A 57,016-nucleotide genomic window follows, 5' to 3' on the forward strand; every position below is an offset into this window, starting at 1 on the left:
AACCCCAAGCCCGGCTGCCGCTTTCGATGGCCAGGCGGATCGCTACGCCGTGCTCGGCCGCCACCCGGTCGAGCTCGGCGTCGACGGCGGCCACGACGGCCGGATCCATCGAGTCGGGGACGGTGCGCAAGGACATGGCGTGATGGTAGGCGGGGCGACGCCCAGGGTTCACCCGGTTTTTGGCAGGGGGGTAAGGGCATCCGAACCCCGGCGACTATTCTGGTCGGCGGTAACTGCCGACCCCCTTTCTTCCCCAGGAGTACCCCACAGTGAGCCAAGCAGGCCGTCCTGTAGTTCTGATCGCCGACAAGCTCGCCCAGTCGACCGTCGACGCGCTCGGTGACGGTGTCGAGGTTCGCTGGGTCGACGGCCCCGACCGCCCGGCGCTGCTCGCCGCGGTCCCCGAGGCCGACGCGCTGCTCGTGCGCTCCGCCACCACTGTCGACGCCGAGGTGCTCGAGGCGGGCAAGAAGCTCCAGATCGTCGCCCGCGCCGGTGTCGGCCTCGACAACGTCGACGTGCCCGCCGCCACCGAGCGTGGCGTGATGGTCGTCAACGCGCCGACCTCCAACATCCACACCGCCGCCGAGCACGCCGTCACCCTGCTGCTCGCCGCCGCCCGCCAGATCCCGGCGGCCGACGCGACCCTGCGTGAGAAGACCTGGAAGCGCAGCAAGTTCAACGGCGTCGAGATCCTCGGCAAGACCGTCGGCGTCATCGGCCTCGGCCGCATCGGCCAGCTGTTCGCGCAGCGTCTGGCGGCGTTCGAGACCAAGATCGTCGCCTACGACCCCTACACCTCGCCCGCGCGCGCCGCCCAGCTGGGCATCGAGCTGCTGAGCCTGGAAGAGGTGCTCGAGCGCGCCGACTTCATCTCCATCCACCTGCCGAAGACGCCCGAGACCAAGGGCATGCTCAACGCCGAGACGCTGGCCAAGACCAAGCCGGGCGTCATCATCGTCAACGCCGCCCGCGGTGGCCTGATCGACGAGCAGGCGCTGGCCGACGCCATCAAGTCGGGCCACGTGCGCGCCGCCGGCCTGGACGTGTTCGAGACCGAGCCGTGCACCGACAGCCCGCTGTTCGACCTGCCCGAGGTCGTCGTGACCCCGCACCTGGGTGCCTCCACCGCCGAGGCCCAGGACCGCGCAGGCACCGATGTCGCCAAGTCGGTGCTGCTGGCGCTGGCCGGTGAGTTCGTGCCGGGTGCGGTGAACGTCACCGGTGGCGCGGTCAACGATGTCGTCGCGCCGTGGCTGGATGTCGTGCGCAAGCAGGGCGCGCTGCTCGGCGCCATCGCCAACGAGCTGCCCGTCAGCGTCGAGGTGCAGGTGCGCGGCGAGCTGGCCTCGCAGGATGTGGCCGTGCTGGAGCTGTCCGCGCTGCGCGGGGTGTTCTCGGCGCTGGTCGAGGACCAGGTCACCTTCGTCAACGCCCCGGCGCTGGCCAAGGAGCGCGGCATCACCGCCGAGGTCACCACGGCCACCGAGAGCCCGAACCACCGCAGCGTCGTCGACCTGCGCGCCGTGTTCGGCGACGGCTCGACCCTGAACGTGGCCGGCACGCTGACCGAGCCGAACCTGGTCGAGAAGATCGTCAACATCAACGGCCGCAACTACGACATGCGCGCCGAGGGCCTGAACCTGGCCGTGCTGAACTACGGCGACAAGCCGGGCGCGCTGGGCAAGATCGGCACCAAGCTGGGCGAGGCCGAGATCGACATCCTGGCCGCGCAGCTGAGCCAGGACGTCGACGCCGAGGGCGCCACCGTGGTGCTGCGCGTCAACCGCGAGGTGCCCGCCGAGGTGCAGTCCGCGATCGCCGAGGCCGTCGGCGCCGCCAAGGTCGTCCTGGTCGACCTGGCCTGAATTATCGGAGCGCTGGCGCGCTCGAGGTCGCGGACTGTGTTTGTTGGAGCGCTGGCGCGCTCGAGGTCGCGGCCTCTCGGTCCCGCCGATCAGCGGCAGTTGCTTGCTCCTTCGTCGCTTGCGTAACTGCCGCTGATCGGCGGGACGGCCACGACGCGCCGCTGCGCGGCGGGACCTTCCTCGAGGTCGGGTCGTGCGGGTTGCGTGGGGCGGGGCGGGATTGCCCCACCGCGCCCGGTGCGGGGGAGCAGGGGCAGGGACGCCGCGTAGCGTGGCGATGTTCGACGGATGACCGTCATCGTTCTGATTGGAGTCGGAAACTCATGAAGCTTGCAGTCATCGCCGGTGACGGCATCGGGCCCGAGGTCATCGCCGAGGCGCTGAAGGTGCTCGACGTGGTGGTGCCCGGTGTCGAGAAGACCGAGTACGACCTGGGCGCCGCACGCTACCACCGCACCGGCGAGATCCTGCCGGAGTCGGTGTTGCCCGAGCTCAAGCAGCACGACGCGATCCTGCTCGGCGCGATCGGCGACCCGTCGGTCCCCAGCGGTGTGCTCGAGCGCGGTCTGCTGCTCAAGACCCGCTTCGCGCTCGACCACCACGTGAACCTGCGCCCGTCGCGGCTGTACCCGGGTGTCACCAGCCCGTTGGCCGGTAACCCCGACATCGACTTCGTGGTCGTACGTGAGGGCACCGAGGGCCCCTACACCGGCACCGGCGGCGCGATCCGCGTCGAGACTCCGCACGAGGTCGCGACCGAGGTCTCGACCAACACCCGCTTCGGCATCGAGCGTGTCGTGCGCTACGCCTTCGCGACCGCGCAGGCGCGCCGCAAGCACCTGACCCTGGTGCACAAGAACAATGTGCTCACCTTCGCCGGGTCGCTGTGGCAGCGCACCGTGAACGAGGTCGCCGCCGAGTTCCCCGAGGTGCAGACCGCCTACCAGCACATCGATGCCGCCACCATCCACATGGTGACCGATCCGGGCCGCTTCGACGTGATCGTCACCGACAACCTGTTCGGCGACATCATCACCGACCTGGCCGCCGCCGTCAGCGGTGGCATCGGCCTGGCCGCCTCGGGCAACATCGATGCCTCGGGTGTCAACCCGTCGATGTTCGAGCCGGTCCACGGCAGTGCCCCCGACATCGCGGGCCAGTCCAAGGCCGACCCGACCGCCGCGATCCTGTCGGTCTCGCTGCTGCTCACCCACCTCGGCAACACCGAGGGCGCGGCCCGCATCGAGTCCGCCGTCGCCAAGGACCTGGCCTCGCGCACCGGGACCGCCTCCACCGTCGAGGTCGGCGACCGGATCGCCGCCATCGTCTGAGGACAGCAACGACCGAAGGCCCGTCCCGGTTTTGCGGGGCGGGCCTTCGCGTTGGGTGGACATTCGCTGTTATGTTGTGCCGCAGCATATTTCGATTTCGTGAAAAATGCTGCGGCACAGCTACTTTCCGGTGACCCGCGGGACCAGGGGAACGGCCGCGGCGGCGGCGATGGCGGCTACGGCGAAAGCGGCGGGGAAGCCGGTGGCGGTGATCAGGAGGCCGAAGACCGGTGGGACAGCGGCGATGGCGAGGTTCTGGCCGGTGTTCTGGACGCCCAGGCCGCGACCGCTCCAGAATGGGCCCGCGATCTCGGCGACGGCGGTGAAGGCCAGGCCGTTGTCCGACACCGAGATCACCGAGGCGGCGACCATCAGCGGGACAGCCGCCCACCACCAGTCGGTCCAGGCGGTGACGGTCAGCGCGGCCATCACGACGACGGCCGCGACGGCCACCCGGCGCAACGGGCCCAGCCTGCTGCCGACCCGGTCGGACCAGGCGCCCGCGCCGATCCGCCCGGCGGCGCCCAGGAATTGGGTGGCCGTCATCAGCGCGCCCGCGGCCGCCAGCGACCAGCCGAGGTCGCGGTGCAGCCACAGCAGGGCGAAGGTCCACAGGGTCGCCTGCGGGACGACCAGCAGGATCGATACGGCGTGGATGCGCCACAGGGTGGAATCGCCACGGTAGGGGTTGGCGCGGTCGGCTGCCTCGGCGGGCGGGCGCGGCGGGTCGACGATGCCGACCAGACAGCCGAGCGCGGCGATGCCGGCCATCAGCGCGGGCACCAGCAGTGCGGCGGGGATGCCGTGGTGCGCGGCAACCCACGGGATGCTCAGCGCGGCCAGGCCGACGCCCAGCGGCTGCGCGGTCTGGCGGATGCCCATGGCCAGGCCGCGCCGGTCCGGCGGGAACCAGCCGACGATCACCCGTCCGCTCGCGCCGTTGGAGCTGGCCGCGCCGACGCCGCCCAGGAACAGCAGCGCGCCGAAGGCGATCGGATCGTCCACCACCGCGGCGGCGACGCCGGCCACGAACATCAGCGCCGTGCCCGCCACCAGCACGATCCGCTCACCGATCCGGTCGACGACATAGCCCCACGCGATCAGCGTGCACACCAGGCCGACGGTCGGCAGGGCGACCAGCGCACCGGCGGCGGCCAGTGAATCTCCCCGGGCCGTCAGCGCGGGCAGCAGGAATGGGGTGCCGTGGATGAAGATCGAACTCGAGGTCTGCGCGAACACGCCGAGGGCGAGCATCAGCCAGCGTCTGCCGTCGCTCATCCTGGTCGTCTCGGCCGTCGGCCGCACCTCTGTCACGATTCTCACCTCGCCGGGTTGCACGATTGCATCTCAATATTTGAGATGGATGTCTCATGTGGTGAACATCTGGACTCACGGTACACCCGTGACCGTTGAATGGCGCCCTCCGCTTCGGTGTCTGACAGATCACAATCGGCGGTCCCGGCGCGGGTGGCGAATGTCGTAGGCGGGCAGCGCCTTCGAATCACAGTGGTGTGAGCTTTCCCGCATTCCGAGCGCGGGCGCATGACCGCCGCTGTGCCGCATCCCGGGCGCGTTCGGGCAGGTGGGCGTGTCTCGATAGACTCCGGGGCATGCGCTTAGGTCGAGTTGCCAGTCCCGATGGAGTCGCGTTCGTCAGCATCGAAGGTGACGGCAGCGATGCCACCGCCAAGGAGATCGCCGAACACCCGTTCGGTTCGCCGACGTTCACCGGCCGGAGCTGGCCGCTGGCCGATGTCCGCCTGCTGGCCCCGATTCTGGCGAGCAAGGTGATCTGCGTCGGCAAGAACTACGCCGCGCACGCGGCCGAGATGGGCGGCGAGGCGCCCGCCGATCCGGTCATCTTCCTGAAGCCGAACACCGCGATCGTCGGCCCGAACGCTCCGATCATCCTGCCGCCCAGCTCTTCCCAGGTCGACTACGAGGGCGAGCTGGCCGTGGTGATCGGCCGTCCGTGTAAGGATGTGCCCGCCGCCAAGGCCGCCGAGGTCATCCTGGGCTACACCGTCGCCAACGATGTCACCGCCCGTGACCAGCAGCGCCACGACGGGCAGTGGACCAGGGGCAAGGGCTACGACACGTTCTGCCCGCTCGGCCCGTGGATCGAAACCGCCATCGATCCAAGCGATCTGGAGATCGTCACCGAGGTCGAGGGCGAGGTCCGCCAGCGCAGCCGGACGTCGCTGTTCCTGCACGACATCCCCAAGATCATCGAATGGGTGTCGACCGTGATGACCCTGCTGCCCGGTGACGTGATCCTCACCGGCACACCGGAAGGCGTCGGCCCGCTGCGGGCCGGGCAGAACGTGTCGGTCACCGTCGAGGGCATCGGCACCCTCACCAATCCTGTTGCCACCAAGCGCTGATACCGCGGAGAGAGAGTCATGACTGAAGTACGGGTCCGTTTCTGCCCGTCGCCGACCGGCACGCCGCACGTCGGCCTGATCCGCACGGCACTGTTCAACTGGGCGTACGCGCGCCACCACGGCGGCAGCTTCGTCTTCCGCATCGAGGACACCGACGCCGCACGCGATTCCGAGGAGTCCTACCGGGCGATCCTGGACGCGCTGCGCTGGCTGGGCCTGACCTGGGACGAGGGCCCCGAGGTCGGCGGCCCGTACGAGCCGTACCGGCAGTCGCTGCGCCGCGATCAGCACCTCGAGGTCGTGCGCAGGCTGGTCGAGGCGGGCGAGGCCTACGAGTCCTTCTCCACCCCGGACGAGGTCGAGGCGCGCCATCGCGCGGCCGGTCGCGACCCGAAACTGGGCTACGACAACTTCGATCGCGATCTCACCGCCGAGCAGATCGCGGCCTACAAGGCCGAGGGCAGGCCCGCGGTGATCCGGCTGCGGATGCCCGACGAAGATCTCAGCTGGAACGATCTGGTGCGCGGGGAAACCACGTTCAAAGCCGGCACGGTGCCCGATTTCGCGCTCACCCGCGGTAGCGGTGATCCGCTCTACACGCTGGTGAATCCGGTCGACGACGCGCTGATGAAGATCACCCATGTGCTGCGCGGTGAGGATCTGCTGTCCTCGACCCCGCGCCAGCTCGCGTTGTACGCGGCGCTGCAGCGTATCGGGGTCGCGGAGTTCACCCCGGAGTTCGGTCATCTGCCGTTCGTGATGGGTCAGGGCAACAAGAAGCTGTCCAAGCGCGACCCGGAATCGAATCTGTTCGTCCACCGGGATCGGGGATTCGTCCCCGAGGGTTTGCTGAATTACCTGGCCCTGCTCGGCTGGAGTATCGCCGAGGACCGCGACGTGTTCTCCATGGCCGAGATGGTGGCCGCGTTCGACATTTCGACGGTCAATTCCAATCCGGCCCGATTCGACCAGAAGAAAGCCGACGCGATCAATGCCGAGCAGATTCGTTTGCTCGAGCCGGGTGATTTCGGCCACCGTTTGCGGGAGTTCCTGACCGCGCAGGGCCATATCGGCGCCGAAATCGACGAGAAGATCTTCCTCGCCGCGGCCGAACTGGTGCAGACCCGCATCGTGGTGCTCGGCGATGCCTGGGACCTGCTGAAATTCCTGTTCGTGGCGCCCGAGTCGTTCGCGATCGATCAGGCCGCCGGCGCCAAGAACCTCGGCGCCGAGGCCGACCCGGTGCTCGACGCCGCCATCGCTGCCGTGGAGCCGCTGACCGAGTGGACCACTCCGGCCCTGGAAGAGGCTCTGAAGAAGGCGCTGATCGACGATCTGGGGCTCAAGCCGCGCAAGGCGTTCGCGCCGGTGCGCGTCGCGGTGACGGGCTCGCACATCAGCCCGCCGCTCTACGAGTCGATGGAGCTGCTCGGCCGCGCGGTCTCGCTCGACCGGCTCCGCGCCGCCCGTGGCTGGGTGCCCGCCGCGCAGTGAGTGCGTTCCGGGGCGGTGTCCGCACCGCCCCGGAACGGTCAAAACAGCCGAAAATAGGCTTCTGACCAGGCGATTTGTAGTTTACCCCACTGTGTTTGGTAATCTTCTCCTCGCCGCGGAACACGGCCTCGCAACACCGACAACCAGCCGGTGAGACGGAGGCCGAGCGTTTCCATCCTTGGGGTATGGTGTAATTGGCAACACAGCTGATTCTGGTTCAGCCATTCTAGGTTCGAGTCCTGGTACCCCAGCAAGATTTCACTTCGGTGAGATCGTCCTGGCCCCGTCGTCTAGCGGCCTAGGACGCCGCCCTCTCAAGGCGGTAGCGCGGGTTCAAATCCCGTCGGGGCTACAAAGAAAGACCCCCGGTCGAATTCGACCGGGGGTCTTCTTCGTTCACAGCCGCTTGTGCAGCGCCTCGGCGGCGGCGACCAGATCGGCCGCCCAGCGCGCGCCCGGCCGCCTGCCCATCCGATCGATCGGGCCCGACACCGACACCGCGGCCACCACGACGCCCGCCGCGTCACGCACCGGCGCCGAGACGCTCGCCACGCCCTGCGCGCGTTCGGCGGCACTCTGCGCCCAGCCGCGCTTGCGGACCTCGGCCAGCGCGCGATCGCCGAACACCGCGTCGGCCAGGACGGTGCGCTGGAGCTCCGGGTCCGCCCACGCCATCAGGACCTTGGCCGCCGAGCCCGCGGTGAGCGGGAGCCGGGAGCCGACGGGCACGGTGTCGCGCAGGCCGACGGGCGGCTCCAGCGCGGCCACGCAGACGCGCGCGTTGCCGTCGCGGCAGTACAACTGGACGCTCTCGCCGGTGATCTCCCGCAGCCGGGGCAGAATGGCCCCTGCGGCCTCCACCAGTGGATCGGCGGCCCCCGCCGACAGTTCGGTGAGCGCGGGGCCGGGACGCCACAGCCCGTTGCCGTCACGTGCCAGCAGCCGGTGCGTCTCCAGCCCGACCGCCAGCCGGTGCGCCGTGGCGCGGGGCAGGCCGGTGCGGGTGCACAGGTCGTTGAGACCGCATGGCTCGTCCGCGACGGCGTAGAGCACCGCCACGGCTTTGTCGAGGACCCCGATACCGCTATGCTGTCTCATAGAACGATACTAACGTCTCATATCTTGAGATTCCAAGTATGTCCGTCGAAAGGTGATCAAGCAATGGCCGAGCGCGCCCGCACACTGGCCGAGAAGGTGTGGGAACAGCACGTCGTCGTCCCTGGCGAAGGCGAAGGTTCCTCCCGCGAACCCGACCTGATCTACATCGATCTGCACCTCGTGCACGAGGTGACCAGCCCGCAGGCCTTCGACGGGCTCCGCGCGGCGGGCCGTCCGGTGCGCAGGCCCGATCTCACCATCGCGACCGAGGACCACAACGTCCCCACCGTCGACATCGACAAGCCGATCGCCGACCCGATCTCGCGCACCCAGGTCGAGACGCTGCGGCGCAACTGCGCCGAGTTCGGCGTGCGCCTGCACCCGATGGGCGACGTCGAGCAGGGCATCGTGCACGTGGTCGGCCCGCAGCTGGGCCTGACCCAGCCGGGCATGACCGTGGTCTGCGGTGACAGTCACACCTCCACGCACGGCGCGTTCGGCGCGCTGGCGATGGGCATCGGCACCAGCGAGGTCGAGCACGTGCTGGCCACCCAGACGCTGTCGCTGCGCCCGTTCAAGACGATGGCCATCACCGTCGACGGCGAATTGGCGCCCGGCGTCACGAGCAAGGACCTGATCCTGGCCGTGATCGCCCAGATCGGCACCGGCGGCGGCCAGGGCTATGTGCTGGAGTACCGCGGCGAGGCGATTCGCAAGCTGTCGATGGAAGCGCGGATGACCATCTGCAACATGTCCATCGAGGCGGGTGCTCGCGCCGGCATGATCGCCCCGGACGTGGTGACCTACGAATTCCTGAAGGGCCGTCCGCACGCGCCGCAGGGTGCCGACTGGGACACCGCGGTGGCCGCCTGGGAGGCGCTGAAGACCGACGAGGGCGCGGTTTTCGACGCCGAGGTCCACATCGACGCGAACCAGCTGACCCCGTTCGTCACCTGGGGCACCAACCCCGGTCAGGGCCTGCCGCTGGGCGCAAACGTGCCGGATCCGGCCCAGATCGTCGATGAGAGCGAGCGCGAGGCCGCCGAGAAGGCCTTGCGCTACATGGACCTGACGCCGGGAATGCCGCTGCGTGAGGTCACCGTCGACACCGTTTTCGTCGGTTCCTGCACCAACGGCCGGATCGAGGATTTGCGGGCCGTCGCCGATGTGCTGAAGGGCCGCCACGTGGCCGACGGCGTGCGAATGCTGGTCGTTCCCGGCTCGATGAAGGTGCGCGTCCAGGCGGAAAAAGAAGGACTCGGCGAGATTTTCACCGCCGCCGGCGCGGAATGGCGCCAGGCGGGCTGCTCGATGTGCCTGGGCATGAATCCCGATCAGCTCGAGCCGGGCCAGCGCTGCGCGTCGACGTCGAACCGCAATTTCGAAGGCAGGCAGGGCAAGGGTGGCCGTACGCACCTGGTCTCGCCCCTGGTCGCGGCCGCCACGGCGGTCCGCGGCACCCTGTCCTCGCCCGCCGATCTGGCCTGAGCGCCCCGACCACCACGATCGAAGGAGAATCGTTATGGAAGCCTTCACTGTTCACAAAGGCATCGGGGTCCCGCTGCGCCGGTCCAATGTCGACACCGACCAGATCATCCCGGCCGTTTACCTGAAGCGGGTGACCCGCACTGGTTTCGAGGACGGCTTGTTCGCCGGTTGGCGGGCCGATCCGGACTTCATTCTGAACACCGAGCCGTACAGCCACGGCAGCGTGCTGGTGGCCGGGCCGGATTTCGGTACCGGGTCCTCCCGGGAGCACGCCGTGTGGGCGCTGTCGGACTACGGCTTTCGGGTGGTCATCTCGTCGCGTTTCGCCGACATCTTCCGCGGGAATGCGGGGAAGGGCGGCCTGTTGGCCGCGCAGATGTCACAGAACGATGTCGAAATGCTGTGGAAGCTGATCGAGGAACAGCCCGGCCTCGAATTGGTTGTCGACCTGACCGCGCGCACCGTGACGGCGGGAACCGTCGTGTTGCCGTTCGATATTGACGACTACACCCGGTGGCGTCTGCTGGAGGGTTTGGACGACATCGGCCTCACGCTGCGGCGGGCCGACGTCATCGGCGAGTTCGAAAAGGGAAGGCCGTCATGGAAACCCGTGACGCTGCCGGAGCCTATTTCGCAGGCGTAATCACCTGGGACGCTTAGTGGCGCTTCCCTGGGGGCGGTAGCTGGACGTGTGCTAAACCACATGAATTTTGGCGTGGCACATAGACTCTTGCTCAAACTGGGTTTACCGTGGTACCTAGTCGGTCCGACGACGGGCCATTAGTCTGCGGAGGATTCAATGAACAAGGCGGAACTGATCGACGTTCTGACCGAAAAGTTGGGTACGGACAGGCGCACGGCAACTGCGGCTGTCGAGAACGTGGTCGATACCATCGTTCGCGCCGTGCACAAAGGTCAAAGCGTCACCATCACCGGATTCGGTGTGTTCGAACAGCGCAAGCGTGCCCCCAGGGTTGCCCGCAACCCGCGTACCGGGGAAACCGTGAAGGTGAAGGCGACTTCGGTGCCTGCCTTCCGGCCGGGCGCTCAGTTCAAGGCGGTGATCGCGGGTAAGCAGAAGCTGGCCGCGTCCGGCCCTGCCGTCAAGCGTGGCGTGAATGCCCCGGTGGCGGCGAAGAAGGCAGCAGCCAAGAAGACGGCGGCCAAGAAGACCGCCGCCAAGAAGGCGACGCCGTCGAAGGGTCCGGCCAAGACCACCGCCCGTAAGGCAGCCACCAAGGCGCCCGCCGCCAAGAAGACCACCACGACGGCGGCGAAGAAGACCACGGCCGCCAAGAAGACCACGGCGGCAAAGAAAGTGACCGCGGCCAAGAAGGCTCCGGCCAAGAAGGTCACGGCGGCCAAGAAGACCACGGCCGCCAAGACCACCGCGGCCAAGACCACGGCCGCCAAGAAGGCTCCTGCCAAGAAGACTGCTGCGAAGAAGACAGCCACCCGTCGTGCTCGTTGATCCCGCCGCAGCGGGATCGGGTCGGGGAATGTGCACGTAGGCCGCATCACCCACCACTGGACCGAGAACGGCCCCGGGATTCCGGGGCCGTTTCGGCTGTTTCGAGGCGGTGCGGGCGACTCAGGCGGTGACGATTCCCGTCGAGAGCGACCGGTCCATATGGTCGGCCGCGACCAATCGGTCCGCAACGAACGACAATGCCCAGACGCTGCCCTTGCGATTGCGCGCGGGCGGCAGGGTGAGGCCACCCTGCTCGGCGAGCCACTGTGTCAGATCCGGAATCACCCCGCCCTGACTGCACACCACCGGCACACCCCGATCCGTTACCAACGACAGAAATCGTTGCCGCGCGGCGCTTTTCGCTGAATCGTAACCTTGCTCGGAAAACATTGGCTCGCAATTGATTTCGGCGTTCAACTGTTCTGCCAACGGGGTCACGGTTTGGATACAGCGCAGTGGATCGGCCGAATGGATCTCGGAGGGACCGAACGCCAGCAGATTCGGTGTCAATGCCTTCGCCTGCTGCTCGCCGGCGGGCTCGAGCGGGCGCAACTCGTCGGGTCCGTCGAAACGCGAGCGCTTGCCTGCCTTGGCATGGCGGACCAGCAGTACCGTGTTCGTCCGGGCGGGCAGCCGGGCGAACATCCGGACGACCTGGCGGTCCATCGGATACGACAGCTGATCCATCACCCGGTCGAGCGGGTACCAGCGCAGCTGGTCGACCTCGGCGTTGACGGCGAACTCGCCCACCGCCGCCTCGGCGGCCCAGTAGTCGACCCGCTTGAGCTGACGGTGGCCGGGGATCGGATAGGTGACGTGCCCGAGATAGCGACCGAGGGTGCACGGCAGCCCGGTCTCCTCGCCGACTTCGCGCACCGCGGCGATCACCGGGGTCTCGCCGGGGTCGAGCTTGCCCTTGGGCAGCGACCAGTCGCCGTACTTGGGCCGGTGGATCACGCCGATCTCCGGTCCTGCGGCGCCGTCGCGCCACAGGACCGCGCCCGCGGCATGGATGTTGGGTCGAACCCTGGGATCGTGCATCGCGGTCTGTACGCCCTTGCTCACGGCTGATCGGGACGACGCAGCCGCATCAGGAACTGCTGGTGGTCGCGCACCTGGTCGGCGTCGGCGTCGGACGGGCTGGCCTGCCAGGTGCCGTCCGGGCCGAGGACCCAGCAGCGGGTCATCGGGTCGAGCGCCGAATCGAACACCACGGCCAGCTGTTCGACCAGGCGCGGATCCTTCACCTGCACCATGACCTCGACGCGGCGGTCGAGATTGCGGTGCATCATGTCGGCGCTGCCGATCCAGGTCTGCTCCTGCGCGCGGAACTCGATCACCCTGGAGTGCTCCAGGAACCGGCCCAGGATCGAGCGCACCTCGATGTTCTCGCTCAGGCCGGGCACACCGGGGCGCAGGCCGCAGATGCCGCGCACCACGATCTGCACCGGCACGCCGGCCTGCGACGCCCGATAGAGCGCGTCGATGATCTGCTCGTCGACGATCGCGTTGGCCTTGAGCCGGATCCGGGCGTCGAAGCCCTCCCTGGCCAGTTCGATCTCGCGGTCGATCCGTTCGATGATGCCCGCGCGCACGCCGAGCGGGGCGACCATCAGGTTGCGGTAGTCCTCCTTGCGGGAGTACCCGGTCAGCGAGTTGAACAGGTCGGTCAGATCGGCGCCGATCTCCGGTGCGGCGGTGAACAACCCGACGTCCTCGTACAGGCGCGCGGTCTTCGGGTTGTAGTTGCCCGTGCCGATGTGGCAGTAGCGGCGGATGGTCGAGCCCTCGCGGCGCACCACCAAGCAGGTCTTGCAGTGGGTCTTGAGGCCGATCAGGCCGTACACCACGTGCACGCCGGCCTGTTCCAGCGCGCGCGCCCATTTGATGTTGGCCTGCTCGTCGAAGCGGGCCTTGATCTCGACCAGCGCGACGACCTGCTTGCCCGCCTCGGCGGCCTCGATCAGCGCGTTGATGATGGGGGAGTCACCGGAGGTGCGGTAGAGCGTCTGCTTGATCGCCAGCACCTGCGGGTCGGCCGCGGCCTGTTCGATGAAGCGCTGCACGCTGGTGGAGAACGAATCGTAGGGGTGGTGCACCAGCACGTCGCCCTCGCGCAGTGCCGCGAAGACGTTGCGCGGGGTCTCGCGCTCGCCGAAGGCCGCGGGGGTGGCCGGAACATACGGCGCGTCCTTGAGATCGGGCCGGTCGACGCCGTAGACCTGCCACAGGCACGACAGATCCAGTAGCCCGGGCACCTGGATGACGTCGCCGGGGTCGACCTCGAGTTCGCGTAGTAGCAACTCCAGCATGTGCTCGGTCATGTCGTCGGAGACCTCGAGCCGCACGGGCTTCCCGAACCGGCGCCGCGCGAGTTCGCGTTCCATCGCCTGCAGCAGGTCCTCGTCGCGGTCCTCGTCGACCTCGAAATCGGCGTTGCGGGTGATCCGGAACGAATGCGTCTCCACCACGGTCAGGCCGGGGAACAGCAGATCCAGGTGCGCGGCGATGAGGTCTTCCATCGGCAGGAACGCCGCGATCGCCGAGGGCGCCTTGGTGCGGCGCACGCGCACGAACCGGTCGACGTTGTCGGGCACTTTCACGCGGGCGAAATGCTCGCCGCCGGTGCCGGTGTCCTTCACCGTGACCGCGAGGTTGAGGCTCAGGCCCGAGATGTAGGGGAACGGGTGGGCCGGGTCGACGGCCAGCGGGGTGAGCACGGGGAACACCTGATCGGTGAAATACCCCGAGAGCCGTTGCCGTTCATCGTCGTCGAGATCGGCCCAGCCGATGAGGTCGATGCCCTCCTCGGCCAGCGCGGGATTCACCTCGTCGAGGAACACGTGCGCGTGGCGCTCGGCGAGTTCCTGGGCGCGGGCGGCGATCATCTCCAGTTGCTCCGACGGGGAGCGGCCGTCGGCGGAGCGCACGGACAGCCCGGTCTCGGCACGGCGTTTCAGGCCGGCGACGCGGACCATGTAGAACTCGTCGAGATTCGAGGCGAAGATCGCCAGGAACTTGGCGCGTTCGAGCAGCGGCAGCGAGGCGTCCTCGGCGAGCGCGAGGACGCGGGCGTTGAAGTCGAGCCAGCTCAGTTCCCGGTTGAGGTAGCGATCCCTGGGCAATCGCTGCGTCGTCGGGTCACCGCCCGAGGCGGTGGCGGCCGCAGGTGGCGGGGAAATCGGAGGCTGGTGCTTGATGGTTTCCGTATCGCTCACGCTGTCAATCATCCCCTACGAACCGGGCAGTTCGCAGTATGACGTTGCCGCGTTCGCCCGACCCTGACCAGTGGCGGCGATCGGCTAGCACACGGTGCGAACCGGATCACCCAGGTGACAGGACAGCCCGAATTCGGCGAGGGTGTGCGCGGTATGCGCACCGACCCCGAGCCGGTGGACGGTCGCCAGGTCGGCGGGGGTGTCGACGTCGCAACGAAGACCGGGCCAGTGCCCGCCGAGTGCGTGCGCGCCGTCCGCGCGGTGCGCGCGCGCGGAGTCGACGCCGAAGCGCGGAGCCAGCGCGGCGGTCGTGTCGCGGACCAGTAATGCCGCGGTGCCGGTGCCGGTGTGGTCGATCACCACCGAGCGGACGCCGTCGGGAGCGACGGTGAGCAGGTCGGCCAACTCGGCCGGGCGCAGGGCGGGCAGGTCGGCTTGCAGGGCCAGCAGATGAGCCGGGCCGTGCCGGTCGCGCACCTCGGCCGCGCCCGCCGACAGCGCGGCGTTGAGCGGATCGGGGGCGCCCACCGGTTCGTCGAGGACGTGCGCGCCGAGCGCGCGGGCCCGGGTCGCGACGAGCGGATCGGGGGTGACCACCGTCAGCGACAACACCTCGGGCACCGCGGTCGCGGCCACGACGGTGTCGGCGAACATGGCCAACACGAGCTGACCGCGCTGCTCGGGAGTCAGCACGTCGGCCAGCCTGCTCTTGGCCCGATCGATGTGCTTGACCGCCATCACGGCGTGCACGGTGTGCGGACGCATGACATCAATCCTTACATGGCATATTGAGCTGATGACGAGGGCGGCGGTTATGGGTGCGGGGTCGTGGGGCACCGCGTTCGCGAAGGTGTTGGCTGAGGCGGGGACCGAGGTCACGATCTGGGCCAGACGGAGCGAGGTGGCGCAGGCGCTCGACACGGAGCACCGCAATCCGATCTACCTGCCCGGCGTGCAGTTGCCGCCGGTACACGCCACCGATGATCACCGGGCCGCGCTCGCCGGCGCCGACCTGGTCGTGCTCGCGGTCCCGTCGCAGTCGCTGCGCGCGAATCTGGAGCAGTGGAAGGGCGATATCGACGCCGACGCCACCCTGCTGAGCCTGGCCAAGGGCATCGAGACCGGCACGTTGCTGCGGATGAGTCAGGTCATCGCCGAGGTCACCGGTGCCGAGCCGGGACGCATCGCGGTGCTGTCGGGCCCGAATCTCGCGGGGGAGATCGTCGAACGGCAGCCCGCGGCCACCGTGATCGCGTGTTCGGACAGCGAGCGGGCCGGCGTCGCGCAGCGGGCCTGCGCCACGGGCTATTTCCGGCCGTACACCAACACCGATGTGATCGGCTGCGAGATCGGCGGCGCGTGTAAGAACGTCATCGCGCTGGCCTGCGGCATCGCTTCCGGGATGGGACTGGGCGACAACACCGTCGCCAGCCTGATCACCCGCGGACTGGCCGAGGTGATCCGGCTCGGAGTCGCGCTCGGCGCGCAGCCGGTCACCCTGGCCGGGCTCGCCGGCGTCGGCGACCTGGTGGCGACCTGTACCTCGCCGCTGTCGCGGAACCGGTCCTTCGGGTATGTCCTCGGCGCGGGCGGGTCGATGCAGGTCGCGCAGGACGCGACCAATGGGCAGGTGGCCGAAGGTGTGAAGTCGTGCACATCGGTGCGGGCCCTAGCCGCCGCCCACGACGTGGAGATGCCGCTGACCGACGCGGTGCACCGGGTGTGTCACGAGGGTCTTTCGGTCAGCGAGGCCGTCGACAGTTTGCTCGGCAGGCGGATCAAGCCCGAGTAGGTCGATAGCGCCGCAGGTCGGCCGACCGGTTACGGTGACGTTCATGACGAATCGGATCAGGGTGGCCGTGGTTTTCGGCGGGCGCAGCAGCGAGCACGCCGTCTCGTGTGTGTCGGCGAGCAGCGTGCTGCGCAACCTCGATCCCGAGCGCTACGAGGCGGTGCCGATCGGCATCACCACCACCGGCAGCTGGGTGCTGGCCGAGGGCCTCGGCGCGCTCGAACTCAGCCATGACGCGCTGCCCGCGGTCGACGCGGCGGGCACCGCGCTCACCCTGGCCGCCGATCCGGGCCGGGGCGGCGCGCTGGTCGCGCTCGACGATCCCACCGCCGCCCTGGGCGGTGTCGATGTGGTGTTCCCGATCCTGCACGGTCCGTTCGGCGAGGACGGCACGCTCCAAGGCATGCTCGAGTTAGCCGGCGTCCCCTATGTGGGGGCGGGCGTGCTGGCCAGTGCCGCGGGTATGGACAAGGAGTTCACCAAGAAATTGCTGGCCGCCGAGGGTCTGCCCGTCGGCGTGCAGGTGGTGTTGCGGCCCGGCACGGCGACGCTGACCGAGGACGAGCGCGCGCGCCTCGGCCTGCCCGCGTTCGTGAAGCCGGCTCGCGGCGGATCGTCGATCGGCATCACCAAGATCACCGACTGGGCCGATCTGGACGCCGCGGTCGCGGCCGCGCGCGAACACGATCCGAAGGTGATCGTCGAAGCGGGCATCGTCGGCCGCGAAGTCGAGTGCGGCGTGCTGGAATTCGCCGACGGGCAGGTGCGGGCCAGCGTCGTCTCCGAGATCCGGATGCCCGACGCCGACGCCGCGGCCCCGGAGTTCTACGACTTCGCCACCAAATACCTCGACGACGTCTGCGAATTCGACGTCCCCGCCAAGCTCGACGACGCGGTCGCCGACCAGATCCGCGAGCTGTCGGTGCGTGCCTTCCGCGCGTTGGACTGCCAGGGCCTGGCCCGGGTCGACTTCTTCGTCACCGCCGACGGCCCGGTGATCAACGAGATCAACACCATGCCCGGCTTCACCCCGATCTCGCAGTACCCGCGGATGTGGGAGGCGACCGGTGTCGACTACCCGGCGCTCGTCTCGACGCTGATCGACACCGCCGTGGCACGCGGCACCGGCCTGCGCTGAGTTTTCGGCGGCTGGTGCCGCGGGTTTTCGGCCTCGTGACCTCGCCGCCGAGGGGCGATACTGCGCCTTCGGCGTTTCGTCTCGCCCCTCGGCGGCGAGGCGGCCGAAAACGTGGTGGTCGCGTCTCGGAGTATCGAGGCTCCGAACTAGAGCTCGCCCGGGGTGGGTTCGCGGGCGGGCAGATTCGCGGTGATGACCTCGGATACCGTCTGGATGGAGCCCGCGCCCGACCCGTCGGGGACGGTCAGGGCGATGTAGGTCTCGCGGTCGACGGCGAACCAGGTGCCGACCTTGCCGACCTCGTCGCGGACCTGGAACCACTTCACACCGTCGACCACCGTCAGCGGGGACGCGCGGTTGAATTCGAGCGGCCGATCCAGACCGCAGCGCAGCACGATCGGCTCGCCGCCGTCGGGGTGCTGCCAGGCGCGGGTCGCGGGCGGCGCCGGCTCGACCAGAGTCGACTTGGTGTAGTCGCCGAGGTCGGCGGGCAGGGCGGGCAGCAGGGCCTGGCAGGCCGGGCCGTCGGCCGCCGGGGCCGGGACCGGGCCGAGGGCGAGGGGCTCACGTTCGACGGGGGCGCGCAGGGCGATGAAGGCCGCGACGAGGACGCCGACGATCAGGATGACCGGCAGGGCGACCGCGGTGGCGATCAGCGCGGGGGAGTAGGGGGTCGACGCGTCGGCATCGGGTTCGGCGGCGGAGCCCGGCGTCGTGCCGCTGTCGGCCGAGTTCGGATCGGTCGGCCCAGCGGGCTCGTCCGTCGTCGACGCGGCAGCCGAGCCGGTCGCGGACGGGTCGGTCGTCGCCGCAGCCGCGGTGTCGGGGGCGTCCGCGCCCGAAGACTTGCCGTCCCGGTCGTCCGCCGCTGTCGGGTCCGACGAATCCGCCGCCATAACCGTCCGGTCCTTTCCGTTGTGTCCGATCGCCTCCGAAAGGGTACCGTCGGGGCGATTTCGTCGGTCAGCAGCACACTGGGAAGGGGCCGGTCATCAGCGAGGACAGCCGTCCGCAGACGGTGCGTGAGCTGGGCGAGTTCGCCCTGATCGACCGGATCACCGCGAATCGGGAGCAGGGACCGCAGGTGCTGCTCGGCCCCGGTGACGACGCCGCGCTGGTCGCCGCGCCCGACGGGCGGTTCGTGGTGAGTACCGACATGCTGGTCGAGGGCAGGCACTTCCGCCGCGACTGGTCGGCGCCGCAGGACATCGGTCGCAAGGCCATCGCGCAGAACGCCGCCGACATCGTCGCCATGGGCGCGCGCCCGACGGCCTTCGTCGTCGCGCTCGGCTGCCCGGCCGACACCCCGGTGCCGGTGGTGACCGGCATCGCCGACGGCATGTGGGCCGAGGCGAGCCGCGCGGGCGGGTCCATCGCGGGCGGCGACCTGGTGCGCAGTGACCAGCTGGTCGTCTCGGTGACCGCGTTCGGTGACTTGGGCGGCCGGGCGGCGCTGACCCGCTCGGGCGCGACCGTCGGTGACATCGTCGCGGTGGCGGGCGAACTCGGCTGGTCCGGCGCCGGACTGGCCGTATTGTCCGGCGACGCCGACACTTCCGACCCGGCTTTCGCGCATGCCCTTGCGACGCATCGGGTTCCGCAACCGCCCTACGCCGCGGTGCTCGATGTCGCCGGTGGTGCGACGCCGACCGCGCTCACCGACGTCTCCGACGGGTTGCTCGCCGACCTCGGCCATCTCGCGACTGCCTCGGGCGTGGCGATCGACGTGCACAGCGCGGCGCTGGCCGACCCCGACCTGGCCGCGCTCGCCGTACTGCTCGATGTCGATGCGGCGCAATGGATTCTGGCCGGCGGCGAGGATCACGCCTTCGCGGGCACCTGGCCCGCGGGCACCGCGTTGCCGCCGGGCTGGCGGCCGATCGGCGTCGTCACCGCAGGCAGCGGCGTCACCGTGGACGGTGCCGCGCCGACCGGCGACACCGGCTGGGAATCGTTCCGTGGGGCGGACGCCACGCCCGGCGGCCGGAACCGATAGGTTGTGCGGTCATGGGTGCCAAACCACTGTCGGAGATCATCGATCCGGGCTGGGCCCGGGCACTGGAGCCGGTGGCCGACCGGATCAGCGAGATGGGCGAATTCCTGCGTGCCGAGAACGCCGCGGGCCGGGGCTATCTGCCCGCCGGGGAGAACGTGCTACGCGCGTTCCGCCGTCCGTTCGACGCCGTGCGCGTGCTGATCGTCGGCCAGGATCCCTACCCGACGCCGGGCCACGCGATGGGTCTGAGTTTCTCTGTCGCCCCTGAGGTCTCGCCGGTGCCGCGCAGCCTGTCCAACATCTTCGCCGAGTACACCAAGGACCTCGGCTTCGATACGCCCAGCTGCGGTGACCTGAGCCCGTGGTCGGATCAGGGTGTGCTGCTGCTGAACCGGGTGCTCACCGTGACGCCCGGCACGCCCGCCTCGCATCGCGGCAAGGGCTGGGAAGCGGTCACCGAGCAGGCCATCCGGGCGCTGGTCGCCCGCGACGAGCCGCTGGTCGCCGTGCTGTGGGGACGCGACGCGGGCTCGCTCAAGCCGACGCTGACCGAGGCCGAGATCCCCTACATCGAATCGGCCCACCCCTCACCCTTGTCGGCCTCGCGCGGATTCTTCGGTTCGCGGCCCTTCTCCCGGGTCAACGAACTGCTCGACGAACTCGGAGCCGAACCCGTCGACTGGCGGCTGCCCTGACCCGGGGCGTCGCCCGCACCAGAAGAAAATGATGAAGGAGCACAACCCGATGCACATCACGACCGTTCGCGCCGCCGTCGCGACCGCCGCCGTCGCCGCCGCCCTGACCGCGGGCGCCGCCTCGGCCAACGCGGCGGGCCTGGCACTCGAGCCCTACAACGAGGAGGCCGCGCCGGTGGCCACCACCCAGATCGGTGAGGAATGGACCTCCACCGGCACCTCCACCATCTCCTCGGGCGTGAACGCGAAGGTGACCTGCCTGCTGCAGAACACCTTCAGCGCCCTCGGCGCACAGTGCTAGTAGGCGGCTGGCGCCGCGGGGTTTCGGCTGTATCTTAGGCGGCTGGCGCCGCGGGTTTCGGCCTCGTGACCTCGCCGCCGAGGGGTGATACTGCGCCTGCGGCGTTCCGTATCGCCCCTCGGCGGCGAGGCGGCCGAAACAGTGGTGATCAGTTGAGCCCGAGGTAAGCAGGCTTGCGCTTGCCGACGAAGGCATCCACGCCCTCCCGGCCGGTTTCGCTGTTCGCGGCGGCGGAGATGCTGTCGCGTTCGGCATCGAGCTGCTGGTCCAGAGTCGCCGTCGGCGATTGGGCCAGCAGCTTTTTCATGGCCGCGTAGGTGGCGCGCGGTCCGGTGACGAAGCTCTGGGCGACCCGCAGTGCCTCGGCGCGGACCTCGTCGTCGGCGACGGTGCGGCTCAGAATGCCCAGGCGCACGGCCTCGTCGGCGCCGAGGACGGCGTCGGTGAGCAGGATCTCGGCGGCCCGGCTCGTGCCGACGATGCGGGGCAGCAGCCAGGACATGCCGCCGTCGGGGCTCAGGCCGATGCCCGGGTAGGCGGGGCGCAGCTTGGTCGAGGGGCCACCGATCGCGATGTCGGCGGCGCACACCAGGCTCATGCCGGCGCCTGCCGCCCAGCCGTGCACCGAGGCCACGACCGGAACCGGCGTCGCGGCCAGCGCGCGCACGAAGTCGTGCAGTTCGGAGGCGAGCTGGTGCAGGTAGGCGCCACGGTCCTCGGCGCCGGCGAAGTGGTGGACGTTGCCGCCCGCGCAGAAGTTGGCGCCGGTGCCGGTCAGCAGCACGGCGCCGACCTCGGGATCGAGCGCGCGCAGGGCCTCGGTGCCCGCGTTGATCAGGTCGAAATTCATCGAAGTGCCCGCGGCGGCGGTGGCGATCGGCAGCTGCAGGACGCCGTCGACGACAGTGACGGCGGTGACCGGTTCGGTGGTACTCATGGCGTCACCCTAGCGAGAGCCGCGTCGCCACCACTGTTCGGGCAGCAGGGTGAAGGGGTCGACCCGGCGCACTCCGGTGTCGGCGAAGCCGTGCCTGCGATAGAAGGCGTGGGCACGCGGATAGTCGCCGAAGACCCACAGTGTGCACGGTGAGCCGGGAGCGGCGGCTTCGATCAGCGCGTCGGCGACGCCGGTGCCGTGCCAGGCGGCGCGGACATACAGCGCTTCCAGCTCGAATTCGGTCGCCGAGGCGAAGCCGATCAGCCGGTCACCGGACAGCGCGATCGGCAGGCGGTGTGTTCCGTCGGTGCGGCGGCGCTCCCAGGTGAGCGCGGAGCGTTCGAGATCGAACCCGGACAGTACATGGCCCGGCACCAGGGCGTCGTAGGCCTCGCGCCAGCTCGCGATATGACAGGCGGCCAGCGCGGTGACCCGCTCGGCGGTCAGCGCCGCGAGGCGCCAGTCAGTCACGTCGACCCCCACCGACGACAAAGCCCCGGATCACCCACGAGGGGCGCCGGGGCGTTATCGGCAGAATGTACGGGCTGAGAATCAGCCGCGGACGACCTTGCCCGCCTTCAGGCAGGAGGTGCACACGTTCATCCGGCGGGTGTTGCCAGGGGCAACCTGCGCACGCACGGTCTGGATGTTCGGGTTCCAGCGACGGTTGGTGCGCCGGTGCGAGTGCGAGACCGACTTCCCGAAACCGGGGCCCTTGGCGCAGACGTCGCAAACGGCAGCCATGTCGCGAGCTCCTTCATGTCATAAGCGGACAGCGGCGCACGTATGCCCGCTGAACCGGAAACTGATGTCGTCAAATGCCTTGCCGACTCGCGTCGGCCAGCGCAGACCGGGATCGGCCGCACGAGGCAACCCTGCAAGGGTAGCTGGCCGGGCCGTGAACTTCCAAACCGGGTGTCCCGGTCGACACGCCGGGCACGGCCCGGATGACGGGCCCGTCCGCGGTCAGCATACCCCTGTCGGTCGCTGGCGCTAACCTGGCGTGCGGTGCCCGGCGGGCGGGCGCCGCCAACGGTGAGCGAGGTGACGGTGTCGCACGTGCGGGAGGCGCTGGACGGCGCCGAGCTGCTGGACTGGGCCAGGGCCTGCCGCACCGATCTGGAACTCCGCCGCGCCGAGATCGACGCGCTCAATGTGTTCCCCATCGCCGACTCCGACACCGGAACCAATCTGCTCGCCACGATGCGCGCCGCCGTCGCCGCCGCCGAGCGCGCGATTCCGGACGCGACGCCTGCCGGTCTCACCGCCGATCGAGTCGGCCTCGCGGGTGCGGACCCCCGTGCGGGCGATGGCGCGGGTGCCGACCCTGGCGCGGGCGCGATTCCGGACGCGACACGTGCTGGTCTCGCCGCCGATCGAGTCGGCCTCGCGGGTGTGGAGCCCGGTGCGGGTGGTGTCGCGGGTGTCGATCCTGGCGCGGGCGCTATCGCGGGGGTGGACCCTGGCGCAGGCGGCATTGGGGGTATAGACCCCGGGGCGGGTGCCGAGGGCGTCGGACTCGGCGCGGTCGGCATGGACGTCGGCATGGACACGGGAGCTACGGAGACCGGCGGCGGCCCTTCGGCCCATCTCGTCGCGCAGGCGCTCGCGCGCGGAGCGACCACAGGTGCGCGGGGGAACTCGGGGATCATTCTGTCGCAGGTGTTGCGTGGGATCGCCGAGGCGGTGGTCGGGGGTCCGCTGACCGGGGAACGGTTGCGGACGGCTCTGCGGCGGGCCGCCGTGCTCGTGCGCACCGGACTCAGCGCCCCGGTCGAGGGCACGATCCTGACGGTGCTCGACCGGGCCGCCGTCGCGGCCGACGCCTCGGCGGAAGTCTCGCTGATCTCCGTCGCGCAGTCGGCGGCCGAGGGCGCCGCGCGTGCGCTCAACGAGACGCCGGCGCAGCTGGGCGTCCTGCGGGCGGCGGGCGTCGTCGATGCCGGTGCCAGGGGACTGCTGGTGCTGCTCGATTGCCTGGTGCGACGGATCTGCGGGCAAGCCCCGGCCAGGGACAGCTACTTGCGGGCCGATGGGCAGAGCGCGACCCGGCGGTGGCCTGGCGTCGACGACGGCCGGCCCGCCGACAGCCGATCCGGCGCCAACCGGCCCGACGCCAACCGATCCGATGACGGCCGATCCGGCGGCGGCCAATCCGCCGATATCCGATCCACCGATAGCCGAGCCGATGGCGGCCGATCCGACGCCCGCCGACCCGTCGATGGCCGAGAGCATCCGTCCGGGCAGGCGCCTCCCCGAACCGCCGATTCGGAGCCGACGCGCCCCGCCGACTCCTGGGACGACCACCGCGACTTCCCGGATCCCCACTTCGAGGTCATGTACGTGATCGCCGACACGGACGAGGCCGCCGCGTCGGGATTGCGCGACCGGCTCGCCGTGCTCGGTGACTCGGTCGTCGTGGTCGGCGACGGGGACAGCACCTGGTCAGCGCATGTGCACTGCCGCGACGCGGGCGCGGCGATCGAAGCCGGACTGGCGATCGGCACCGTGACCGGCATCCGCATCGAGAGCTTCGCGGTGACCGCGCCCCACGGCGGACACGCCGAACACGTCGCGCTCGACGCCGCCCGCGATGGCGCGCCGGCGACCAACGGCGACGGTCGGCACCGCGCCGGCCCCCCGGTGCCCGCCGACCGGGGCATCCTGGCGGTGGCCTCCGGCGCCGCGGCCGCCCGCCTGTTCGAGGACGCGGGCGCGGTGGTGCTGCGCGGTGACCGCCAGCTCGACACGACCGCCCTGCTCACCGCGATCCGCGCGATGCCGAACCGGGAAGTCCTCGTGCTGCCCAACGGCGCGCTGCCCGCGCAGGAACTCGTGGCCGCCGGTGTCGCCGCCCGTGACGGGTCACGTGACGTCCTGCTGCTGCCGAGCGCGTCGATGGTGCAGGGCCTGGCCGCGCTCGCGGTCCACGATCGCGGCCGGATCGCCGTGGACGACGCGTTCGCGATGTCGGAGGCGGCCGCGACCACCCGCTGGGGCGCGCTGCGCCCGGCCCGGGTACGCGCGCTGACCATGGTCGGCATGTGCTCGCCCGGTGACGGACTCGGCCTGGTCGGCCACGACGTGGTGGTCATCGACCCCGACGTGGTCGGCGCCGGTCGTATCCTGCTGGACCGGATGCTCGGTCTCGGTGGCGAATTGGTGACACTGCTGATGGGCGCCGACGCGGGCCCCGAACTGGGCGCGGTCCTGGCCGAGCACGTGACAGCCGGTTTCCCCGGTGTCGAGGTCGTGGTGTATTCCGGTGGGCAGCAAGCGGATCTGGTGCAGATAGGGGTCGAGTGATGGCGACGTTGAGTGACCGGCTCGACCACGTGCTCGGGGTGAAGGCGGCCGACCGGCTGACCGAGGCGTTCGACATGACCACGGTCGAGGACCTGTTGCGTCACTATCCCGCCCGCTACGCCACCCAGGGACAGCCGCTCACCGAGGAGGAACCGGAGGAGAGCGCGCACATCACCGTCATCGGCCGGATCACCAAAACCGAACTGCGCCCGATGAAGAACCGGCGCGGCTCGCTGCTCAAGGTGCAGCTCGACACCGGCGCCACCCGCCCGATCGAGGCCACCTTCTTCAACGGTGACAAGGTGCGCTACCTGGTGAAAGAGGGGGTGCGAGCGATGATGTCGGGCACCGTGCACTGGTGGCGCCCCGACCGCTGGAACCTCTCGCACCCGGACTACCTGATCCTGCCCGACAAGGCCGAGGCCGGTGTCGAGGAGCTGACCTCCGTACGCGGCAGCGGCGCGCTGCGCGGACTGGCGCAGAGCGCGAAAGGCGCTGGGGGAGTAGACGCGTCGTTCTTCGAGCGCGAGTTCGTGCCGGTGTACCCGGCGACGGCGAAGGTGCAGAGCTGGGATCTGCTGGCCTGCATTCGCCAGGTGCTCGACCAGCTCGACCCGATCGAGGACCCGCTGCCCGCCGACCTGCGCGAGGAACGCCACCTGCTCGAGGTCTCCGACGCGCTGCGCCTGATCCACCTGCCCGAACACAAGCTCGATATCGAGAAGGCCAGGGACCGGCTGCGTTTCGACGAGGCGCTGGCCCTGCAGCTGGTGCTGGCCGAGCGCAGGCACGAGGTCGAGGGCCGCACCGCCCCGGCGTGCCCGCCGCGCACCGACGGCATCGCCGCCGCCTTCGACGAGCGGCTGCCGTTCGAGCTGACCGAGGGCCAACAGCAGGTGATCGACGAGATCTCCGCCGACCTGTCGCGCACCCGCCCGATGCACCGCCTGTTGCAGGGCGAGGTGGGCTCGGGCAAGACCATCGTCGCCCTGCACGCGATGCTGCAGGCGGTCGACGCGGGCCGCCAGTGCGCGCTGCTCGCGCCGACGGAAGTGCTCGCCGCCCAGCACTACCGGTCGCTGCGGGCGATGCTCGGTGATCTCGGCACCGCCGGGGAACTCGGCGCGGCCGAACAATCCACGAAGGTGGTGCTGCTCACCGGCTCGATGTCGGTAGCGGCGAAGAAGGCGGCGCTGCTGGACGCGATGACCGGTGAAGCCGGCCTGGTCATCGGCACGCATGCGCTGATCCAGGACGCGGTGGAGTTCTTCGACCTCGGCCTGGTGGTTGTCGACGAACAGCACCGCTTCGGCGTCGAACAGCGCGATGCCCTGCGTGCCAAGGCCAAGGACGGCATCAGCCCGCACCTGCTGGTCATGACCGCCACGCCGATTCCGCGCACCATCGCGATGACCACGCTCGGTGATCTGGAGACCTCCACCCTCACCCAATTGCCCAGGGGCCGTTCACCGATCGTGTCGAAGGTGGTGCCGCGCAAGCTGCATCCGGGCTGGGTGGACCGCGCCTGGGAGCGCATTCTCGAAGAGGTCGGCGCGGGCAGACAGGCGTATGTGGTGTGCTCGCGCATCGGCGAGGACCCCGACGCCCCGCCCGCCAAGGGCAAGAAATCCGCGGAGGAGAAGGAGGGCCCGACCACCCAGGCCGCGGTCGAGATGTACGAGACGCTGAGCGCGGGCGCGCTGTCCGGCGTGCGGGTCGGGCTGCTGCACGGCCGCCTGCCGTCGGACGAGAAGGACCAGGTGATGCGTCAGTTCAACGACGGCGCCATCGATGTCCTGGTGTGCACCACGGTCGTCGAGGTCGGTGTCGACGTGCCGAACGCGACGGTGATGGTGATCGTCGACGCCGACCGGTTCGGCGTGAGTCAGCTGCACCAGCTGCGCGGCCGGATCGGCCGTGGCAAGCATCCCGGCCTGTGTCTGCTGATCACCGATGCCGCGCCCGGCGGCACCGCGATGGCTCGGCTGGAAGCGGTTGCCGCGACCACCGACGGCTTCGAACTCTCGGTGCTCGACCTGCGCCAGCGCCGCGAGGGCGATGTGCTCGGCGCGGCGCAGTCCGGCACCGCCCGGTCGCTGCGGCTGCTGTCGCTGCTCGACGATCTCGAGGTGATCACCGCCGCCCAGGAGCTGGCCAGGCAGGTCGTCGCCGACGACCCCGGCCTGGTGAAGCATCCCGGGCTGGCGGGGATGATGGACGCCGCCGTCGACGGCGAACGCATCGAATACCTCGCGAAGTCCTGACGCTCAGCGCGGCAGGCGCGGATACGGCAGATCGGTGCTGGTGTGCTCGGCCACCGCGAGCGGCCGCCCGATCTGCGGGAACGCGCGCTGCGGGCACGCGGGCCGCTCGCACACCTTGCAGCCCGCCCCGATCGGCACCGCCACCTGCGGGTCGTCCAGTTGCAGGCCCTGGGAGTAGACCAGCCGGTCGGCGTATTCGATATCGCAGCCGAGCCCGATGACGAAGTTCTTCGCCGCGGTGCCGTAGCCCTGCGCGGATGCCGGGGTGGTCCGGGCGATCCACAGGTAGCGGCGCCCGTCGGGCATCTCCGAGATCTGGGTGAGGATGCGGCCCGGGTGCGCGAACGCCTCGTGGGTGACCCACAGCGGGCAGCTGCCGCCGACCCGGGAGAAATGGAACGCGGTGGCGGACTGCCGTTTCGAGATGTTGCCCGCCCGGTCGGTGCGTACCAGGAAGAACGGCACCCCGCGCTGGCCCTGTCGCTGCAGGGTGCTCAGCCGGTGGCACACCGTCTCGAAGCCGACCTCGAACCGCAGCGCGAGCAGGTCGACGTCGTAGCGCAGTTCCTCCGCCGACCGCAGGAACCGGCCGTAGGGCAGGATCAGCGCGCCCGCGAAATAGTTGGCCAGCCCGACCCTGGCCAGGGTGCGGGATTCACCGGTGAGCGCGCGCGATTCGGCGAGGACGTTGTCGATCTCGCGCCCGTAGAGCAGCAGGCCCAGGGTGGTGGCGATCTGGAAGGCACGCTGTCCGGGGCGCAGCCGCCGCGCCAGGGTGAGCGTGCGGGTGTCGGGATCGTAGTGGCGCTTGGGAATGGTCGGGTCGGCGCCGTCGCCGCGGACCAGCACGGTCACGCCCGCGCGTTCCTCCGCGATCCTGGCCAGCTGCCGATCCAGCGAGCCGATGCTCAGCCCCGACTCCTCGAACAGCTGCTCGGCGGCGTGGTCGAGGGTGGAGATGTGGTTGCGGTGGTCGTAGAAGAAGTCGCGTACGTCCTCGTAGGGCATGGGTGTGCCCGGCGCGCCGCTGGGCGTGTCCACCCGCGAGGACAGCAGGTCGAGCTGATCGGTGGCCGCGCGCAGGCGCCGGTGCATGGCGATGACGATGCGGGCCACCTCCGGCAGCCGGGTCGCGAGTTCCTCGACCTCGGTGATCGGCGCGGTGTCACCGCCGCCCGCGGCTTCCACGAGCACTTCGTGCAGATCCGAGACCAGCCGCGCGTCGGAGTCGGCGGCGAAGAACTGCACATCCAGATCGAAGGTCGAGTTCAGTTTCAGCAGAACGGGAATGGTGAGCGGGCGCTGGTCGCGTTCGAGCTGGTTGAGATAACTGGGCGAGAGATCCAGCGATTTCGCGAGCGCCGCCTGAGTCATCCGTCGTTCTTCACGCAGCCGTCGTAGCCTGGCCCCCGCGTACATCTTCCGCACGCCGGAGATCCTAACTCGCCGGGTTTGCAATGTTCGCTCGAAATCGTGATTGTCTGGGGAGAAGCCCAGTCCTGCAAGGGATTTTACCTGTGACTACCGGTGCGTAACGTGCGAAGAGACCGTTAGGTCGGATCCGGGGTCCGTGGCGATCGGATATCACGTCCCCGACCTTACCGTCCAGCCTTCGCAACGTTCGCTGATTCATCGAGTGTCGCACACAAAAATACGCTTGTTCAGCATGTTCTCCGAGCGGTTCGCGGTGCGTAGCGTGCGAATTGTGGCTGGGATCGACCAGCTGGAATCGGAGGATCAGTGAAAACCCATCTCGTTCGCAGTGTCGGCGCCGCCGAGGAGTTCCCCCGCGCGCAGCACCTGGCCACGCTGGTGGCGGAGGTGGCCACCGACCCGGTGCCGGTGTCAGGCGAGGTCACCGACATGATCGTCAACCGGATCATCGACAACGCGGCGGTGGCCGCGGCCTCGGTCCTGCGCGGCCCGGTGCGGACGGCCAGAGCGCAGGCGAGCGCCCATCCGCTGCCCGTGGGCGCACGCCGACACGGCGCCACCGTGTTCGGACTGGCGGGCGCGCAGCGCTTTTCCCCGGAGTGGGCGGCGCTGGCCAACGGTGTCGCGGTCCGCGAACTCGACTTCCACGACACCTTCCTGGCCGCCGAGTACTCCCATCCCGGCGACAACATCCCGCCGATCCTGGCGGTCGCCCAGCACACCGGGCGCAGCGGCGCCGAGCTGATCCGCGGCCTGGCGACCGGCTACGAGATCCAGATCGACCTCGTGCGCGCGATCTGCCTGCACGAGCACAAGATCGACCATGTCGCCCATCTCGGCCCGTCGGCCGCGGCGGGCATCGGCACGCTGCTCGGTCTCGACGCCGAGACCATCTATCAGGCGGTCGGCCAGGCGCTGCACACCACCACCGCGACCCGGCAGTCCCGCAAGGGCGAGATCTCCAGCTGGAAGGCCTACGCGCCGGCCTTCGCGGGCAAGATGGCGGTCGAGGCGGTCGACCGCGCGATGCGCGGGGAGGGCGCGCCCGCCCCGATCTGGGAGGGCGCCGACGGCGTCATCGCCTGGCTGCTCGGCGGCGCCGACGCCGAATACCGGGTGCCGCTGCCGGGCCCCGGCGAGGCCAAGCGCGCGATCCTGGACAGCTACACCAAGGAGCACTCGGCCGAATACCAGAGCCAGGCCCCGATCGACCTGGCGCGCAGGCTGCGCGAGCGGATCGCCGACACCGCCCGCATCACCTCGATCGTGCTGCACACCAGCCATCACACCCACTACGTGATCGGCACCGGGTCCGGTGACCCGCAGAAGTTCGACCCACACGCCAGCCGCGAGACCCTCGACCACTCGCTGCCCTATATCTTCGCGGTCGCCCTGCAGGACGGCACCTGGCATCACGAGCGCTCTTACGCACCCGAGCGCGCGCGCAGGCCCGACACCATCGCGCTGTGGCGCAAGATCTCCACCGTCGAAGACCCGGAGTGGACGCGCCGCTATCACGCGACCGACCCGGCGGAGAAGGCCTTCGGCGCCAGGGCCGTGGTCACCCTCGACGACGGCACCGTCGTCGTCGACGAGCTCGCGGTGGCCGACGCGCATCCGCTGGGCGCGCGGCCGTTCGCCCGCGCGCAGTACCTCGAGAAGTTCCGCGTCCTCGCCGACGGCGTCGTCGCGCCGGACGAGCAGGAGCGCTTCCTCGACGCCGCGCAGCGGACCCCGGAGCTGGCCGCGGGCGAGCTGGACCAGCTCAGCTTCGCGGTCGACCCGGTCCTGTTCGAGGTGCTCCCCGCCGCGCGGGAAGGACTGTTCTGATGAATGTTTCGGGACTGCTCGCCGCGCACACCAGCCCGGCGCGCAAACGCGCCGCGTTCCGGGCCGGCCTGGCCTCCGGACAGTTGCAGCGGTTGCCGGGCGCGGTGAATCCGCTGGTGGCCACGCTGATCCAGGAGATCGGATTCGACGGCGTGTACGTCTCCGGTGCGGTGGTGTCGGCCGAGCTGGCGCTGCCCGACATCGGCCTGACCACGCTCACCGAGGTCGTCGAACGCGGTCGCCAGATCGCGCGCGCCACCGAACTGCCGGTCCTCGTCGACGCCGACACCGGCTTCGGCGAACCGATGAACGCCGCCCGCACGGTGGCCCTGCTCGAGGACGCCGGCCTGGCCGGCTGTCACCTCGAGGATCAGGTCAATCCGAAACGGTGCGGTCATCTCGACGGCAAGGCGGTGGTCGAGACCGCGGCGATGGTGCGCCGGATCCGAGCCGCGGTCGCGGTGCGCCGCGATCCCGGCTTCGTGATCTGTGCCCGCACCGACGCGCGCGCCATCGAGGGACTCGATGCGGCGATCGAGCGGGCCAAGGCCTACGCCGACGCGGGCGCCGACCTGATCTTCACCGAGGCGCTGGTCGAGGAGGCCGAGTTCGCGAGGTTCCGTGCCGCCGTGGATGTCCCGCTGCTGGCCAACATGACCGAGTTCGGCAAGACCCCGCTGCTGTCGGCCGCGACCTTGACCGATCTCGGCTACAACGCGGTGATCTACCCGGTCACCACGCTGCGGCTGGCGATGGGCGCGATCGAGGACGGCCTGCGCGAGATCGCCACGGCCGGTACTCAAGCGGCGCTGCTGGGTCGCATGCAGCACCGGTCGCGGCTCTACGAACTGCTGGGCTACCAGCGCTACAACGAATTCGACTCCGGCATCTTCGATTTCACGGTGGGTGAGTGACCATGACCAGTGGACAGACGGCACCGCGGGCCATCGCCAAGGGGCTGGCGGGGGTGGTGGTCGACACGACGAGCATCTCCAAGGTGGTCGCCGAGACCAACTCGCTGACCTACCGGGGCTATCCCGTGCAGGATCTGGCCGCACGCTGCACCTTCGAGGAGGTCGTCTACCTGCTCTGGCACGGCGAACTGCCCGACGACGGGCAGCTGCAACAGCTGTGCCAGCGCGAACGCGCGCAGCGCCGGATCGACCGGTCGGTGCTGGCGCTGGTGGAGAAGATGCCCGACACCTGTCATCCGATGGATGTGGTGCGCACGGTCGTCAGCTACCTCGGCACCGAGGACGCCGCCGCCGAGAGCGTGGGCGAACGGGAAAGACTCGCCGCCGCACTGCGGTTGACCGCGCTGCTGCCCACGGTGATCGCGGCGGCGATGCGCAGGCGGCGCGGGCTCGACCCGATCGCCCCGCATTCCCAGCTCGGGTTCGCCGAGAACTTCCTGTACATGTGTTTCGGTGAGGTGCCCGCGCCGCGGATCGTGCGGGCGTTCGAGATCTCGCTGATCCTCTACGCCGAGCACGGTTTCAACGCCTCCACCTTCGCCGCCCGGGTGGTGACCTCCACCGGCTCGGACCTGTACAGCGCGATCACCGCGGCCATCGGCGCGTTGAAGGGCAGGCTGCACGGCGGCGCCAACGAGGCGGTCATGCACACCATGCTCGAGATCGGTGACCCCGCTCGGGCCGCGGCCTGGGTCGGCGAGACGCTGGCCGCGCGGCGCAAGGTGATGGGCTTCGGCCACCGCGTCTACCGTAACGGCGACTCGCGGGTGCCGACGATGAAGGCCGCCCTCGACGAGGTGGCCGCGGTCACCGGCGGACAGCGGTGGGTGCGGATGTACGACGCGCTCGCCGCAGCCATGGCCGAGAAGACCGGTATCGCACCGAATCTCGACTTCCCTGCCGGGCCCGCCTACTACCTGATGGGCTTCGACATCGAGATGTTCACGCCCATCTTCGTGATGAGCCGGATCACCGGCTGGACCGCGCACATCGCCGAGCAGTCGGCCGCGAACGCGCTGATCCGGCCGCTGTCGGAGTATCGCGGCGTCGACCAGCGTCCGGTGCCCACGCGTCACTGAACCGGTCCGCGTCGGCCCCGCATCGCCGACGCCGCGGACCGGCACCACCGCCCCGGACGGATCACCCGTCCGGGGCGGTGCTGTGTTCAGCGCAGCGCGGCGGCCGCCGTCACCAGGTTGCGCAGCGACGCCTCGACCTCCACCGGGCCACGCGTCTTGAGACCGCAGTCCGGGTTCACCCAGAGTCGTTCGGCCGGTACGGCCGCCAGCGCGGCCGACAGTGCGGCGGTGATCTCCTCGACCGAGGGCACCCGGGGCGAGTGGATGTCGTAGACGCCGGGGCCGACCCCGAGCGCGAAACCGGCCGCGTTCAGGTCGTCGAGAACCTCCATGTGCGAGCGGGCCGCCTCGATCGAGGTGACATCGGCGTCCAGGCCCGCGATCGCCGAGATCACCTCGCCGAACTCCGAATAGCACAGGTGCGTGTGCACCTGGGTGGTGTCGGCGACCCCGGCGGTGGCCAACCGGAACGCGTCCACCGACCAGCGCAGGTAAGCGGGCTGATCGGCCGCGCGCAGCGGCAGCAGCTCGCGCAGGGCGGGCTCGTCGACCTGGATGATCCGGGCGCCCTGGGCCTGCAGGTCCACCGTCTCGTCCCGGATCGCCAGTGCGACCTGGCGGGCCGAGTCGGCGAGCGGCTGATCGTCGCGGACGAACGACCACGCCAGGATCGTCACCGGACCGGTCAGCATGCCCTTGACCGGCTTGGCGGTCAGCGACTGGGCGTAGCCGATCCACGACAGCGTCATCGGCGCGGGCCGCGCGACGTCGCCGAACAGGATCGGTGGGCGCACACAGCGGGTGCCGTAGGACTGCACCCAGCCCGCCTCGGTGGTGGCGAAGCCGTCGAGGAGCTCGGCGAAGTACTGGACCATGTCGTTGCGTTCCGGCTCGCCGTGCACCAGCACGTCCAGGCCGAGCTTCTCCTGCAGGGCGATCACGTCGGCGATCTCGGCCCGCATCCGGCGCTCGTATTCGGCCGCATCGATCTCGCCGGTGCGCAGCGCGGCGCGGGCCAGGCGGATGGCCGAGGTCTGCGGGTAGGAGCCGATCGTGGTGGTCGGCAGCACCGGCAGGTCGAGGTGAGCGCGCTGCGCCGCCCTGCGCTCGTCGGCGGGGGAGCGGGTCAGGTCGTCCTCGTCGAGGGCGGCCAGGCGGGCGCGGACCCGGTCGTCGTGCAGGCGCGGGTCGGTGCGCCTGGTCACGGCGGCGGCGCGCGCCGCGGCCAGCTCGTCGCCGACCGCGGCGGCGCCCTCGGCCAGGGCGGTCGCGAGAACCCGCACCTCGCCGACCTTTTCGGCGCCGAATGCCAGCCACGAGCGAAGCCGGTCGTCGAGCCTGGTCTCCGGGGTCAGCGAGTACGGCACATGCAGCAGGGAGCACGAGGTCGAGACCGCCACGCCGGTGCCCAGGGCGCCGAGCGTGTCGAGCGCGGCGTCGAGGTCGGTGCGCCAGATGTTGCGGCCGTCGACGACACCGGCGACCAGCAGCTTGCCCGCCAGCGCCGGGACGGCGGCGATCGCGGACACCTCGATGCCCGCGGTGAGATCGAGGGCGACACCCTCGATGCCGGTGTCCGCCACTGCCGCCAGCGCGCCGTCGGGGTGCCCGAAGTAGGTGGCGACCAGGAGCGCGGGCCGGTCCGGCGCGGCCGACAGCGCGGTGTAGGTCTCGCGCACGAGCCCGATCTCGGCCGCGGTCAGGTCGGTGACCAGCACCGGCTCATCGATCTGCACCCACTGCGCGCCCGCCTCGGCCAGGCGTGCCAGCAGGTCCAGGTACAGCGGCACCAGTTCCGGCAGCCGGTCCAGCGCCGCGCCGTCGGTGGACTTGGCGAGCTTCAGGAAGGTCAGCGGGCCGATCACCACCGGCCGGGCCGGCACGCCGAGCGCGATGGCCTCCGCGAGTTCGGTCAGCAGCTTGTCCGGGTGCAGCGTGAACACGGTGGCCGCGTCGATCTCGGGCACCAGGTAGTGGTAGTTGGTGTCGAACCACTTGGTCATCTCCAGCGGCGTGACCGTGTCGGTCCCGCGTGCGGCCGCGAAATAGCGGTCCAGCGGGTCGGCGATGTCGGTCACCCGATGCGGCAGCGCACCGAGCAGGACGGCGGTGTCGAGCATCTGGTCGTAGTAGGAGAAGGTGCCGACGGGCACCGAATCCAGTCCGGCCGCCTGCAATGCGGCCAACTGCACGGTGCGCAGCATGCGGCCGACGGCGTGCAGGTCCTCGGCGCCGAGCCGGCCTGCCCAGTAGGACTCGGTGGCGCGCTTGAGTTCCCGGCGCGGGCCCACCCGCGGCAGGCCGAGAACCGTTGCGGTGAAAGGGGAGTGCGAAACAGTCACGGAGATTCTCCAGTGTCGTGCAGGGAGAGCCGACGCCTTTCGCGGGCGACGACGACACCTCCGGGACCCGTCGTGAGACACGACAGGTCGGCACAGGTGGTCCGCGCGCCCGATCCACGAGGCGGTGGCCGCCGGATACGGCGTATCCGGCACAGTCGGCAGGTCTTCGGACTCGCGGGCACCGGTCGTGTGATCGACCGACCTACTGGCCGTCGCTTCCCGGGCGTCGTGCCCAGTGCTGATGACGGCGGTCGTTCCTGCATACCGCTGCGGGACAGTCCCGGATTCCCACCGGGTTCCCTCTTCACCCGGCACCACAGTGCCCGGGCTTCGACACCGGCGCGGGAGGTCGGGGCTCCGACTCTTCCACCGCGCAGGCGAACCAGCTGCGTCGCCCAGCATAGGGCCTCAGCGCGTACCGTCGCGACCACCCCGGCGCGCGTGGCCCGCGTGACCTGCGCTTCGGCGGCGCACCGCCGGGCGTCCGCCACGGTGAGATGTGACGGCCCGATGAACGCAACTTCGCAGGTGGGCGGGTGTGCGATGTGAAGATTGCTGCGAAGCCACCTTGCGTGACAGTCCTGCGGTCGCGTCCGGGTACCGTGGTCCAATGTTCTCGAAAGTCTTGGTCGCCAATCGTGGTGAGATCGCCATTCGCGCCTTCCGCGCGGCGTACGAACTCGGCATCGGAACGGTCGCGGTGTTCCCCCATGAGGACCGCAACTCCGTCCATCGGCTGAAGGCGGCCGAGTCGTATCAGATCGGCGAGGAAGGGCACCCGGTCCGGGCGTACCTGTCCATCGAGGCGATCATCGACGCGGCCAAGAGCGCCGGCGCCGACGCGATCTACCCCGGCTACGGCTTCCTGTCGGAGAACCCCGACCTCGCGGCCGCCTGCGAGCGCGAGGGCATCACCTTCATCGGCCCCTCGGCCGCCGTCCTGGAGATGGCGGGCAACAAGGCCACCGCCATCGCCGCCGCCAAGGCCGCCGGCCTGCCGGTGCTGAAGTCCAGCGAACCCTCCGCCGACATCGACGCCCTGCTGGCCGCCGCCCAGGAGTTCGAGTACCCGATCTTCGTCAAGGCCGTCGCCGGTGGTGGTGGTCGCGGCATGCGCCGGGTCGCCGCGCCCGAGCAGCTGCGCGAGTCGATCGAGGCGGCCTCGCGCGAGGCCGAGTCGGCCTTCGGTGACCCGACCGTGTTCCTCGAGCAGGCCGTGGTGAATCCGCGCCACATCGAGGTGCAGATCCTGGCCGACCAGCACGGCAACGTCATGCACCTGTTCGAGCGCGACTGCTCGCTGCAGCGCCGCCACCAGAAGGTGATCGAGCTCGCGCCCGCGCCGAACCTGGATCCCGCACTGCGCGAACGCATCTGCGCCGACGCGGTGGCCTTCGCCCGCCAGATCGGTTACAGCAACGCTGGCACCGTGGAGTTCCTGCTCGACGAGCGCGGCAAGCACGTGTTCATCGAGATGAACCCGCGCATCCAGGTCGAGCACACGGTCACCGAGGAGATCACCGACGTCGACCTGGTGCAGTCACAGCTGCGGATCGCCGCCGGGGAGACCCTGGCCGATCTGGGCCTGAGCCAGGACACGGTGTCGATCCGGGGCGCCGCGCTGCAGTGCCGCATCACCACCGAGGACCCGGCCAACGGCTTCCGCCCCGACACCGGCCGCATCACCGCCTACCGCACCCCCGGCGGCGCGGGCATCCGTCTCGACGGCGGCGCGAACCTCGGCGCGGAGATCGGCGCCTACTTCGACTCGATGCTGGTCAAGCTGACCTGCCGTGGCCGCGACCTGCCCGCCGCGGCCGCCCGTGCCCGGCGCGCGCTGGCCGAGTTCCGCATCCGTGGCGTCACGACCAACATCCCGTTCCTGCTCTCGGTGCTCGACGACCCGGACTTCCAGGCGGGCCGGGTCACCACCTCGTTCATCGACGAGCGGCCCGAGCTGCTGACCTCGCGCGGCTCGGCCGACCGTGGCACCAAGATCCTGAGCTACCTGGCCGACGTCACCGTCAACAAGCCGCACGGCGATCGCCCGACCACGGTGTACCCGTACGACAAGCTGCCCGCCGTCGACCTGACGCTGCCGCCGCCGGACGGCTCGCGTCAGCGCCTGCTCGCCCTCGGCCCCGAGGGCTTCGCCCGCGCCCTGCGCGAGCAGAAGGCCCTCGGCGTCACCGACACCACCTTCCGCGACGCACACCAGTCGCTGCTGGCGACCCGGGTGCGCACCAACGGCCTGCTCGGTGTCGCCGGGCATGTCGCCCGGCTGACCCCGGAACTGCTCTCGATCGAGGCGTGGGGCGGCGCGACCTACGATGTGGCGCTGCGCTTCCTGCACGAGGACCCGTGGGAGCGGCTGGCCGCCCTGCGCGAGGCCGTGCCCAACATCTGTCTGCAGATGCTGCTGCGCGGTCGCAACACCGTCGGCTATACGCCGTACCCGGAACAGGTCACCCGCGCGTTCGTCTCCGAGGCCGCGACCACCGGCATCGATATCTTCCGCATCTTCGACGCGCTCAACAATGTCGACCAGATGCGCCCGGCTATCGACGCCGTGCGCGAAACGAACACGGCCATCGCCGAAGTCGCGCTCAGCTACACCGGCGACCTGCTCGACCCGAACGAGTCGCTCTACACCCTCGACTACTACCTGAAGCTGGCCGAGCAGATCGTCGACGCGGGCGCGCACGTGCTCGCGATCAAGGACATGGCTGGCCTGCTGCGCGCGCCCGCGGCAGCGAAGCTGGTCACCGCGCTGCGCGGCAACTTCGATCTGCCGGTGCACGTGCACACCCACGACACCCCCGGCGGTCAGCTGGCGACCTACCTGGCCGCCTGGCAGGCCGGCGCCGACGCGGTCGACGGCGCCTCGGCCGCGATGGCGGGTACGACCTCCCAGCCCGCGCTGTCGGCCATCGTCGCGGCCACCGCGCATACCGAGCACGACACCGGCCTGAACCTGCAGAACGTGTGCGATCTGGAGCCGTACTGGGAGGCGCTGCGCAAGGTCTACGCGCCGTTCGAGTCGGGTCTGCCCGCGCCGACCGGGCGCGTGTACACCCACGAGATCCCGGGCGGTCAGCTGTCGAACCTGCGCCAGCAGGCGATCGCGCTCGGCTTGGGCGACCGGTTCGAGGAGGTCGAGGCCAAGTACGCCGCGGCCGACCGGCTGCTGGGCCGCCTGATCAAGGTCACCCCGTCGTCGAAGGTCGTCGGTGATCTGGCGCTGGCGCTGGTCGGCACCGGTGTCGACATCGAGGACTTCGCCGCCGATCCGGGCCGCTACGACATCCCCGACTCGGTGATCGGCTTCCTGCGCGGCGAACTGGGCGAGCCCGCCGGTGGCTGGCCCGAGCCGTTCCGCAGCAAGGCGCTGGCCGGGCGCAACGAGCCCAAGCCGGAGACCCCGCTGACCGCGGCCGACCAGGCCGGGCTCGACGGCACCTCGCAGGAGCGTCGCGACACCCTCAACCGCCTGCTGTTCCCCGGCCCGACCGCCGAGTTCCAGGCGCACCGGGAGAAGTACGGCGACACCACCGGCCTGTCGGAGAACCAGTTCTTCTACGGTCTGCGCCGCGGCGAGGAGCACCGCGTCCAGCTGGAGAAGGGCGTCACGCTGCTCATCGGGCTGGAGGCGATCTCCGAGCCGGACGAGAAGGGCATGCGCACGGTCATGTGCATCATGAACGGGCAGCTGCGCCCGGTCGCGGTGCGGGACCGCTCGATCGCCTCCGAGGTGCCGGCCGCGGAGAAGGCCGACAAGAACAACCCCGGCCACATCGCGGCGCCGTTCGCCGGTGTCGTCACGTTGGCGGTGTCGGAGGGCGACGAGATCCACGCGGGCGACACCGTCGGCACCATCGAGGCGATGAAGATGGAGGCGGCGATCACCGCGCCGCGCGCCGGCATCGTCGGCCGGATCGCGACCGCCAAGGTGCAGCAGGTCGAGGGCGGCGATCTGCTGGTGGAACTGGCTGCGCGCGAGTCGGAATGACGCGCATCGTCGCGGGCACGGCGGGCGGGCGGCGGCTGAAGGTGCCGCCCGCCGGTACCCGGCCCACCTCGGACCGGGTCCGCGAGGCCCTGTTCAGCGCGATCGACGCGCGCCTGGATCTGGACGGCGCGCGGGTGGTGGACCTGTACGCCGGTTCGGGCGCGCTCGGCCTGGAAGCGCTCTCGCGCGGCGCCGCCCACGCCCTGCTCGTCGAGGCCGACCGCAAGGCGGCCGCGGTCGTGCGCGCCAATATCGCCGAACTCGGCCTGCCCGGCGCGGAACTGCGCCTGGGCACGGTCGGCTCGGTGCTGGCGCACGCCGCGCCGAGTCCCTACGACGTGGTCTTCTCCGACCCGCCGTACGACGTGAGCACCGAGGACGTGATCGCCGACCTCACCGCGCTGGCGGCCAACGGCTGGCTCGCGCCCGACGCGCTGGTGATCGTCGAGCGGTCCATCCGCTCACCCGAAATCGCCTGGCCCGCAGGCTATGCGCCGCTGAAGATCCGCAAGTACGGGGAGACCAGAATCGAGCTCGCCGAATTCGGTGCTAGCGTCTGAACCATGGCTGCAGCACTGTGCCCCGGCTCCTTCGACCCGGTCACCAACGGTCACCTCGACGTGTTCGCTCGCGCGGCCGCGCAGTTCGACGAGGTGATCGTCACCGTGATGGTGAACCCCAAGAAGCAGGGCATGTTCACCGTCGACGAGCGCATCGAACTGCTGCGCGAGTCGGTCGCCCATCTGCCCAATGTGCGCGTGGCGTCCTGGCAGGGTCTGCTGGTCGACTTCGCCAAGCAGGAGGGCGTCGGCGCGATCGTCAAGGGTCTGCGCGACGCGGGCGACTTCGGCTACGAGCTCCAGATGGCCCAGATGAACCACAAGCTGGCCGGTGTCGACACCTTCTTCATCGCCACCAACCCGTCGCTGAGCTTCCTGTCCAGCTCCCTGGTGAAGGAAGTCGCGGCCTACGGTGGCGACGTCAGCGACATGCTCCCGCCCGCGGTGCACAAGCGCCTGCTCGACCGCCTGGCCGAGCGTCGCGGCTAGCGGGCTCGGCCGCGCGTCGCTGCTAGAAGACCAGGCCGCGCAGAGCCAGGAACCGCATGCCGCCGACCGCGGCGGTGATGGCGAGGACGGCGAGTGCCTGCACGCTGTCACCCAGGCCGGGCGCCCACACGCCGAGGGCGGCCAGGCCCGCCGTCGTGATGCCGAGACCGAGCAGCGCCAGGCCGCCGCCTTCCCATTGCGCCGTGAACCAGGTGACCCGGTCTGCGGCGTGGAAGGTGAGCTGGCGGTGCAGTTCGTTGGCGATCACGGTGCTGACCACCGAGCCGGCGACATTGGCGATCAGCGGGCCGACGCCGTGCATGGCGAAGAACAGCAGCACGTAGGCGATATTGCTGGAGCCGCCGACCAGGGCGAAGCGGATGAGCTGGGGGAGCGCGCGGTCGCCGCGCAGGTAGGTGAGGGTTCGGTCGACCCGCGGGCGCACCGCGGGGGCGGGTGTAGCGGCGGGAACGGCGGGGAACGTTCCGATCCAGGGTGTGAACATGCCCGCGACGTGGGACACCGAAGGTCTCGGTGTTTCGAGGACGGTCATGGTCGACTCCGATCGCAATGAACGAGCGTCGAGGAGTACAACAGCAATAAACGTGCAGTGCTTCCCGGCGGACGGCGTTGTCGTGCCTACCGATGGTAGCGGAAGTGGAGGGATTCACTCCACTTGATATCTGTGCGATCTAGGACACTCTCGCGACACACCGCGACGACATTCGGAACACGCGCCGCCGACGGGCACACTGGGCCACGGCGGTAGTGGTTTCGCCGTGAGCAAGCAGGAGGGTAGTGAGCATGTATCGCGTATTCGAAGCACTCGACGAACTGGTCGCCATCGTCGAAGAGGCGCGCGGCATCCCGCCGACTCGCAGCTGCATCGTGCCGCGCGGCGATGTCCTCGAACTGCTCGACGACGTCCGCGACGCCCTGCCCGGTGAGCTCGACGACGCCCAGGACGTCCTCGATCATCGCGACAAGATCGTCGGCGACGCCCGCGCCGGCGCCGAGACCACCATCACCTCGGCCAACGACCAGGCGCGTACCACCATCGAGAACGCCCGCGCCGAGGCCGACCGCATCCTCGCCGACGCCAAGGCGCACGCCGACCGGATGGTCGCCGAGGCCACCACGCACGCCGATCGTCTGGTCGCGACCGCGCAGGCCGAGGCCGAGCAGGTGATCGCCGACGGCAACGCCGAGTACGACGAACTGACCAGCCGCGCCCAGATCGACGCCGACCGGGCCATCCAGGCGGGCAAGGACTCCTACGAGCGCTCAGTCGCCGACGGCAAGGCCGAGCAGGCCCGGCTGGTCGCCCAGACCGAGGTCGTGCGGGCCGCGCACGCCGAGTCGGCGCGCCTGATCGACGACGCCCAGGCCGAGGCCGACCGGGTCCGCGCCGAATGCGACGACTACGTCGACGAGCAGATGGCCGATTTCGGTGGCAGGCTCGCCGCGATGGAGGAGACGCTGAGCACCACGCGGCGCACGATCACCCGCGGTCGCCAGCAGATGCGCGGCGGTCAGGCGGCCGAATACCCGGAATACGCCGCCGAGCACCGGCGCTGACCGCACTCCCGCGTTTTGAGTTCCGACGGGGTCCTGCCGTACTGTTGAGTGGTTGCCCAAATCCCCTCAGAAGTAAGTGAGTCAGTGATGCCCGCCGCTTCCGGTTCGCCGTCGCGTCCGCACAAGACCAGTGGTCCTGTGTCCGACGCGGGCTTCGTGCTGGATGTCCGCAGCCTCGGCCGTCGGCCGGGGACCATGCGGGAGCTGCGTCGCACCGTCACCGACCATGAGCGGCTGGGTCTGGATCTGATCGCCATCCCGGCCGACGCCGCGGTGGAACTCGACCTGCAGTTGCAGGCCGTCTCGGAGGGTGTGCTGGTCACCGGCACGGCGTCCGGGCCGACGGTGGGGGAGTGCTCGCGCTGCCTGGAACCGTTCGACGACCAGGTCGAGATTCGTCTGACGGAGCTGTTCGCGTATCCGGACAGCACCACCGAGCAGACGACCGAGGACGACGAGGTCTACCGCATGGAAGACGACCTCATCGACCTCGAGCCGGTGATCCTCGACGCCATCGGGCTGGAGCTTCCGCTGCAGCCGCTGTGCACCCCGAACTGCGCGGGCCTGTGCCCCGAGTGCGGTGTGCGGATGGCGATTGCGGGTCCTGATCACGGGCATGAGATACTGGACCCTCGCTGGGCCAAGTTGGCGAGTTTCGCCGCAGAGGCGCCCGGCACCGGCGACCCCGCTGAGGGTTCCACCACCCCAGACCGATCCGCTCCCGTGGCAAACGATGCCCACGTGGCCAGCGAAAACACAGAGGAGAAGTAGCCGTGGCTGTTCCCAAGCGCCGGATGTCCCGTTCCAACACCCGGTCGCGGCGCAGCCAGTGGAAGGCCGTCGCGCCGACCCTGGTCACCTGCCCGAACCGTGCCTGCGGTGAGAAGACCCTCCCGCACATCGCGTGCCCGTCCTGCGGCACCTACAAGGGCCGCCAGGTCACTGCTGCTGTCTGATTCGTGACAGCCAGCAAAGACACCGCGGGCTCGGCCGATCACGCCAGCCTGCTCACCGCACTCGGTGTCGACGTACGACCGGAGCTTCTGCGCCTCGCGCTGACGCACCGGTCGTACGCGTACGAGAACGGTGGTTTGCCGACCAACGAGCGCCTCGAGTTCCTCGGCGACTCGGTTCTCGGTCTGAGCATCACCGAGCGCCTCTACACCGAGCACCCCGAGAAGTCCGAGGGCGAGCTCGCGAAGCTGCGCGCCAGCGTGGTGAACATGCACGCGCTCGCCGAGGTGGCGCGTGGTCTCGGTGACGGCGGACTCGGTCAGTACCTGCTGCTCGGCAAGGGCGAAGAGCTCACCGGCGGCCGTGACAAGCCGAGCATCCTCGCCGACGGCATGGAGTCCCTGCTCGGCGCCGTGCATCTCGAGCACGGCATCGAGGTGGCCCGTGGGGTCGTGTTGCGCCTGTTCGCCGAACTGCTCGAGCGCGGCCCCCGCATGGGCGCCGGCCTCGACTGGAAGACCAGCCTGCAGGAGCTCACCGCCGAGCGTGGCCTCGGCGTGCCCAATTACGAGATCACCTCCACCGGCCCGGACCACAACAAGGAGTTCACCGCGACCACGGTGATCGCCGGTCGTCCGTACGGGCAGGGCGTCGGCCGCTCCAAGAAGGAAGCCGAGCAGAAGGCCGCGGGCACCGCCTACAAGGCACTCACCGCCGAAACCTCCGTCGAATCCTCCGACGAAGCCTGACCCGTGCCCGAACTGCCCGAAGTCGAGGTGGTGCGGCGCGGTTTGGCCGATCACGCGGTCGGCCGGGCGATCGATGCCGTCACCGTCACCCACCCCCGGGCCGTGCGCAGGCACGTGGCGGGCGGCGCCGATCTGGCGGCCCGGCTCACCGGTCTGAAGATCGAGGGCGCGCAGCGCCGCGGCAAGTACCTGTGGCTCACCTTCGACGAGCCGGACACCGCCTTGGTCGTCCATCTGGGCATGAGCGGGCAGATGCTCGTTCAGCCCGCGGACGCCCCGGTCGAGAAGCACGCCCACATCCGCGCCGTCCTCGGGGACGGCAGTGAGCTGCGGTTCGTCGACCAGCGCACCTTCGGCGGCTGGGCGCTGGCCGATCTCGTCGAGGTCGACGGCACCGTGGTCCCGGACTCCGTCGCCCACATCGCCCGCGATCCGCTGGATCCGCGCTTCGACGCCGAGGCCGTGGTCGCGGCGATCCGGGCCAAGAACACCGAGATCAAGCGGGTGCTGCTCGATCAGACCGTGGTGTCGGGCATCGGCAACATCTACGCCGACGAGGCGCTGTGGCGGGCCGGTCTGCACGGTACCCGGGTGGCCGCCGAGCTCACCCGGCCGGTGGTGCGCCGGCTGCTCGAGGGCGTCGGCGCGGTCATGAACGAGGCGCTGGCCGTCGGCGGTACCTCCTTCGACGCGCTGTATGTGAACGTGAACGGCGAATCCGGCTATTTCTCCCGGTCGCTGGCCGCTTACGGCCGTGCGAACGAGCCGTGTGACCGGTGTGGCGCGCTGCTGATCCGCGAACAATTCATGAATCGCTCGTCGTTTTCCTGCCCGAAGTGTCAGCGGAAGCCTCGCCGCCGCTGATCCGGGCACGCTACCGTTTCTCCTGACAGGTCGTATCGGACCGGGTCCGTGCAGGAGGACGTTATGCGCAAGCTGACCTATTTCGTGGCATCGACGATCGACGGATTCATCGCCGCCGAGGACGGGACCCTGGACTTCTTCCCGGTGGGCGGCGACCACGGGCCCGCGATCATCTCGCAGTATCCCGAGACCCTGCCGACCAAGGTGCGCGAGGCACGCGGCATCGCGGCGGGCAATGTCTACTTCGACACCGTGATCATGGGCCGCAAGACCCATGACTTCGGGGTGCGCACCGGCACCGCCAGCCCCTACGAGCACCTGCGCCAGTTCGTGGTGTCCACGACGCTGCCCGAGCCGCCGGCGCCCGGGGTCGAGCTGATCACCGCCGACCCGATCGCCGCCGTGCGCGAGCTCAAACGGGAGTCGGGGCTGGGAATCTGGCTGTGCGGCGGCGGTGAGCTGGCGCAGACGCTGCTGCCCGAGATCGACCAGGTGTTCCTCAAGCTGCATCCGGTGGTGCTCGGCACCGGCCGTCCGCTGTTCGGCGGTGGCGCGAAACTGCCCGAGCCGGAACGCTTCCGGGTGATCACCAGTCGCGTGTACGCCGACGGTGTCGCCTTCCTCAAGTACGGCCGGATCGGGTAGCGCCGATGACGGCGGCGGGTCCGGGTCCGGTGGCGGCGCTGCGCGAGATCGGTTTCTGGCTCGAGCGATCGCGCGCCGAGACCCATCGGGTGAAGGCGTATCGCCGTGCCGCCGACGTCGTCGACGAACTCTCGGAGTCCGAGCGGGCGACCCGCGCGAGCGAGCACAGCTGGCGGGACCTGCCCGGCATCGGCCCCAAGACCGCCGCCGTCATCGAACAGGCCTGCGCCGGTGCGGTTCCCGACTACCTGGCCGAGCTGCGCGGGGCCGCCCGCCCCATCGCCCCGGCCGGTGATCCGCTGCGCACCCTGCTGCGCGGTGACCTGCACACCCATTCGGACTGGTCCGACGGCGGTAGCCCGATCGCGGAGATGATGGGCGTGGCCGCCGCGCTCGGCCACGAATACTGTGCGTTGACCGATCACTCGCCGCGGCTCAAGGTCGCCAACGGTCTGTCCGCCGACCGTCTGCTGCGCCAGCTCGACGTGATCGCCGGCCTCCAGGAGCAGCTGGCGCCGTTTCGCATCCTCACCGGCATCGAGGTCGACATCCTCGACGACGGCACCCTCGACCAGCGCGCCGAGCTGTTGGAACGCCTCGATATCGTTGTCGCCAGCGTGCATTCACATCTGCGCGACGACAGCGCCACTATGACAAAGCGCATGGTCTACGCCGTGGCGAACCCGAATGTCGACGTCCTCGGCCACTGCACCGGCCGGCTCGTCGAAGGCGGTCGCGGCACCCGCCCCGAGTCCAGCTTCGACGCCGAACTCGTCTTCGAGGCCTGCCGCAAGTACGGCACCGCCGTCGAGATCAACAGCCGCCCCGAACGCCGTGACCCGCCCGGGCGGTTGATCGACCTCGCCGTCGAGATGGGCTGCCATTTCAGTATCGACACCGACGCCCACGCCCCCGGCCAGTTGGCGTGGCAGGGGTACGGGTGCGAGCGCGCGCTGGCCCACGGCGTCCCCGCCGAGCGGGTGATCAACACCTGGGCGGTCGACGAGCTGCTGAGCTGGTGCGCGACGACCACCGGATGAAGACTCGCCGAACAACCGGCGCCGGACGCCGCGGTGGCGGATCGACCTGATAGACAGTCGGTTACAGGAATCCGGGGTGTGGGGGAGGGGAGCCGATGGGCGAGTTCCCGATCGAAATCGTGCTGTCGGCACTCGGTCTGTTCGTGGCGACGGCCGCGTTCCTGCGGGAGTTCGTCTTCGTCGGTCGCAAGCGCCTCGGCTACCGCGTGCAGATGAACACCCCGGCCAGCCGGGTCCAGCTCGCCGACCCCCACGGCGGGGCCACCGGGGGCAACTCGGCGGCGGAGCCGGTGTCGGTGGTGCTGATCCGCATCGAGAACTACGGCTCCACGGTGATCGAGGCCGACGACTACGCCGGGGAGAGCCCGCGACTGCTGTTCCCGCACCACACGATCCGGGCGCTCGAGGTCACCGAGCGGGTCACCCGGACCGGGCAGTCGGTCACCGCGCTCAGCGACGCCCTGCGCGAGCTGGCCTCCAGCGTGGGCGCCGACAATGCCGCGCGGATCGTGCTGCCGAGCGAACGGCTCGAGCGCGGTGAGCACTACAAGGTGCTGGCGGTGCTGGCGGGTCCGACGCCCGATCCGCAGGACATCAACGCGGCGAAGGTGGTGACCAAGGCGGGCGGCCTCAAGGGCGGCCGGTTCGTCGAGACCACCAGCCGCTCCGGCCGCGAGCCCGCGCTGCTCGGCCTGAGCGTGTTCCTCGCCCTGGTGGTGATGGTGCAGTTGCTGGCCACCGTGCTGCGCGGTGATCCGCCGCCGCGCGACTGCGCCGCGGGTGAGTTGCGCGTCGTCGGTTCCACCGCGATGGCCCCGATGATCCGCAAGGCCGCGCACAACTACGAGAAGACCTGCACCGGAGCGCGATTCAGCTTCGATTTCGCTGGGACCGAACCCGGTCTGCGCACGATCACCAAGGCGGGTCCGACCCCGGACCTGCTCGCGATCGGCGACGGCGCCAAGGGCACCTCGTTCGAGGCGCTCACCGAGCTACCGCTGGCACGTGGGTCGTTCTCGTTGGTCGTGCACCCGGGCGTCGGCCTGAAAGACCTCTCGACCCAGCAGATCCGGGACCTGTACCGGGGAAACATCAAGAACTGGAGCCAGATCGGCGGTCCCGATCTGCCGGTGGTCCTGATCGACCGGACCGCGGGCTCGGGCACTCGTCGGGCACTGGAATCGCGGCTGCTCGAGGACAACCGCAAGGTGTTCCGCTACACCAGCTGCATCGGCATGGCCGCGGGCGGCGAGCAGTGCGAGGTCGACGTCACCGACGAAGTGGCTACGTTTGTTGCCAAAATCCCTGGCGCGGTGGGATATCTGGAGACCTCGGCGGTCGGGGCGGAGACCAGGGCGGTCGCGATCGACGGGGTGAGCCCGACGCCCGAGACCATCCGGTCCGGTGCCTACCGGTTCACGGGCGTGGAGTACGCCTACACGCACGGTCCGATCGCCGGTGATTCGCTGGTCGCGCAGTTCTTGGACTATCTGACGCGGGGTAAGGCCAGGCTCACCATGACCGAGTTCGGCAACATCCCGTGCGTCGACCCGGTCGAACCGAAATTCTGTACGCCGTAGACCGCCTCTGACGGCGTAATCTCCTGTCTCGTTGGGCATTCGCCGACACGATTTGCCAGCAACCCGCTGGTTTACTCCCCGGTAGCGGGGTACGTTCCACTACGGCCCCTCTGTTCAGCCGGGCACCCGCGTGGTGTGCTCCCCGTCTGGCCAGGCCAACCATGCCCCATGGACGGCGGTGAAGCTCTCGTCTCCACCCCCGCCGAGGCGGCCATCTCTTGTTCGCGCAAGTGTTGCGAGGTTGTGTCCCTGGAAGGAAGGTCATGAGTGCAGATACGTCGGCAATGTCGCCGACCGGGCTCTCCACGTCCGATCTCTATTCGATCGAGCACAACGGCGGCCCACTGCGGATCGCGATGGTGGTTCCACCGTATTTCGACGTCCCCCCGAAGGCCTACGGCGGCGTCGAGGCCGTAGTCGCCGATCTGGTCGACTCGCTGTGTGAGCGCGGCCATCACGTCACCCTGTTCGGCGCGGGCGAGCCGGGTACCAAGGCGGATTTCGTCCCGCTGTGGGACCGGATCGTCCCGGAACGACTCGGTGATCCGTTCCCCGAGGTGGTGCACGCGCTCCGCGTGCGCCGCGCGATCGAGCGTCTGGCCGAGACCCAAGGCATCGACCTGGTGCACGATCACACCTTCGCCGGCCCGCTCAACGCCCCGGCGTACGCCAATCTGGGCCTGCCGACGGTGGTCACCGTGCACGGGCCGGTGCAGGACGACTGCTACCGCTACTACCGCGAATTGGGCGAGGAATGCTCGCTCGTCGCGATCAGCGACCGGCAGCGCGAACTCGCGCCCGAACTGCCGTGGGCGGGCCGGGTGCACAACGCGCTGCGGCCGGACCAGTGGCCGTTCGTGACCGAGAAGCAGGACTACGCGCTGTTCCTCGGCCGCTTCACCATGGACAAGGGCCCGCATCTGGCACTCGACGCCGCGCACGCGGCGGGCATCCCGCTCATCCTGGCGGGCAAGTGTTCCGAGCCGCCGGAGAAGGCCTATTTCGAGGAATACGTGCGACCGCGGCTGACCGACGCCGATCATGTGTTCGGCCTCGCCGACGCGGCGGCCAAGCGTAAACTGTTGTCCGGAGCACGGTGTCTGCTGTTCCCCATTCGCTGGGAGGAGCCGTTCGGCATGGTGATGATCGAGTCGATGGTCTGCGGAACGCCGGTGGTCGCGTTGCGCGGTGGTGCCGTGGCCGAGGTCGTGGTCGACGGTGTCACCGGGCGCATCTGCGAGGAACCGAACGAACTGCCCGCCGCCATCGCCGAGGTCGCGACGTTCGATCCGGCAGCCTGCCGGGCGCACGTGGAAGCGAATTTCGGCGCCGACACCCTCGGTGGCGGCTATGAGCAGGTGTACCGGCAACTGCTGGCCCGCACCACGATCGGCTACGGCAACGCCTTCACGATGCCGATACCGGTCGGGGCGGCGGTGAGTGGGCGCGGATGAGCCTGAACAACGCGTCGTCGCCGAGCCCGCTCAACGCGGGGGAACCCGCGGGGCTCGGCGGCAACGGCGGCAACGTCACCCTGGTCGAAGGCGGCACCTTCTGCCTGTCCGATCGGCTCGGTGACATCGAGCCCGGCAAGCCGCAGGGTCTGTTCTTCCGTGACGCGCGGGTGATCTCGCGCTGGGAGCTGATGATCGACGGTAAGCGGCCGGAGCCGCTGTCGGTCCTCAGCCCGGAGGCCTTCGCAGGGCGGTTCGTGCTGCGCAGGCCGCCGCAGCAAGGTCGTGCCGACAGCACCCTGCTGGTCGTGCGCGACCGGCTCGTCGCCGAGGGCATGCACGAGCTGATCACCCTGGAGAACATGAGCCGCGAGGCCACGGCGGTGGTGCTCGAACTGCACGTCGACGCCGATTTCGTCGACCTGTTCTCGGTGAAGGAAGGCCGGATGGGCGGGCGCCGCGCGGAGATGACGACCTCCGACGGCGAACTGCTGCTGCACGACCGGGCCGACCTGTCGCGCGGGCTCGCGCTCACCTCGACGGTCGAGCCGATGGTGCTGCCCGGCACCATGATCTGGCGCGTCGTCGTGCCCGCGGGTGGCCGCTGGCAGACCGAGATCACCGCGCAACCGGCGGGTGCCGCGCAGCGCCCGCAGACCCAGGGCACCCCCGGTGAGCGCTACCGGGCCAGCGAACCGGTACGCAAGATCCAGGCCTGGCGGGCCACCGCCACCGACATCAGCGCCGATTCCGGGTTGCTCAACCAGATCCTGCGCCGCACCGAGAGCGACCTGGGCGCGTTGCAGATCCACACCGATTCCGGCACGGGCAGACCGTTCGTCGCCGCGGGCGCGCCCTGGTTCATGACGCTGTTCGGCCGGGACTCGCTGCTCACGGCATGGATGTCGCTGCCGCTGGAGACCGACCTGGCCCTGGGCACGCTGCAGCAGCTGGCCGAATTGCAGGGCCAGACGGTCGATCCGCTGGTGGAGGAGGAACCGGGCCGGATCATGCACGAGATGCGGCGCGGCCCCTCGGTTGGTCAGGTGCTCGGCGGGCAGATCTACTACGGCACCGTCGACGCCACACCGCTGTTCGTGATGCTGCTGGCCGAGTGCCTGCGCTGGGGCGCCGACCCGGCCTCGATCGCGACCCTGCTGCCCGCGGCCGATGCCGCGATCGGCTGGATCACCGATTTCGGCGACCGCGACGACGACGGGTTCGTCGAGTACGTGCGCGCCACCGATCGCGGGCTGATCAACCAGGGCTGGAAGGACAGCTTCGACGGGATCAACGACGCCGCGGGGCATATCGCGCAGGCCCCGATCGCGCTGTGCGAGGTGCAGGGGTACGTGTACGCGGCGTATCTGGCCCGGGCGGAGCTGGCCGATCAGTTCGACGATCCCGCGATGGCGACGCGGATGCGCGAGCGGGCCGCCGAGCTACGAACCAAGTTCGCCGAGCAGTTCTGGCTACCTCAGTGTGGTTGGTACGCGGTGGCCCTGGACGGCAGCAAGCGGCAGGTCGACGCGCTCACCAGCAACGCGGCCCACTGCCTGTGGTCGGGGATCGCCACTGACGAACACGCCGAGAGCCTGATCGCGAATCTGGCCAAGGCCGAGATGGATTCGGGGTTCGGTCTCCGCACGCTGGCCTCGACCATGGGCGCCTACAACCCGATGAGTTATCACTGCGGTTCGGTGTGGCCGCACGACACGGCGATCGCGGTCGCCGGGTTGATGCGGTACCAGCACGTGCCGGGCGCGGTGGCATTGGCGACGAAGCTGTCGGCCGGATTGCTCGACGCCGCTGCCGCGTTCGACGGCAGGCTGCCCGAGTTGTTCTGCGGTTTCCCGCGTGCCCGCTTCGCGTCGCCGGTGCCCTATCCCACCTCGTGTTCGCCGCAGGCGTGGGCCAGTGCCGCGCCGCTGCTGCTGGTGCGCTCGTTCCTCGGGCTCGACCCCGATGTGCCCGCCAAGACCCTGACCGTGCGGCCGCAGGTGCCGCAGGCGTGGGGGTGTGTGCGGCTCTCGGAGTTCCGGCTCGGTGACGTCACCGTCGATGTCGAGGTCTGCGGGTCGGCGGTGACCGTGACCGGCTTGCCCGAAGGATGGGCGCTGATCACCGACGAGCAGTCCTAGGACGGCACAGGGGCCGGACCCGTGGTGGATCCGGCCCCTGCTCAGGACTCAGCCGCGGACGGGAAACCGTTCGTCCAGAGCGAGATTGAGCTCGACGACATTCACCCGGGGCTCGCCGAGGAACCCGAGCGTGCGCCCGGCGGTGTGCGCCGCGACCAGATCACGCACCTGATCGCCGGTGAGGCCGCGCGCCTTCGCCACCCGCTCGACCTGGATGGCCGCGTACGCGGGGGAGATGTGCGGGTCCAGGCCGCTGCCGCTCGCGGTGACCGCGTCGGCGGGGACCGCCGCTTCGGCCGGGGCGTCGCCGAGGACCGGGATGATCCGGCCGACCGAGTAGTCCTCGCCTTCCTGCGCGCATTCCACGGTGACGCCGCGGAACGTGGCCAGGAACGGCCGCGCCGGGCAGAGCTCGTTGACGCTGACGACCTGCACCGGTCGCGACACATCGCCGTCGGCATCGCGCGGACCGATCACCGAGAGCACCGCGCCGACACCGTCTTTCGTGCAGAACTGGCGGGCGCCGTCGACCCCCTCACGGTCGCCGACCTCCTTCGATCGGGTGCACACGGTGGTGAGCAGGCTGGTGCGGGCGGCGGTGTCGACGATGTCCTCGGGACCCAGATTGCTCGCGGCGGTGGCCAGCGGGTCGTAGCCGTCTCCCGCGGCCGACGGGCGGCTCTGGAAGTACTGCACCATGGCCTTGCCGTCGGCGTCGGTGAACGACTGCCCGATCAGGCTGGAGCCCACCAGCTTTCCGTCCCGCTCGATCAGTGAGCCGTCGGCATTGTCGTGGAGTCCCGGCAGTTGCGCGACCGCGAAAACCGCGACGGGGTACACGATTCCGGTGATCGCGGTCAGCACGAGCAGGGCGCGCAGGGCGGCCAGGTGCTGGCGGATCCAGGTTGACATACGCATTTCAGGACATCCCGGGGAGGAGTTGGACGAGCAGGTCGATGATCTTGATGCCGAGGAACGGCGCGATGATGCCGCCCAGGCCGTAGATCGTCAGGTTGCGGCTCAACAGGGTCGAGGCATCGCTCGGCCGGTAGTCGACACCGCGCAGCGCCAGCGGGATGAGCGCCACGATGATGATCGCGTTGAAGATGACCGCGGACAGGATCGCCGACTGCGGGCTGGCCAGGCGCATGATGTTCAGCGCGTCCAGGCCGGGGAACAGTGCCACGAACAACGCGGGAATGATCGCGAAGTACTTGGCGATGTCATTGGCGATGGAGAACGTGGTGAGCGCGCCGCGGGTGATCAGCAGCTGCTTGCCGATCTCCACGATCTCGATCAGTTTGGTCGGGTCCGAATCCAGATCGACCATGTTGCCCGCCTCTTTGGCGGCCGAGGTGCCGGTGTTCATCGCCACGCCCACGTCGGCCTGGGCCAGCGCGGGAGCGTCGTTGGTGCCGTCGCCGGTCATCGCGACCAGGCGGCCGCCGTCCTGCTCCTTCTTGATCAGGGCGAGCTTGTCCTCCGGCGTCGCTTCGGCGAGGAAGTCGTCCACCCCCGCTTCGTCGGCGATCGCCTTCGCGGTGAGCGGGTTGTCGCCGGTGATCATCACCGTGCGAATGCCCATGCGGCGCATCTCGTCGAAGCGTTCCCGCATGCCCTGCTTGACGACGTCCTTGAGATGGATGACCCCGAGCAGCCGCGGGGTGCCGTCCTTGACCTCACCGACCACCAGCGGCGTGCCGCCCGAGGCCGAGATGCCGTCGACGATCGCCGTGGCGTCGCTGGGGACCGAACCACCCTGGGCCCGAACCCATTCGATCACCGCACCCGCTGCCCCCTTGCGCAGCTGGTGCCCATCGGCGAGGTCGACACCCGACATGCGGGTCTGCGCGGTGAACTCCACCCAGGTGGCACCGGGCAGCTCGCCCGCGGAACGTTCCCGCTTGTCGAACGTCTGCTTGGCGAACACGACGATCGACCGCCCCTCCGGCGTCTCGTCGGCCAGGCTCGACAGCTGGGCGGCGTCGGCGAGTTCGTCGTCGAGAATGCCCGGCATCGGGACGAATGCGGCCGCCTGCCGGTTGCCGAGGGTGATGGTGCCGGTCTTGTCGAGCAGCAGCGTGTTCACATCGCCCGCCGCTTCGACCGCGCGACCCGACATGGCCAGCACATTGCGCTGCACGAGGCGGTCCATCCCGGCGATGCCGATGGCCGAGAGCAGCGCGCCGATGGTGGTCGGGATGAGGCAGACCAGCAACGAGACCATCACGATGCCGGTGATGCCGTGCGCGTCCAGCGCCGAAGTATCCGGCACGCCGGGGTTGTTCGACTTGGCGAAGATCGCCAGCGGCTGCAGCGTGGTGACCGCGAAGACGAAGATGATCGTGAGCGCGGCCAGCAGGATGTTGAGCGCGATCTCGTTCGGGGTCTTCTGGCGGCTGGCGCCTTCGACGAGCGCGATCATCTTGTCGATGAAGCTGGCGCCGGGCTCCTGGGTGATCCGCACGACGATCCGGTCCGAGAGCACCGTGGTGCCGCCGGTGACGGCCGACCGGTCACCGCCGGATTCGCGGATGACCGGGGCGGATTCGCCGGTGATGGCCGATTCGTCGACCGAGGCGATGCCTTCGACGACGTCACCGTCACCGGGGATGACCTGACCGGCCTCGACCACGACGACGTCACCGCGGCGCAGTTCGGTCGCGGCGACCCGTTCCTCGATGATGCGGCCACCGGGGGTCCAGTCGGCCAGCCTGCGCGCGACGGTGTCGGTCTTGGCCTTGCGCAGCGTGTCGGCCTGGGCCTTGCCGCGGCCCTCCGCGACGGCCTCGGCCAGGTTGGCGAAGACCACGGTGAGCCACAGCCACACCGCGATCGCCCAGGCGAAGAAGCTCGGATCGGCGATCGCCAGGATGGTCGACCACGCCGCGCCGATCTCGACGATCAGCATGACGGGGTTCTTCCACAGCGTGCGCGGATCGAGTTTGCGCAGTGCGTCCGGCAGGGAAGTGAGCAGCAGCTTCGGATCCAGGACGCCCTTCTGTACGCCCTTGGTCCGGTGTTCGGGCCGCGGCGCGGCCGGTGTTTCGAGGGTAGGACTTGTCATCTCAGTGAATTCCTTCGGCGAGCGGCCCGAGCGCGAGGGCGGGCAGGAAGGTGAGCGCGACCAGGATCACCGTCACACCGACGACCATGCCGACGAACTGCGGCCGGTGCGTCGGCAGCGTGCCGATCGACGCGGGAGTGGTGCCCTGCTGGGCCAGCGAACCGGCCAGCGCCAGGACGAAGATGATCGGCAGGAACCGCCCGAACACCATGGCCAGGCCGAGCGCGGTGTTGAACCACTCGGTGTTGCCGGTGAGTCCGGCGAAGGCGGAACCGTTGTTGTTGGCCGCGGAGGTGAAGGCGTAGAGCACTTCCGAGAGGCCGTGCGGGCCGCTGTTGAGCATGCCGGCCCGCTGGCCGGGCAGTGCCATCGCGATCGCGGTGCCGATCAGCACGATCAGCGGACTCACCAGGAAATAGGAAGCGGCCAGCTTGATCTCGCGCGGCGTGATCTTCTTGCCGAGGTACTCCGGCGTGCGGCCGACCATCAGGCCCGCCACGAACACCGTGATCACGGCGAGGATCAGCATGCCGTAGAGACCGGAGCCGACACCGCCGGGCGCGACCTCGCCCAGTTGCATGTTGAACATCGTCATCAGGCCGCCGAGGCTGGTGTAGGAATCGTGGAACGAGTTCACCGCGCCGGTCGAGGTGAGGGTGGTCGCGCCGGCGAAGGTCGCCGAATTCGCCACGCCGAAACGGGTTTCCACGCCCTCCATGGACGCGCCGATCGCGGTCGGCACCGTGCCGTGGTGCTGGAGCTGGAACAGGTTGGTCAGCGTGATGCTGGTGAGCGCGATGGTGCCCATCACCGCGACGATCGCGTAGCCCTGCTTGGTGCTGCCGACCATCCGGCCGAATGTGCGCGGCAGCGAGAACGCGATCACCATCAGCAGGAAGATCTCCAGGAAATTCGTCCAGGTGCTCGCGTTCTCGAACGGATGCGCCGCGTTGGCGTTGTAGAAGCCGCCGCCGTTGGTGCCGAGTTCCTTGATGACTTCCTGGCTCGCGACCGGGCCGCCGGTCAGCGTCTGCTCGGCGCCGCCGAGGGTCTGGGCGACCTGATCGTGCACGTGGAAGTTCTGGATGACACCGCCGGCGATCAGCACGATCGCGAAGACGAACGCGATCGGCAGCAGGATCCGCAGGGTGCCGCGTACCAGGTCGACCCAGAAGTTGCCGAGCTCACCGGTGTGGCGGCGGGCGAAGCCGCGCACCAGCGCGATCGCCACCGCCATGCCGACGGCCGCGGAGACGAAGTTCTGCACCGCCAGCCCGGCCATCTGCACGAGGTGGCCCTGGGTCGACTCGCCGGAGTAGTTCTGCCAGTTCGTGTTGGTGACGAAGCTGACGGCGGTGTTCCAGGCCAGCGCCGGGGTCATCGCGGTGCCGGGGTCGTTCAGATGCAGCGGCAGCGCGCCCTGCACCAGCTGGAAGAAGAACAGGAACAGGATGCTCACCGCCGAGAATGCCAGCACACTGCGGGCATAGACCGGCCAGGTCTGCTCGACCTCGGGTTTCGCGCCGATGGCACGGTAGATCAGCCGCTCGGCGCGGGAGTGCTTGTCGCTGCTGTAGACCCGGTACATGTAGTCGCCGAGCGGCACATGCACCAGGGCCAGCGTGATGACCAGGGCCGCCACGAAGGCGATCCCCGCTGTTGTCGTGTTCACCTAGAACCTCTCGGGAAAGAGCAGCGCCGCGACCATGTACACGGCGACGAGGACGGCCAGAACCAGACCGACAAGGTTCGCGATCACAGCTTCTCCACCCCCCGCTGGACCACGCCCAGCAGCGCGAAGATCGCCACGGTGAGCACCGTGAACACCACGACAGACATTTCCAACCTCCTTGCGCTCCGAGGTGAAGCGCCTAGGTGAGTGAAACGCCGGATCAGGGCTCGGCGTGGTTTCCTTACGACTCCTTAGCGCCGGGCGGCACGGCCTTTGCGGAATGTTGACGCGTCGCCCGGGGAAGGGTGTGAGGATGCCGTCAAGGCAGGGTCGATAGCCGTCAACACACCGTAAAGATCGAGATCAGGCCGTACTCGCGCGACTACAAAGGGTGTGCACCGGCGGGCGAAGGGCACCGTCGGCCCCTGTGTTCACGGAAAGAGAGATCGCGGTGTCTGTTGTGACCCTTGCGGTGATCTTCGGTTTCGTCGCATCGCTGCTGCTGATCCGGGTGCTCGGCCGGCTCAACACCTCACACGCGCCGATGGTGACCGTCGGTGTGTTGCCGGTGCGCCCGCAGGCCCCGGCGCGTCGACCCGCGATGATGGACAGGTGAAACGCGGACAGCTGCGCATCTACCTCGGTGCGGCGCCGGGCGTCGGCAAGACCTACGCCATGCTCGGCGAGGCGCATCGGCGGCTGGAACGCGGCCGCGATGTGGTCGCGGCCGTCGTGGAGACGCACGGCCGGAAGAAGACCGCCGAACTGCTCGATGGCATCGAGCGGATTCCGGCGAAACTGATCGAGTACCGGGGGACGCAGCTGCCCGAGCTCGACGTCGACGCCGTGCTGGCTCGCCGGCCCGCGGTGGTGCTCGTCGACGAGTTGGCGCACACGAACGCGCCGGGCAGCGTGCACGAGAAGCGCTGGCAGGATGTGGAGCAGTTGCTCGACGCGGGCATCGATGTCATCTCGACGGTCAATGTGCAGCACCTCGAGAGTCTCAACGACGTGGTCCAGCAGATCACCGGTATCGAGCAGCGCGAGACGGTGCCCGATGCCGTCGTCCGCACCGCGGACCAGGTAGAGCTCGTCGACCTGACGCCGGAGGCGTTGCGGCGCAGGCTTTCCCACGGCAATGTGTACGCCGCCGACAAGGTCGACGCGGCGCTGCGCAACTACTTCCGCCCCGGCAACCTGACCGCGTTGCGCGAACTCGCGCTGCTGTGGCTGGCCGACCAGGTGGACGCGGCGCTGGCCAAGTACCGGGCCGACCACAAGATCACCGAGCTGTGGGAGGCGCGCGAGCGCGTGGTCGTCGCGGTGACCGGCGGTCCCGAATCGGAGACCGTGGTGCGCCGGGCCGGCCGGATCGCGTCCAAGTCCAGCGCCGACCTGGTGGTGGTGCACGTGGTGCGCGGGGACGGGCTGGCCGGTGTGTCGACCGAGCGGATGGCCAAACTGCGTGAACTCGCCGCGGGTCTGGGCGCCTCGCTGCACACCGTGACCGGCGACGATGTGCCCACCGCGCTGCTCGAGTTCGCGCGCGAGGTGAACGCCACTCAGCTGGTGCTCGGCACCTCACGACGCTCGCGCTGGGCACGCATGCTCGACGAGGGCATCGGCTCCACCGTGGTGCAGCGCTCGGGCAAGATCGATGTCCACATGGTGACCCACGAGGAAGCCAATCGCGGCCTGCGCAGGCACTGGCTGCGCCCGCGGCGCCCGGTCAGCGCGTGGCTGGCCGCGGTCGTGGTGCCGGTGCTGGTGAGCC

50 protein-coding genes, 2 tRNA genes and 1 riboswitch (2 of these 53 running past the window's edge) are annotated in these 57,016 nt (G+C 69.7%); of the genes, 34 read left to right on the forward strand and 18 right to left on the reverse strand.

The annotated features are described in order from the left end of the window. Positions 1-136: the beginning of a nucleotidyltransferase domain-containing protein gene (locus ATM97_RS18210; RefSeq protein ID WP_218719232.1), read on the reverse strand. The gene continues 674 nt to the left of window position 1, outside the view; only the first 136 of its 810 coding nucleotides appear in the window; the start codon lies at positions 134-136; the stop codon falls past the left edge of the window. Between the two features lie 133 nt (positions 137-269). Between ATM97_RS18210 and serA the strand changes: the two genes are divergently transcribed. Both serA and ATM97_RS18220 read left to right on the forward strand, forming a co-directional pair. Next, positions 270-1,868, forward strand: a complete 1,599-nt coding sequence (serA, locus tag ATM97_RS18215; RefSeq protein WP_218719233.1) for a phosphoglycerate dehydrogenase — start codon at positions 270-272, stop codon at positions 1,866-1,868. A gap of 323 nt (positions 1,869-2,191) precedes the next feature. Next, positions 2,192-3,199: a 3-isopropylmalate dehydrogenase gene (locus ATM97_RS18220; protein WP_218719234.1), complete on the forward strand. Its 1,008-nt coding sequence runs from the start codon at positions 2,192-2,194 to the stop codon at positions 3,197-3,199. Between the two features lie 120 nt (positions 3,200-3,319). On the opposite strand, the gene ATM97_RS18225 is transcribed toward ATM97_RS18220, so the two are convergent. Then, positions 3,320-4,477 (reverse strand): MFS transporter, encoded by a 1,158-nt coding sequence (locus ATM97_RS18225; protein ID WP_218719283.1) that lies wholly within the window; start codon positions 4,475-4,477, stop codon positions 3,320-3,322. A 332-nt stretch (positions 4,478-4,809) separates the two neighbouring features. Here ATM97_RS18225 and ATM97_RS18230 point away from each other — a divergent pair, with 332 nt between their 5' ends. The 4 genes from ATM97_RS18230 to ATM97_RS18245 all read left to right on the forward strand — a co-directional run bounded on the left by ATM97_RS18230 (position 4,810) and on the right by ATM97_RS18245 (position 7,429). Then, complete coding sequence (locus tag ATM97_RS18230) at positions 4,810-5,583, forward strand: fumarylacetoacetate hydrolase family protein (protein WP_218719235.1); 774 nt, start codon at positions 4,810-4,812, stop codon at positions 5,581-5,583. Between the two features lie 18 nt (positions 5,584-5,601). Continuing rightward, entirely contained in the window at positions 5,602-7,077 is a 1,476-nt protein-coding gene (gene gltX, locus ATM97_RS18235; protein ID WP_218719236.1) for a glutamate--tRNA ligase, read from the forward strand. Positions 7,078-7,256: 179 nt separating this feature from the next. Then, positions 7,257-7,328 (forward strand) — tRNA-Gln (locus tag ATM97_RS18240). Positions 7,329-7,356: 28 nt separating this feature from the next. Beyond that, positions 7,357-7,429, forward strand: a tRNA-Glu gene (locus ATM97_RS18245). Between the two features lie 44 nt (positions 7,430-7,473). Here the strand turns inward: ATM97_RS18245 and ATM97_RS18250 are convergent. Then, positions 7,474-8,175, reverse strand: a complete 702-nt coding sequence (locus tag ATM97_RS18250; protein ID WP_218719237.1) for an IclR family transcriptional regulator — start codon at positions 8,173-8,175, stop codon at positions 7,474-7,476. A 63-nt stretch (positions 8,176-8,238) separates the two neighbouring features. Here ATM97_RS18250 and leuC point away from each other — a divergent pair, with 63 nt between their 5' ends. From leuC to ATM97_RS18265, 3 genes are all read left to right on the forward strand, one after another. Next, positions 8,239-9,663 (forward strand): 3-isopropylmalate dehydratase large subunit, encoded by a 1,425-nt coding sequence (leuC, locus tag ATM97_RS18255; protein ID WP_218719238.1) that lies wholly within the window; start codon positions 8,239-8,241, stop codon positions 9,661-9,663. A gap of 34 nt (positions 9,664-9,697) precedes the next feature. After that, positions 9,698-10,306 (forward strand): 3-isopropylmalate dehydratase small subunit, encoded by a 609-nt coding sequence (gene leuD, locus ATM97_RS18260; protein WP_218719239.1) that lies wholly within the window; start codon positions 9,698-9,700, stop codon positions 10,304-10,306. A 156-nt stretch (positions 10,307-10,462) separates the two neighbouring features. Continuing rightward, a complete protein-coding gene (locus ATM97_RS18265) occupies positions 10,463-11,134 on the forward strand; it encodes an HU family DNA-binding protein (protein WP_218719240.1) in 672 nt (223 codons plus the stop codon). Positions 11,135-11,254: 120 nt separating this feature from the next. On the opposite strand, the gene ATM97_RS18270 is transcribed toward ATM97_RS18265, so the two are convergent. The 3 genes from ATM97_RS18270 to cofC form a co-directional block, all read right to left on the reverse strand. Next, positions 11,255-12,175 carry a bifunctional NUDIX hydrolase/histidine phosphatase family protein gene (locus ATM97_RS18270; RefSeq protein WP_218719284.1) on the reverse strand — a complete coding sequence of 307 codons (921 nt, stop codon included), beginning with the start codon at positions 12,173-12,175 and terminating at the stop codon, positions 11,255-11,257. A 20-nt stretch (positions 12,176-12,195) separates the two neighbouring features. Beyond that, positions 12,196-14,364, reverse strand: a complete 2,169-nt coding sequence (locus tag ATM97_RS18275; protein ID WP_218719241.1) for an RNA degradosome polyphosphate kinase — start codon at positions 14,362-14,364, stop codon at positions 12,196-12,198. A 72-nt stretch (positions 14,365-14,436) separates the two neighbouring features. Further along, on the reverse strand, positions 14,437-15,117 hold the full coding sequence (cofC, locus tag ATM97_RS18280; protein ID WP_218719242.1) for a 2-phospho-L-lactate guanylyltransferase: 681 nt from the start codon (positions 15,115-15,117) through the stop codon (positions 14,437-14,439). A 31-nt stretch (positions 15,118-15,148) separates the two neighbouring features. On the opposite strand from cofC, the gene ATM97_RS18285 reads away from it, so the two are divergent. Both ATM97_RS18285 and ATM97_RS18290 read left to right on the forward strand, forming a co-directional pair. Beyond that, complete coding sequence (locus ATM97_RS18285) at positions 15,149-16,144, forward strand: NAD(P)H-dependent glycerol-3-phosphate dehydrogenase (RefSeq protein ID WP_218719243.1); 996 nt, start codon at positions 15,149-15,151, stop codon at positions 16,142-16,144. A 43-nt stretch (positions 16,145-16,187) separates the two neighbouring features. Next, the gene (locus ATM97_RS18290; protein ID WP_218719244.1) at positions 16,188-17,282 is read left to right on the forward strand and encodes a D-alanine--D-alanine ligase family protein; all 1,095 of its coding nucleotides are present in this window, start codon (positions 16,188-16,190) and stop codon (positions 17,280-17,282) included. Positions 17,283-17,428: 146 nt separating this feature from the next. Here ATM97_RS18290 and ATM97_RS18295 read toward each other — a convergent pair whose 3' ends face one another. Continuing rightward, entirely contained in the window at positions 17,429-18,178 is a 750-nt protein-coding gene (locus tag ATM97_RS18295; RefSeq protein ID WP_255587986.1) for a DUF3515 domain-containing protein, read from the reverse strand. A gap of 95 nt (positions 18,179-18,273) precedes the next feature. Here ATM97_RS18295 and ATM97_RS18300 point away from each other — a divergent pair, with 95 nt between their 5' ends. From ATM97_RS18300 to ATM97_RS18310, 3 genes are read left to right on the forward strand one after another with little or no spacing between them, the layout of a single operon-like run. Continuing rightward, the gene (locus tag ATM97_RS18300) at positions 18,274-19,278 is read left to right on the forward strand and encodes a thiamine-phosphate kinase (RefSeq protein WP_218719285.1); all 1,005 of its coding nucleotides are present in this window, start codon (positions 18,274-18,276) and stop codon (positions 19,276-19,278) included. 11 nt (positions 19,279-19,289) lie between these two features. Beyond that, entirely contained in the window at positions 19,290-19,973 is a 684-nt protein-coding gene (locus tag ATM97_RS18305; protein WP_218719245.1) for a uracil-DNA glycosylase, read from the forward strand. Between the two features lie 49 nt (positions 19,974-20,022). Then, on the forward strand, positions 20,023-20,274 hold the full coding sequence (locus ATM97_RS18310; RefSeq protein ID WP_255587987.1) for a hypothetical protein: 252 nt from the start codon (positions 20,023-20,025) through the stop codon (positions 20,272-20,274). Between the two features lie 148 nt (positions 20,275-20,422). Here the strand turns inward: ATM97_RS18310 and ATM97_RS18315 are convergent, their stop codons facing one another. The 3 genes from ATM97_RS18315 to rpmB all read right to left on the reverse strand — a co-directional run bounded on the left by ATM97_RS18315 (position 20,423) and on the right by rpmB (position 21,955). Further along, entirely contained in the window at positions 20,423-21,211 is a 789-nt protein-coding gene (locus tag ATM97_RS18315) for an enoyl-CoA hydratase/isomerase family protein (protein WP_218719247.1), read from the reverse strand. Positions 21,212-21,220: 9 nt separating this feature from the next. Next, positions 21,221-21,682 (reverse strand): GNAT family N-acetyltransferase, encoded by a 462-nt coding sequence (locus tag ATM97_RS18320; RefSeq protein ID WP_218719248.1) that lies wholly within the window; start codon positions 21,680-21,682, stop codon positions 21,221-21,223. Positions 21,683-21,763: 81 nt separating this feature from the next. After that, entirely contained in the window at positions 21,764-21,955 is a 192-nt protein-coding gene (gene rpmB / locus ATM97_RS18325; RefSeq protein ID WP_011210730.1) for a 50S ribosomal protein L28, read from the reverse strand. A gap of 315 nt (positions 21,956-22,270) precedes the next feature. Between rpmB and ATM97_RS18330 the strand changes: the two genes are divergently transcribed. Both ATM97_RS18330 and recG read left to right on the forward strand, forming a co-directional pair. Continuing rightward, the gene (locus ATM97_RS18330) at positions 22,271-24,517 is read left to right on the forward strand and encodes a DAK2 domain-containing protein (protein WP_374104878.1); all 2,247 of its coding nucleotides are present in this window, start codon (positions 22,271-22,273) and stop codon (positions 24,515-24,517) included. Beyond that, on the forward strand, positions 24,517-26,781 hold the full coding sequence (recG, locus tag ATM97_RS18335) for an ATP-dependent DNA helicase RecG (RefSeq protein ID WP_218719249.1): 2,265 nt from the start codon (positions 24,517-24,519) through the stop codon (positions 26,779-26,781). The genes ATM97_RS18330 and recG overlap by 1 nt, the downstream gene beginning before the upstream one ends. A 3-nt stretch (positions 26,782-26,784) precedes the next feature. Here the strand turns inward: recG and ATM97_RS18340 are convergent, their stop codons facing one another. Beyond that, on the reverse strand, positions 26,785-28,209 hold the full coding sequence (locus ATM97_RS18340) for a short-chain fatty acyl-CoA regulator family protein (RefSeq protein ID WP_218719250.1): 1,425 nt from the start codon (positions 28,207-28,209) through the stop codon (positions 26,785-26,787). Positions 28,210-28,521: 312 nt separating this feature from the next. Between ATM97_RS18340 and ATM97_RS18345 the strand changes: the two genes are divergently transcribed. From ATM97_RS18345 to ATM97_RS18355, 3 genes are read left to right on the forward strand one after another with little or no spacing between them, the layout of a single operon-like run. Then, on the forward strand, positions 28,522-30,045 hold the full coding sequence (locus ATM97_RS18345; RefSeq protein ID WP_218719251.1) for an MmgE/PrpD family protein: 1,524 nt from the start codon (positions 28,522-28,524) through the stop codon (positions 30,043-30,045). Then, entirely contained in the window at positions 30,045-30,959 is a 915-nt protein-coding gene (prpB, locus tag ATM97_RS18350; protein ID WP_218719252.1) for a methylisocitrate lyase, read from the forward strand. Before ATM97_RS18345 ends, prpB begins: the two co-directional genes overlap by 1 nt. Before the next feature lie 2 nt (positions 30,960-30,961). Further along, positions 30,962-32,098: a bifunctional 2-methylcitrate synthase/citrate synthase gene (locus ATM97_RS18355; protein ID WP_218719253.1), complete on the forward strand. Its 1,137-nt coding sequence runs from the start codon at positions 30,962-30,964 to the stop codon at positions 32,096-32,098. A gap of 86 nt (positions 32,099-32,184) precedes the next feature. On the opposite strand, the gene metE is transcribed toward ATM97_RS18355, so the two are convergent. After that, positions 32,185-34,440: a 5-methyltetrahydropteroyltriglutamate--homocysteine S-methyltransferase gene (gene metE, locus ATM97_RS18360; RefSeq protein WP_218719254.1), complete on the reverse strand. Its 2,256-nt coding sequence runs from the start codon at positions 34,438-34,440 to the stop codon at positions 32,185-32,187. Between the two features lie 139 nt (positions 34,441-34,579). Then, positions 34,580-34,774: riboswitch (cobalamin riboswitch) on the reverse strand. 276 nt (positions 34,775-35,050) lie between these two features. On the opposite strand from metE, the gene ATM97_RS18365 reads away from it, so the two are divergent. From ATM97_RS18365 to coaD, 3 genes are read left to right on the forward strand one after another with little or no spacing between them, the layout of a single operon-like run. Further along, positions 35,051-38,449: a pyruvate carboxylase gene (locus ATM97_RS18365; RefSeq protein WP_218719255.1), complete on the forward strand. Its 3,399-nt coding sequence runs from the start codon at positions 35,051-35,053 to the stop codon at positions 38,447-38,449. Further along, on the forward strand, positions 38,446-39,009 hold the full coding sequence (rsmD, locus tag ATM97_RS18370; RefSeq protein WP_218719256.1) for a 16S rRNA (guanine(966)-N(2))-methyltransferase RsmD: 564 nt from the start codon (positions 38,446-38,448) through the stop codon (positions 39,007-39,009). The genes ATM97_RS18365 and rsmD overlap by 4 nt, the downstream gene beginning before the upstream one ends. A gap of 3 nt (positions 39,010-39,012) precedes the next feature. Beyond that, positions 39,013-39,498 carry a pantetheine-phosphate adenylyltransferase gene (gene coaD, locus ATM97_RS18375; RefSeq protein ID WP_218719257.1) on the forward strand — a complete coding sequence of 162 codons (486 nt, stop codon included), beginning with the start codon at positions 39,013-39,015 and terminating at the stop codon, positions 39,496-39,498. Positions 39,499-39,520: 22 nt separating this feature from the next. Here coaD and ATM97_RS18380 read toward each other — a convergent pair whose 3' ends face one another. Beyond that, on the reverse strand, positions 39,521-40,051 hold the full coding sequence (locus ATM97_RS18380) for a GtrA family protein (protein WP_218719258.1): 531 nt from the start codon (positions 40,049-40,051) through the stop codon (positions 39,521-39,523). 251 nt (positions 40,052-40,302) lie between these two features. On the opposite strand from ATM97_RS18380, the gene ATM97_RS18385 reads away from it, so the two are divergent. The 10 genes from ATM97_RS18385 (at position 40,303) to ATM97_RS18430 (ending at position 50,503) form a co-directional block, all read left to right on the forward strand. Continuing rightward, positions 40,303-41,076 (forward strand): DivIVA domain-containing protein, encoded by a 774-nt coding sequence (locus ATM97_RS18385; RefSeq protein WP_218719259.1) that lies wholly within the window; start codon positions 40,303-40,305, stop codon positions 41,074-41,076. An 87-nt stretch (positions 41,077-41,163) separates the two neighbouring features. After that, on the forward strand, positions 41,164-41,847 hold the full coding sequence (locus ATM97_RS18390; RefSeq protein WP_218719286.1) for a DUF177 domain-containing protein: 684 nt from the start codon (positions 41,164-41,166) through the stop codon (positions 41,845-41,847). A gap of 2 nt (positions 41,848-41,849) precedes the next feature. Then, positions 41,850-42,032, forward strand: a complete 183-nt coding sequence (gene rpmF, locus ATM97_RS18395) for a 50S ribosomal protein L32 (RefSeq protein WP_022565580.1) — start codon at positions 41,850-41,852, stop codon at positions 42,030-42,032. A gap of 3 nt (positions 42,033-42,035) precedes the next feature. Then, complete coding sequence (gene rnc / locus ATM97_RS18400) at positions 42,036-42,779, forward strand: ribonuclease III (protein ID WP_218719260.1); 744 nt, start codon at positions 42,036-42,038, stop codon at positions 42,777-42,779. 3 nt (positions 42,780-42,782) lie between these two features. Then, entirely contained in the window at positions 42,783-43,643 is an 861-nt protein-coding gene (gene mutM, locus ATM97_RS18405; protein ID WP_218719261.1) for a bifunctional DNA-formamidopyrimidine glycosylase/DNA-(apurinic or apyrimidinic site) lyase, read from the forward strand. A gap of 63 nt (positions 43,644-43,706) precedes the next feature. Next, complete coding sequence (locus ATM97_RS18410) at positions 43,707-44,288, forward strand: dihydrofolate reductase family protein (protein WP_218719262.1); 582 nt, start codon at positions 43,707-43,709, stop codon at positions 44,286-44,288. Positions 44,289-44,293: 5 nt separating this feature from the next. Beyond that, positions 44,294-45,328 carry a PHP domain-containing protein gene (locus ATM97_RS18415; protein ID WP_218719263.1) on the forward strand — a complete coding sequence of 345 codons (1,035 nt, stop codon included), beginning with the start codon at positions 44,294-44,296 and terminating at the stop codon, positions 45,326-45,328. A gap of 95 nt (positions 45,329-45,423) precedes the next feature. After that, the gene (locus ATM97_RS18420; RefSeq protein ID WP_218719264.1) at positions 45,424-46,908 is read left to right on the forward strand and encodes a PstS family phosphate ABC transporter substrate-binding protein; all 1,485 of its coding nucleotides are present in this window, start codon (positions 45,424-45,426) and stop codon (positions 46,906-46,908) included. A 284-nt stretch (positions 46,909-47,192) separates the two neighbouring features. After that, complete coding sequence (locus ATM97_RS18425; protein WP_218719287.1) at positions 47,193-48,362, forward strand: glycosyltransferase family 4 protein; 1,170 nt, start codon at positions 47,193-47,195, stop codon at positions 48,360-48,362. Continuing rightward, a complete protein-coding gene (locus tag ATM97_RS18430) occupies positions 48,359-50,503 on the forward strand; it encodes a glycogen debranching N-terminal domain-containing protein (protein WP_218719265.1) in 2,145 nt (714 codons plus the stop codon). The genes ATM97_RS18425 and ATM97_RS18430 overlap by 4 nt, the downstream gene beginning before the upstream one ends. A gap of 48 nt (positions 50,504-50,551) precedes the next feature. Here ATM97_RS18430 and ATM97_RS18435 read toward each other — a convergent pair whose 3' ends face one another. The 5 genes from ATM97_RS18435 to ATM97_RS18455 are packed head-to-tail and all read right to left on the reverse strand — an operon-like array spanning position 50,552 to position 55,409. After that, a complete protein-coding gene (locus ATM97_RS18435; RefSeq protein ID WP_218719266.1) occupies positions 50,552-51,421 on the reverse strand; it encodes a potassium-transporting ATPase subunit C in 870 nt (289 codons plus the stop codon). Position 51,422: 1 nt separating this feature from the next. Continuing rightward, positions 51,423-53,570 (reverse strand): potassium-transporting ATPase subunit KdpB, encoded by a 2,148-nt coding sequence (kdpB, locus tag ATM97_RS18440; protein ID WP_218719267.1) that lies wholly within the window; start codon positions 53,568-53,570, stop codon positions 51,423-51,425. 1 nt (position 53,571) lies between these two features. Beyond that, a complete protein-coding gene (gene kdpA / locus ATM97_RS18445) occupies positions 53,572-55,242 on the reverse strand; it encodes a potassium-transporting ATPase subunit KdpA (RefSeq protein ID WP_218719268.1) in 1,671 nt (556 codons plus the stop codon). Next, a complete protein-coding gene (locus ATM97_RS35035; protein WP_218719288.1) occupies positions 55,243-55,329 on the reverse strand; it encodes a potassium-transporting ATPase subunit F in 87 nt (28 codons plus the stop codon). Then, positions 55,326-55,409, reverse strand: a complete 84-nt coding sequence (locus ATM97_RS18455) for a potassium-transporting ATPase (RefSeq protein ID WP_218719289.1) — start codon at positions 55,407-55,409, stop codon at positions 55,326-55,328. Before ATM97_RS18455 ends, ATM97_RS35035 begins: the two co-directional genes overlap by 4 nt. Before the next feature lie 284 nt (positions 55,410-55,693). Here ATM97_RS18455 and ATM97_RS18460 point away from each other — a divergent pair, with 284 nt between their 5' ends. Next, positions 55,694-55,858: a hypothetical protein gene (locus tag ATM97_RS18460; RefSeq protein WP_218719269.1), complete on the forward strand. Its 165-nt coding sequence runs from the start codon at positions 55,694-55,696 to the stop codon at positions 55,856-55,858. Next, on the forward strand, positions 55,855-57,016 hold the 5' end (the start) of the coding sequence (locus ATM97_RS18465) for a sensor histidine kinase KdpD (protein ID WP_218719270.1). Its footprint extends 1,382 nt past the window's final position; the window shows 1,162 of its 2,544 coding nt (coding positions 1-1,162); it begins with the start codon at positions 55,855-55,857; its stop codon lies off the right edge, out of view. The genes ATM97_RS18460 and ATM97_RS18465 overlap by 4 nt, the downstream gene beginning before the upstream one ends.

This window comes from Nocardia sp. MH4 (assembly GCF_019266065.1).
Taxonomy (GTDB): Bacteria; Actinomycetota; Actinomycetes; order Mycobacteriales; family Mycobacteriaceae; genus Nocardia; species Nocardia canadensis.

What these genes read in the sequence shown, in the direction of transcription:
- ATM97_RS18355 (WP_218719253.1), top strand. Translation starts at nt 30,962, where the DNA reads ATGACCAGTGGACAGACGGCACCGCGGGCCATCGCCAAGGGGCTGGCG.
- ATM97_RS18420 (WP_218719264.1), top strand. Translation starts at nt 45,424, where the DNA reads ATGGGCGAGTTCCCGATCGAAATCGTGCTGTCGGCACTCGGTCTGTTC.
- ATM97_RS18290 (WP_218719244.1), top strand. Translation starts at nt 16,188, where the DNA reads ATGACGAATCGGATCAGGGTGGCCGTGGTTTTCGGCGGGCGCAGCAGC.
- ATM97_RS18315 (WP_218719247.1), bottom strand. Translation starts at nt 21,211, where the DNA reads ATGAGTACCACCGAACCGGTCACCGCCGTCACTGTCGTCGACGGCGTC.
- ATM97_RS18310 (WP_255587987.1), top strand. Translation starts at nt 20,023, where the DNA reads ATGCACATCACGACCGTTCGCGCCGCCGTCGCGACCGCCGCCGTCGCC.
- ATM97_RS18225 (WP_218719283.1), bottom strand. Translation starts at nt 4,477, where the DNA reads ATGAGCGACGGCAGACGCTGGCTGATGCTCGCCCTCGGCGTGTTCGCG.
- ATM97_RS18295 (WP_255587986.1), bottom strand. Translation starts at nt 18,178, where the DNA reads ATGGCGGCGGATTCGTCGGACCCGACAGCGGCGGACGACCGGGACGGC.
- coaD (WP_218719257.1), top strand. Translation starts at nt 39,013, where the DNA reads ATGGCTGCAGCACTGTGCCCCGGCTCCTTCGACCCGGTCACCAACGGT.
- ATM97_RS18285 (WP_218719243.1), top strand. Translation starts at nt 15,149, where the DNA reads ATGACGAGGGCGGCGGTTATGGGTGCGGGGTCGTGGGGCACCGCGTTC.
- ATM97_RS18305 (WP_218719245.1), top strand. Translation starts at nt 19,290, where the DNA reads ATGGGTGCCAAACCACTGTCGGAGATCATCGATCCGGGCTGGGCCCGG.
- cofC (WP_218719242.1), bottom strand. Translation starts at nt 15,117, where the DNA reads ATGCGTCCGCACACCGTGCACGCCGTGATGGCGGTCAAGCACATCGAT.
- rpmB (WP_011210730.1), bottom strand. Translation starts at nt 21,955, where the DNA reads ATGGCTGCCGTTTGCGACGTCTGCGCCAAGGGCCCCGGTTTCGGGAAG.
- ATM97_RS18410 (WP_218719262.1), top strand. Translation starts at nt 43,707, where the DNA reads ATGCGCAAGCTGACCTATTTCGTGGCATCGACGATCGACGGATTCATC.
- ATM97_RS18415 (WP_218719263.1), top strand. Translation starts at nt 44,294, where the DNA reads ATGACGGCGGCGGGTCCGGGTCCGGTGGCGGCGCTGCGCGAGATCGGT.
- ATM97_RS18385 (WP_218719259.1), top strand. Translation starts at nt 40,303, where the DNA reads ATGTATCGCGTATTCGAAGCACTCGACGAACTGGTCGCCATCGTCGAA.
- ATM97_RS18380 (WP_218719258.1), bottom strand. Translation starts at nt 40,051, where the DNA reads ATGACCGTCCTCGAAACACCGAGACCTTCGGTGTCCCACGTCGCGGGC.
- ATM97_RS18275 (WP_218719241.1), bottom strand. Translation starts at nt 14,364, where the DNA reads ATGATTGACAGCGTGAGCGATACGGAAACCATCAAGCACCAGCCTCCG.
- gltX (WP_218719236.1), top strand. Translation starts at nt 5,602, where the DNA reads ATGACTGAAGTACGGGTCCGTTTCTGCCCGTCGCCGACCGGCACGCCG.
- ATM97_RS18220 (WP_218719234.1), top strand. Translation starts at nt 2,192, where the DNA reads ATGAAGCTTGCAGTCATCGCCGGTGACGGCATCGGGCCCGAGGTCATC.
- ATM97_RS18455 (WP_218719289.1), bottom strand. Translation starts at nt 55,409, where the DNA reads ATGTCTGTCGTGGTGTTCACGGTGCTCACCGTGGCGATCTTCGCGCTG.
- ATM97_RS18365 (WP_218719255.1), top strand. Translation starts at nt 35,051, where the DNA reads ATGTTCTCGAAAGTCTTGGTCGCCAATCGTGGTGAGATCGCCATTCGC.
- ATM97_RS18425 (WP_218719287.1), top strand. Translation starts at nt 47,193, where the DNA reads ATGTCGCCGACCGGGCTCTCCACGTCCGATCTCTATTCGATCGAGCAC.
- ATM97_RS18250 (WP_218719237.1), bottom strand. Translation starts at nt 8,175, where the DNA reads ATGAGACAGCATAGCGGTATCGGGGTCCTCGACAAAGCCGTGGCGGTG.
- ATM97_RS18270 (WP_218719284.1), bottom strand. Translation starts at nt 12,175, where the DNA reads ATGCACGATCCCAGGGTTCGACCCAACATCCATGCCGCGGGCGCGGTC.
- ATM97_RS18430 (WP_218719265.1), top strand. Translation starts at nt 48,359, where the DNA reads ATGAGCCTGAACAACGCGTCGTCGCCGAGCCCGCTCAACGCGGGGGAA.
- recG (WP_218719249.1), top strand. Translation starts at nt 24,517, where the DNA reads ATGGCGACGTTGAGTGACCGGCTCGACCACGTGCTCGGGGTGAAGGCG.
- kdpB (WP_218719267.1), bottom strand. Translation starts at nt 53,570, where the DNA reads ATGACAAGTCCTACCCTCGAAACACCGGCCGCGCCGCGGCCCGAACAC.
- ATM97_RS18230 (WP_218719235.1), top strand. Translation starts at nt 4,810, where the DNA reads ATGCGCTTAGGTCGAGTTGCCAGTCCCGATGGAGTCGCGTTCGTCAGC.
- leuC (WP_218719238.1), top strand. Translation starts at nt 8,239, where the DNA reads ATGGCCGAGCGCGCCCGCACACTGGCCGAGAAGGTGTGGGAACAGCAC.
- ATM97_RS18435 (WP_218719266.1), bottom strand. Translation starts at nt 51,421, where the DNA reads ATGCGTATGTCAACCTGGATCCGCCAGCACCTGGCCGCCCTGCGCGCC.
- ATM97_RS18265 (WP_218719240.1), top strand. Translation starts at nt 10,463, where the DNA reads ATGAACAAGGCGGAACTGATCGACGTTCTGACCGAAAAGTTGGGTACG.
- prpB (WP_218719252.1), top strand. Translation starts at nt 30,045, where the DNA reads ATGAATGTTTCGGGACTGCTCGCCGCGCACACCAGCCCGGCGCGCAAA.
- ATM97_RS18390 (WP_218719286.1), top strand. Translation starts at nt 41,164, where the DNA reads ATGCCCGCCGCTTCCGGTTCGCCGTCGCGTCCGCACAAGACCAGTGGT.
- rsmD (WP_218719256.1), top strand. Translation starts at nt 38,446, where the DNA reads ATGACGCGCATCGTCGCGGGCACGGCGGGCGGGCGGCGGCTGAAGGTG.
- leuD (WP_218719239.1), top strand. Translation starts at nt 9,698, where the DNA reads ATGGAAGCCTTCACTGTTCACAAAGGCATCGGGGTCCCGCTGCGCCGG.